Origin of the sequence: Solidesulfovibrio sp. C21 (assembly GCF_047785625.1) — a bacterium.
GTDB lineage: Bacteria > Desulfobacterota > Desulfovibrionia > Desulfovibrionales > Desulfovibrionaceae > Solidesulfovibrio.
Map to the genome: position 1 here is coordinate 1 of NZ_JBLODY010000025.1, position 53,949 is coordinate 53,949.

At 63.6% G+C, this 53,949-nt stretch carries 38 protein-coding genes and 2 tRNA genes; 17 read left to right on the top strand and 23 right to left on the bottom strand.

Annotation, left to right across the window (positions count from 1 at the left end):
- Positions 1-36 precede the first annotated feature (36 nt).
- Positions 37-906 carry a hypothetical protein gene (locus ACMZ6R_RS09530; protein ID WP_416110757.1) on the bottom strand — a complete coding sequence of 290 codons (870 nt, stop codon included), beginning with the start codon at positions 904-906 and terminating at the stop codon, positions 37-39.
- Positions 907-1,031: 125 nt separating this feature from the next.
- On the opposite strand from ACMZ6R_RS09530, the gene ACMZ6R_RS09535 reads away from it, so the two are divergent.
- Complete coding sequence (locus tag ACMZ6R_RS09535; RefSeq protein ID WP_416110759.1) at positions 1,032-6,500, top strand: alpha-2-macroglobulin family protein; 5,469 nt, start codon at positions 1,032-1,034, stop codon at positions 6,498-6,500.
- An 11-nt stretch (positions 6,501-6,511) separates the two neighbouring features.
- Positions 6,512-7,762 (top strand): type IV pilus twitching motility protein PilT, encoded by a 1,251-nt coding sequence (locus ACMZ6R_RS09540; protein ID WP_416110761.1) that lies wholly within the window; start codon positions 6,512-6,514, stop codon positions 7,760-7,762.
- A 71-nt stretch (positions 7,763-7,833) separates the two neighbouring features.
- Here ACMZ6R_RS09540 and ACMZ6R_RS09545 read toward each other — a convergent pair whose 3' ends face one another.
- Together ACMZ6R_RS09545 and ACMZ6R_RS09550 are read right to left on the bottom strand one after the other, a co-directional pair.
- Entirely contained in the window at positions 7,834-9,384 is a 1,551-nt protein-coding gene (locus ACMZ6R_RS09545) for a sensor domain-containing diguanylate cyclase (protein WP_416110763.1), read from the bottom strand.
- Positions 9,385-9,486: 102 nt separating this feature from the next.
- On the bottom strand, positions 9,487-10,338 hold the full coding sequence (locus ACMZ6R_RS09550; RefSeq protein WP_416110765.1) for an esterase/lipase family protein: 852 nt from the start codon (positions 10,336-10,338) through the stop codon (positions 9,487-9,489).
- A 137-nt stretch (positions 10,339-10,475) separates the two neighbouring features.
- On the opposite strand from ACMZ6R_RS09550, the gene ACMZ6R_RS09555 reads away from it, so the two are divergent.
- A tRNA-Val gene (locus ACMZ6R_RS09555) sits at positions 10,476-10,551 on the top strand.
- Positions 10,552-10,561: 10 nt separating this feature from the next.
- Positions 10,562-10,638, top strand: a tRNA-Asp gene (locus ACMZ6R_RS09560).
- Between the two features lie 246 nt (positions 10,639-10,884).
- Here ACMZ6R_RS09560 and ACMZ6R_RS09565 read toward each other — a convergent pair.
- On the bottom strand, positions 10,885-11,094 hold the full coding sequence (locus ACMZ6R_RS09565) for a TOBE domain-containing protein (RefSeq protein WP_416110767.1): 210 nt from the start codon (positions 11,092-11,094) through the stop codon (positions 10,885-10,887).
- Between the two features lie 1,718 nt (positions 11,095-12,812).
- Here ACMZ6R_RS09565 and ACMZ6R_RS09570 point away from each other — a divergent pair.
- From ACMZ6R_RS09570 to ACMZ6R_RS09595, 6 genes are read left to right on the top strand one after another with little or no spacing between them, the layout of a single operon-like run.
- Complete coding sequence (locus ACMZ6R_RS09570; RefSeq protein WP_416110769.1) at positions 12,813-14,792, top strand: proton-conducting transporter membrane subunit; 1,980 nt, start codon at positions 12,813-12,815, stop codon at positions 14,790-14,792.
- A gap of 3 nt (positions 14,793-14,795) precedes the next feature.
- The gene (locus ACMZ6R_RS09575; RefSeq protein WP_416110771.1) at positions 14,796-15,692 is read left to right on the top strand and encodes a respiratory chain complex I subunit 1 family protein; all 897 of its coding nucleotides are present in this window, start codon (positions 14,796-14,798) and stop codon (positions 15,690-15,692) included.
- A 4-nt stretch (positions 15,693-15,696) separates the two neighbouring features.
- The gene (locus ACMZ6R_RS09580; protein ID WP_416110773.1) at positions 15,697-16,338 is read left to right on the top strand and encodes a hydrogenase-4 component E; all 642 of its coding nucleotides are present in this window, start codon (positions 15,697-15,699) and stop codon (positions 16,336-16,338) included.
- A 6-nt stretch (positions 16,339-16,344) separates the two neighbouring features.
- A complete protein-coding gene (locus ACMZ6R_RS09585; RefSeq protein WP_416110775.1) occupies positions 16,345-17,814 on the top strand; it encodes a proton-conducting transporter membrane subunit in 1,470 nt (489 codons plus the stop codon).
- A gap of 4 nt (positions 17,815-17,818) precedes the next feature.
- Positions 17,819-19,303: a hydrogenase gene (locus tag ACMZ6R_RS09590; RefSeq protein ID WP_416110777.1), complete on the top strand. Its 1,485-nt coding sequence runs from the start codon at positions 17,819-17,821 to the stop codon at positions 19,301-19,303.
- Between the two features lie 10 nt (positions 19,304-19,313).
- A complete protein-coding gene (locus tag ACMZ6R_RS09595) occupies positions 19,314-20,075 on the top strand; it encodes a hydrogenase (protein WP_416110779.1) in 762 nt (253 codons plus the stop codon).
- A 5-nt stretch (positions 20,076-20,080) separates the two neighbouring features.
- Here the strand turns inward: ACMZ6R_RS09595 and ACMZ6R_RS09600 are convergent, their stop codons facing one another.
- The gene (locus ACMZ6R_RS09600) at positions 20,081-20,947 is read right to left on the bottom strand and encodes a glycosyltransferase family 2 protein (RefSeq protein WP_416110781.1); all 867 of its coding nucleotides are present in this window, start codon (positions 20,945-20,947) and stop codon (positions 20,081-20,083) included.
- Between the two features lie 406 nt (positions 20,948-21,353).
- Here ACMZ6R_RS09600 and ACMZ6R_RS09605 point away from each other — a divergent pair, with 406 nt between their 5' ends.
- A complete protein-coding gene (locus ACMZ6R_RS09605; protein WP_416110783.1) occupies positions 21,354-21,818 on the top strand; it encodes a hypothetical protein in 465 nt (154 codons plus the stop codon).
- A gap of 164 nt (positions 21,819-21,982) precedes the next feature.
- Here the strand turns inward: ACMZ6R_RS09605 and ACMZ6R_RS09610 are convergent, their stop codons facing one another.
- The 9 genes from ACMZ6R_RS09610 to ACMZ6R_RS09650 form a co-directional block, all read right to left on the bottom strand.
- Positions 21,983-22,966, bottom strand: a complete 984-nt coding sequence (locus ACMZ6R_RS09610) for a lipoate--protein ligase (protein ID WP_416110785.1) — start codon at positions 22,964-22,966, stop codon at positions 21,983-21,985.
- A 53-nt stretch (positions 22,967-23,019) separates the two neighbouring features.
- Entirely contained in the window at positions 23,020-25,053 is a 2,034-nt protein-coding gene (locus ACMZ6R_RS09615; RefSeq protein ID WP_416110787.1) for a methyl-accepting chemotaxis protein, read from the bottom strand.
- A gap of 204 nt (positions 25,054-25,257) precedes the next feature.
- A complete protein-coding gene (locus tag ACMZ6R_RS09620; protein WP_416110789.1) occupies positions 25,258-26,727 on the bottom strand; it encodes an outer membrane homotrimeric porin in 1,470 nt (489 codons plus the stop codon).
- A 256-nt stretch (positions 26,728-26,983) separates the two neighbouring features.
- Complete coding sequence (locus ACMZ6R_RS09625) at positions 26,984-28,375, bottom strand: aryl-sulfate sulfotransferase (protein WP_416110791.1); 1,392 nt, start codon at positions 28,373-28,375, stop codon at positions 26,984-26,986.
- Between the two features lie 157 nt (positions 28,376-28,532).
- Positions 28,533-28,913, bottom strand: coding sequence for a glycine cleavage system protein GcvH (gene gcvH, locus ACMZ6R_RS09630; protein WP_416110793.1), 381 nt, complete (start codon positions 28,911-28,913; stop codon positions 28,533-28,535).
- 40 nt (positions 28,914-28,953) lie between these two features.
- Positions 28,954-30,324, bottom strand: a complete 1,371-nt coding sequence (locus ACMZ6R_RS09635) for a dihydrolipoyl dehydrogenase family protein (RefSeq protein ID WP_416110795.1) — start codon at positions 30,322-30,324, stop codon at positions 28,954-28,956.
- 117 nt (positions 30,325-30,441) lie between these two features.
- Positions 30,442-31,272, bottom strand: a complete 831-nt coding sequence (locus ACMZ6R_RS09640; protein WP_416110797.1) for a glutaredoxin family protein — start codon at positions 31,270-31,272, stop codon at positions 30,442-30,444.
- A 55-nt stretch (positions 31,273-31,327) separates the two neighbouring features.
- Positions 31,328-32,776, bottom strand: a complete 1,449-nt coding sequence (locus ACMZ6R_RS09645) for an aryl-sulfate sulfotransferase (protein ID WP_416110799.1) — start codon at positions 32,774-32,776, stop codon at positions 31,328-31,330.
- A gap of 508 nt (positions 32,777-33,284) precedes the next feature.
- Positions 33,285-33,989, bottom strand: coding sequence for a Crp/Fnr family transcriptional regulator (locus ACMZ6R_RS09650; protein WP_416110801.1), 705 nt, complete (start codon positions 33,987-33,989; stop codon positions 33,285-33,287).
- A 179-nt stretch (positions 33,990-34,168) separates the two neighbouring features.
- Between ACMZ6R_RS09650 and ACMZ6R_RS09655 the strand changes: the two genes are divergently transcribed.
- Positions 34,169-35,569 carry an SLC13 family permease gene (locus ACMZ6R_RS09655; RefSeq protein WP_416110803.1) on the top strand — a complete coding sequence of 467 codons (1,401 nt, stop codon included), beginning with the start codon at positions 34,169-34,171 and terminating at the stop codon, positions 35,567-35,569.
- Between the two features lie 306 nt (positions 35,570-35,875).
- Here the strand turns inward: ACMZ6R_RS09655 and ACMZ6R_RS09660 are convergent, their stop codons facing one another.
- Positions 35,876-36,160, bottom strand: a complete 285-nt coding sequence (locus tag ACMZ6R_RS09660; RefSeq protein WP_416110805.1) for a hypothetical protein — start codon at positions 36,158-36,160, stop codon at positions 35,876-35,878.
- 144 nt (positions 36,161-36,304) lie between these two features.
- Positions 36,305-38,995, bottom strand: a complete 2,691-nt coding sequence (locus tag ACMZ6R_RS09665) for a SpoIIE family protein phosphatase (RefSeq protein ID WP_416110806.1) — start codon at positions 38,993-38,995, stop codon at positions 36,305-36,307.
- A 91-nt stretch (positions 38,996-39,086) separates the two neighbouring features.
- On the opposite strand from ACMZ6R_RS09665, the gene ACMZ6R_RS09670 reads away from it, so the two are divergent.
- Complete coding sequence (locus ACMZ6R_RS09670) at positions 39,087-40,385, top strand: sigma-54 interaction domain-containing protein (protein ID WP_416110809.1); 1,299 nt, start codon at positions 39,087-39,089, stop codon at positions 40,383-40,385.
- On the opposite strand, the gene ACMZ6R_RS09675 is transcribed toward ACMZ6R_RS09670, so the two are convergent.
- The 3 genes from ACMZ6R_RS09675 to ACMZ6R_RS09685 form a co-directional block, all read right to left on the bottom strand.
- Positions 40,373-42,316, bottom strand: a complete 1,944-nt coding sequence (locus tag ACMZ6R_RS09675) for a SpoIIE family protein phosphatase (RefSeq protein WP_416110811.1) — start codon at positions 42,314-42,316, stop codon at positions 40,373-40,375. The genes ACMZ6R_RS09670 and ACMZ6R_RS09675 overlap by 13 nt on opposite strands.
- Positions 42,313-42,657 (bottom strand): STAS domain-containing protein, encoded by a 345-nt coding sequence (locus tag ACMZ6R_RS09680; protein ID WP_416110813.1) that lies wholly within the window; start codon positions 42,655-42,657, stop codon positions 42,313-42,315. The genes ACMZ6R_RS09675 and ACMZ6R_RS09680 overlap by 4 nt, the downstream gene beginning before the upstream one ends.
- Positions 42,658-42,787: 130 nt before the next feature.
- Positions 42,788-43,549 carry a hypothetical protein gene (locus ACMZ6R_RS09685; RefSeq protein ID WP_416110815.1) on the bottom strand — a complete coding sequence of 254 codons (762 nt, stop codon included), beginning with the start codon at positions 43,547-43,549 and terminating at the stop codon, positions 42,788-42,790.
- Positions 43,550-44,182: 633 nt separating this feature from the next.
- Here ACMZ6R_RS09685 and ACMZ6R_RS09690 point away from each other — a divergent pair.
- Positions 44,183-44,530, top strand: a complete 348-nt coding sequence (locus tag ACMZ6R_RS09690) for a peptidase inhibitor family I36 protein (RefSeq protein WP_416110817.1) — start codon at positions 44,183-44,185, stop codon at positions 44,528-44,530.
- Between the two features lie 180 nt (positions 44,531-44,710).
- The gene (locus ACMZ6R_RS09695) at positions 44,711-45,127 is read left to right on the top strand and encodes a hypothetical protein (protein WP_416110819.1); all 417 of its coding nucleotides are present in this window, start codon (positions 44,711-44,713) and stop codon (positions 45,125-45,127) included.
- A gap of 349 nt (positions 45,128-45,476) precedes the next feature.
- Here ACMZ6R_RS09695 and ACMZ6R_RS09700 read toward each other — a convergent pair whose 3' ends face one another.
- Both ACMZ6R_RS09700 and dsbD read right to left on the bottom strand, forming a co-directional pair.
- Positions 45,477-46,112, bottom strand: coding sequence for a DsbA family protein (locus ACMZ6R_RS09700; protein ID WP_416110821.1), 636 nt, complete (start codon positions 46,110-46,112; stop codon positions 45,477-45,479).
- Between the two features lie 39 nt (positions 46,113-46,151).
- Positions 46,152-47,927: a protein-disulfide reductase DsbD gene (gene dsbD / locus ACMZ6R_RS09705; RefSeq protein ID WP_416110823.1), complete on the bottom strand. Its 1,776-nt coding sequence runs from the start codon at positions 47,925-47,927 to the stop codon at positions 46,152-46,154.
- 99 nt (positions 47,928-48,026) lie between these two features.
- Here dsbD and ACMZ6R_RS09710 point away from each other — a divergent pair, with 99 nt between their 5' ends.
- Both ACMZ6R_RS09710 and ACMZ6R_RS09715 read left to right on the top strand, forming a co-directional pair.
- Positions 48,027-48,689, top strand: coding sequence for a response regulator (locus ACMZ6R_RS09710; protein ID WP_416110825.1), 663 nt, complete (start codon positions 48,027-48,029; stop codon positions 48,687-48,689).
- The gene (locus tag ACMZ6R_RS09715; RefSeq protein ID WP_416110827.1) at positions 48,686-50,029 is read left to right on the top strand and encodes an ATP-binding protein; all 1,344 of its coding nucleotides are present in this window, start codon (positions 48,686-48,688) and stop codon (positions 50,027-50,029) included. The genes ACMZ6R_RS09710 and ACMZ6R_RS09715 overlap by 4 nt, the downstream gene beginning before the upstream one ends.
- Positions 50,030-50,353: 324 nt before the next feature.
- Here ACMZ6R_RS09715 and ACMZ6R_RS09720 read toward each other — a convergent pair whose 3' ends face one another.
- Both ACMZ6R_RS09720 and ACMZ6R_RS09725 read right to left on the bottom strand, forming a co-directional pair.
- On the bottom strand, positions 50,354-53,398 hold the full coding sequence (locus ACMZ6R_RS09720) for a PAS domain S-box protein (protein ID WP_416110829.1): 3,045 nt from the start codon (positions 53,396-53,398) through the stop codon (positions 50,354-50,356).
- Between the two features lie 342 nt (positions 53,399-53,740).
- Positions 53,741-53,949, bottom strand: a 209-nt coding sequence (locus tag ACMZ6R_RS09725) for a transposase domain-containing protein (RefSeq protein WP_416110831.1), incomplete at its 5' end; no start/stop codon positions are given.

The window sequence follows — 53,949 nt, forward strand, 5'->3', positions numbered from 1 at the left end:
GGGAGGGAGGGGGTTCGGGGGAGGGAACCCCTTTTTTCAAAAAGGGGTCCCCTCCCCCGACGCCTTGCAAAACCCACTGCCCAAACTTTGTATCCTTCCGTTGGCCAGGTCGAGGGACATCTTGTGCATGGGCGTGGTGCCGGCCGGGCAGGATTTGAGCGCGTTGAAGTTCTCCGTATAGTGGAGGGTTCCCTTGCTCACGGCCGCTCCGGGCAGGACGGTGGCGTCGAGGGTTTGTTTTTGCCGGGCCAGATTGACGGCCATGAGCCCGTGCAGGGCGCTGGGCTTGCCGTTTTCCACGAAGAGCGTGTCGCCCGACAAGCCGGCGAAGGTGAAATCTCCGCCGTTCGGGATCTCGAAAAGCGGCGTACCTTGCAGGTTTTCGCACACGGCCGAGGGATTGTCGGCGGTCGTACGCGAGACCACCCGCAACGTATGGCCGTTGGAATAATCCGCCAAGGTTTCGAGCACCGCATACCGATCGTACAGGTAGCAGGTCTTGTTCTGATAGGTATGCACATCGGCCGTTTCGGTGCCGGGCAGGCCGATGTTCCGGCCGGATTGGGCTGTCGTGGAACCGTATTCCGCCGTCAGAGGATGGATGGAACTGACGGTCAACACGCGATAGGTCTTGCCGTTGCGATTAAACGAGTCGCGGATCTCGCCTTGGACCTGGACCTGTATATCGATATAGCCGCTCATGCTGGACGACGAATCGAATGGCAGATAGACCACGCCGGTCTCTTGCGGATCGAGGAAAACGATGCCGCCTTCCTGGGTCTGCTTGAACATTCCGTACAGTGTTTTCTTTCCGGTTTCCTGGGCGGTCACGGCCAGGGCCGGAGCGCAGCAGAGGCCGCTGACGAAAAGGCTAAGGGTCAAAAGGGTGCAATGCAATCGACGCATGGGACCTCCTTGGCGGGCATGGCTTTCGGTAACAGACAGGATTTATTTTGCAACTGAATAAGTTCCCCGCCGCATGGTTGAAAAAAAACGACACATGGGTATGAGTGGATAGACGGGAGGACGGCATGAACGAAAAGACCCCCGGCGACCGTCGCGCCAACGTGAAAAACATCGTCATCGTGGTGCTCATGTGCATCGCCCTGGGGGAATTTGTCCTCCTGATACGCGGTCCGGCCAAGGCTCCGCAGCCGGGCCAGGTCGCCCAGTCCCCCGCGTCCGGGGCCCCGGCCGCGCACGACGCCGTCCGTGTGGCCGGCCTCGGCATGGACCCGGAACGCGGTCGTTACGTGCTGGTGGCTTTCGACCGTCCCGTGGCCGGAGCCAAGGAAGGAACCGTCCTGTCGACCGCCCCGGCAACCGTCGAGCCGCCCCTGTCCGGCACCTGGACCTGGGTTTCCCCGTACATGCTGCGTTTCGCGCCCACAGACGGCTTCGCCCAGGCCAAAAGCTACACGTTCGCCTTTTCCGGCAAGGATTTTCTGGCCGCGCCCCAGGAGCTTGCCGGCCAGGACGTCTGGAAGGCCTCCTACGGCTCCTTCGAGGTGGCGCGCCTGACAGGCCACCTCGAACCCGCGCCCGAGGGCGGGGCCATGGTCGTGGTCCGGGGGGAGGCGGCCTTCAATCGCGCCGTCGATCCCAAGGCCCTGGCCGACCACATTTCCCTGATCGATCCCCGTAATCCGAAAAAGCCCGTGCCTGTTTCCCTGACTACCACCTCTACCAGCAAGAAAATCGGTTTCGTGTCCGAACCCATCGTCAAAACGGCCGAGCAGCGCGACATCAAGATTGTCGTGACGCCGGGCCTGCGTCCCCAAAAGGGCGACATCGAGCTTGCGACCGAAGCCGTGGCCGTCATCCCGGTGGCCCTGGACCCGCATCTGCGCCTGCGGCGGATCAAGGCCGACGCCGAGGAAGGCGCGTCCACCCTGCGGCTGACCCTGTCCACGCCTGTCGAGGCCAACGACCTGACCGCCGGGCACATCCGGATCGAGCCGTCGCTGGAAACGAACCTGAGTGCCGACGGCGCGGATCTGGTCATAAGCGGCGCGTTCGAGCCGGGACGCGAGTACGTCGTGACCGTGGACAAGGGACTTGTCGCGGCCGATGGCGCGGTGCTCGAGGCTGCGTTTTCCCGCACGGTGCGCATCCCCGACCTGGAACCGTCCGTGGATTTCCGGGACCAGGGCATTTTCCTGTCCAAAAACGGCTACAAGAACCTGGCCATCAAGAGCATCAACACCAACGCGGCCGAGCTTTCCGTGGACCGCGTCTATTACAACAACCTGTTTCCGCTTTTTTCCATGGACTACTCCGTCTTCGACGACGAGTCCGGCGGCGGCGCGGTCAACGGCAGCCTGGGCGACCGCATCTATAACGGCCGCGTTCCCCTGCGCTATAAAAGCAATGCCGCCGTGCTCACGCCGGTCAACCTGGAGAAATACATCCAGGGCCATGAACCGGGCCTCTACCGCGTGGCCGTCAATGTGCCCGGCAAGTTCCAGGGCTTCCAGCGCTACGTGCTTATGACCGACATCGGCATCGTGGCCAAGCAGGGGCTTGGCGACCTGCTCGTCTGGACGGCTTCCTATTCCACGCTGGCTCCCGTGGCCGGGGCCAACGTGCGGGTGCTGTCCTACCAGAACCAGGAACTGGCCGCCGGCACGACCGACGCCAAGGGGCTTTTCCGGGCCAAAATCAGTCCCAAAACGCTTCGCGACAAGCGGCCCTACCTCATCATGGTGCAAAAGGGCGCGGACAGAAGCTACCTGCTCTACGACCGGTTCCAGGTGGACACCACCGGCCTCGACGTTTCCGGCAAGGTCATGCCCGAGGCCGGCTACACCGCCTTCGTGTACGGCGAGCGCGACATCTACCGCCCGGGCGAGACCCTCGAGGGGCTGGCCGTGGTGCGCGACACGCGGCTCGGCCTGCCGCCGTCCATGCCCGTGACCCTGCGCCTAAGCGACCCGCAGGGCCGCAAATTGAGCGAAAAGACCGTGGTGACCGGGGCCAAGGGCACGATCTCCCTGCACCAGCCCCTGCCCGTCCAGACGCTCACCGGGGCCTACACCATCGACCTCGTGGTCGCGGACACGGTCATCGGCCAGTACCGCTTCCAGGTGGAGGATTTCGTTCCCGACCGCATCAGCGTTGCCGTCAATCCCGACGAACAGGCGGGACAGGCCGGCAAACCGCTCACCTTCACGGTGGCCGGACGCTACCTCTTCGGCGCGCCGGGTTCCGACCTGCCGGTCGAGGCCCGGGTGCGGCTGATCAAGGCGGCCTTCGCCCCCAAGGGCTTTGGCGACTACGTGTTCGGCGACCCGCAACGCAGCTTCGAGGACACGGAAATCCTGGAGGAAACCGGCAACCTGGACGCCGGCGGCAAGGCTTCCTACACGGCGGACCTGCCGGTCGACCTGAACCCGCCGGCGGCGCTGACCGCCATCGTCACGGCCCGGGTACGCGAGGGCGGCGGACGGGGCGTGACGGGCATGGCCAAGCTGCCGGTCCACGTTTACGCCACTTTTCCGGGCATAAAGCGCCTCAAAAGCGACGCCACCGTCCCAGGCAAGCCCGTGCGTTTCGAGTACGTGGTGGTGACTCCCGAGGGCAAGCCCACCCCCGCCAAGGGACTCACGGCCACGCTGTACCGCGACCGCTGGCAGACGGTGCTGCGCAAGGGCCCGGACGGCTCGTTCAAGTACGAATCCGTGCGCGATCCCCGGACCGTGGACGTCAGGACCGTGGACGCCCCGGGCGGCAAGGGAGCCGTGGAATTCACGCCGCCGTCCTTCGGCAGCTACCGGCTGACCCTGGCCGATCCCGAGTCCGGGGCCACCTCCCAGCTGGAATTCTACGCCGGCGGCTTCGGCTACTCGCCCTGGGCCGTGGAAAATCCGGCCCGCCTGGAGCTTGTCCCGGACAAAGCCGAATACGCCTCGGGCGAGACCGCCCGGTTCCAAGTGCGCGCCCCCTTTGCCGGCAAGCTTCTGGTCACCGTGGAAGGCTCGGACGTGCACGACGTGCAGATCCTCGACCTCGCCGGCAACACCGGCCAGATCGAGGTGCCGGTCAAGGCCGCGTACATGCCGGGCGTGTACGTGACCGCGACCCTGGTGCGCCAGGCGGCGAATGTCACCGCCGACACGCCGTCGCGGGCCTACGGCGCGGCGCCGATGTTCGTGGACCGGGCCTCGGGCCGGCTGCCGCTGACCCTCGCCGCCCCGGAGGCCATGCGGCCAAACGGCAAGCTCACGGCCGAGGTCTCGGCCCCGCCCGGCAGCCTCGTCACCGTAGCCGCCGTGGACGAGGGCATCTTGCAGCTCATCGCCCAGAAAACGCCCGATCCCTTCGCTGCCTTGTACGCCAAGCGCCAGTTGCAGGTGCAAACCTACGACACCTTCTCGCTGCTTCTGCCCGAGGTGCCGCCGCTTATGGGCAAGGCCTTGGCCGGCGGCGGCGACGGCACGGACGACCTGTCCAATTTCGTGCGCACCCAAAGCCCGGCCCGCCGCACCGTGGCCTACTGGTCCGGCCCGGTGGCGGTCGGCCCCACGGGCAAGGCGCTGGTCAGCTTCGACATCCCCGAATTCCAGGGGCAGGTGCGGCTCATGGCCGTCGGCATCTCGGGACGGCGTTTCGCCGGGACAGAGGCCAAAACGCTGGTCAAAAGCCCGCTGGTGCTGCTGCCGTCGTTCCCGCGCTTTCTCTCCTTTGGCGACGCGGCCAAAATTCCGGTCACGGTGCGAAACGACACCGGCAAGGCCGGCTCTTTCGTCATAAGCCTCACCGCCGCCGGACCGGTCACCGTGACCGATCCCACCCGCAACGTGGACATCGCCTCCGGCGGCACGGCAACCGTGGAATTCCCCGTGACCGTGGGCAACGCCGAGGGCGTGGCCGCTTTCGACGTGGCCGTCTCCGGCGGGGGCGAATCCTCGGCGGACACGGCGCAAGTGGCGGTGCGCTCGCCGCTGCCGCCGCGCACCACCGTGCGCTCCGGGGCCCTGGAAACGGCCGAGCTGACCGTGCCGAACTTGGCCTCCGGGGAATTTCTCCCCGGCACGGCCCGCATCGACGTCACCGTGGGCCGCTTTCCGCTCATCCGCTTCACCGGCAACCTGAAAGCCCTGCTCGGCTATCCGTACGGCTGCCTGGAGCAGACCGTGTCCCGGGCCTTTCCGCTCCTCTACTTCGCCGATCTGGCCCAGGCCATGGCGCCCGGCGCGTTCACGTCGGCCACGCCCCAGGCCATGGTCCAGTCGGCCATCCGCCGCGTCACCGGCATGCAGCTCTATAACGGCGGCTTTTCCATGTGGCCCGGCGGCAACGAGCCCCAGGCCTGGATGAGCCTGTACGCCGCCAACTTCCTGGCCGAGGCGGGACGGGCCGGCTATCCGGTGGACCCGGGGGTCATGTCCCAGGCCCTGGCCTTCGCCGGAGAGACCGGCCGCGAGGCGGACCTGTCCAAGCCGGCCGGCCTCACCCTGGCCGCCTATGCCCTGTACGTGGAGGCCAAGGCCGGACGGGCCGACATCGGGGCCATGGACAACCTGCGCGACAGCCAGGCCAAGAGGCTCCCGGCCGAGGCCCGGGGGCTTCTCGGCGCGGCCTACGCGGCCGTCGGCAACACCCGCACCGCGGACATGCTGCTTTCGGGTCCCGTCCCGGCCGGCGAGCCGCACAAGGAGACCGGCGGCAACCTGGGTTCGACGCTGCGCGACAAGGCGCTGTTCCTCTCCGCCCTGCTCGACGCCGTGCCGGCGGACCCGAGGATCATGAGCCTGGCCGAGGACGTAGGCCGGCTGCTCGAGGGCGAGCCCTACCCTTCCACCCAGGAAAACGCCTTCGCCCTGCTGGCCCTCGGCAAGTTCCACGCCAGGCAGAAGGCCAAGCCGCCCTTCTCCGGCGTGCTCTACGCCGGCACGGGCGTGCTGTCGGATTTCTCCAGCAACAAGGTCGTGAGCCTGCATGGCCTGCCCCAGTCCGGCGACCTGCGCTTCGCGGTCAACCAGGGATTCACCCCCGGGGCCTGCGCCTATTCCGTGCGCACCCGGGCCATCCCCACCCAGGCGGCCTACGCGCCCCAGGCCACGGGGCTAACCATCGACAGGACCTACCTCACCCGGGGCGGCCAGCCCGTAAACCTCGACGCCGTGCCCCAGGGCGCGCTCATCGTGGTCAAGTTCGCCGTTCGGGCCACGGCCGGGCCGGTATCCAACGTGGTGCTCGAAAACCTGCTGCCGGCGGGGTTGGAGGTGGAAAACCCGCGTCTTTCCACCACCGAGCGCCTGCCCTGGATGGAAGCCGACGAAAAAACGGATGCCGGCTACCTCGACATGCGCGACGACCGCACGCTTCTTTTCACCGACCTGCCCGACGACAAGTGGCATGCCTATTACGCCCTGTTGCGGGCCGTCACCCCCGGCAGCTTCATCGTGCCCCCGGCCCAGGCCGAGGCCATGTACGCCCCGGAACTGCGGGCCAGCGGCGAGTTGTCCCGCCTCACCGTCACCACCCCGACCAAATGATCAGGCCCGACATGGAAAAATTCACCCGACTCGTCAGTACCTGCGTCAAAAACGGCATCACCGACCTGCATATCCGGGCCGGTCAGCCCGCCGCGGTGCGCCGCAACGGCCATCTCCACTTCCAACGGGATATCGTTTTCGACACGGCGGAGTTGGAGGCCCTGCTGCGCGAACTGACAACCGACCGCCAGCGCCGGATGCTGGCCGAACGCTGGTCACTTGACTTCTCGTCCTATCTTCATGACGCCCAGATGCGGCTCAACGCCTTCTATTCCGCCGACGGGCTAGGCTTGGCCGTGCGCTTTCTGCCCTCGGTCATCCCGGACTTCGAGGCCCTGAACCTCCACCCGTCCCTGCGCGACCTGTGCGCGCTTCCCCATGGCCTGATCCTCATCTGCGGCCCGACGGGCAACGGCAAATCCACCACCATCGCGGCCCTGATCCGGGAAATAAACGAGACCCGCTCCTGCCACATCATCACCCTCGAAGACCCCATCGAATACCGCTTCGCTTCGGGCAAGGCGCTCGTGGACCAGCGGGAGCTCGGCGCGCATTTCCTCTCCTTCGAGCAGGGCTTGCAGGACGTGCTGCGCGAGGATGGCGACGTCATCATGGTGGGCGAGCTGCGCGACCCCGAGACCATGCGCCTGACCGTCAACGCCGCCGAGGCCGGGCACGTGGTCATCGCCACCCTGCACGCCGGCACGTCCGAGGAGGCGCTCCTGCGGCTGTGCAACGCCTACGGCGAAGGCTCCCAGGAATATGCCCGGGCCCAGATCGCCTCATGCCTGGCGGCGGTGGTGGTGCAACGCATGGAGGTGCTGGCCAGGGTGGGATTTCGCGCGCCGGTGCTGTCCATCGTGCGCACCAGCAGTTCGGTCAAAAACGTGATCCGGGAAAACCGCCTCAACCAGCTCGAAGGCATCCAACAGGCCGGCCGCAACGAAGGCATGTTCACCTTCGAGCGCTACCGGGAGGAATTCCTGGACCAGAAGGCCCGGCTCACGCCACCGACCCTGGCCTTCCGGCCAAGCCCCAACACCCCGGCCCACGTCCGCCCCATGGAAGCGCCCCAGCTCGCCCCGGCGGCGCCTTGCCCCGAACCGGCCCCGGCTAAAAACGGCGCGCCCGAGCCGCCGGCCGGCCAGACGTTCGTCGCGCCCGCCCGGCCGACCGAAGCCCCCTTAAACGGTCCCTACCGCATCGACGACGACCTGCCCCTGGAGGAACTGGTGGCCCAGATGCGCAAGTCCATGCCCTGAAGGATCGCGTCCCCGAAAGGGACGCCGACGCATTGCGGCGAGAGCACACAGAAACGCGACGCGCGGCCGCCTCAGCCTCCGGCCGTGTCCTCGCGCACGACGTAGCGGTTTTTCCCCAGGGCCTTGGCCTCGTACATGGCCTGGTCGGCCAGACTGAGGGAGCGCTCCAGATTGGGCGGGCAATTCCGGCACAGCGACACGCCGATACTGCAACCGATGCCGTAGCCGAGGTTTCGGACCCTGGACACGATGCGTTCGGCGATGGAGGTGGCCGCCTGACGCAACTGCCCCCTGCCGGCGATCAGGCTGACCACGAATTCGTCGCCGCCGAGCCGCCCGGCAACGTCCGTATCGCGAAGGCTCTCGCGCAGGGCCGCGGCCGTGCGCTGCAGGATCCAATCCCCCCGCGCATGGCCATGGTGGTCGTTGACGTGTTTGAACCCGTCGAGATCGATGAACATGACGGCCAACCCCAGGCTCGGGTCGTCCTTGACGCGCCCTTCCAGTTCACGAGCCAGTTCCCAGAAGCGCGTCCTGCCGGCAAGCCCGGTCAGGGGATCGTGCAGGGCCAGCTCCTCCCGCTCGTGGGCGGCCCAGAGGCAGGCCCGCACCTCGCCCATCTCCCGGATGATAACGCCCCCGTCGAGACTGGACGAGCCGCCGGCCAGGGCGGCCGAGGCCGTGGCCAGACGGCTCACGTCGCGGCTGAGGCGACGGGCCAGCCAGAACGAGGCCAAAATCGCGGAGAGAAGGCAAAGCGCGCCGGCCAGGCTGATCTTCACCAGCAAACGGCGAAGCGGCGCGGCAAAGGACTCCTGGGGCACGCTGACGGCAACGGTCCAGCCCCACTGGCCCACGCCGGCCAGGGAGGTCTCCACGAGTGTGCCGTCCAGGGCTTCGCAGACATGCTCGATTGGCCTCTTCGTGGCCGTTGCGTTTCCCTGGTCGTCCGCCGGGGCCTCGCCGACGAGAAGGCGCGGGCCATGGCAGGCAATGATGTCGCCCCCCGCCCCGTAAATGGCGCTTGTCCAGGCCTCGCCCAAATGCTGTTGGGCCAAAATCGCCTCGAGTTCGACCACGGGCAGGACATCTTCCAGGCAATACCGCGCTCCGGAATCCATCGTGAGCGCAACGCCCAGCACCGTGACCTTGCGGTGGGATATCGTCCCTTCAAAGACGCCCGAAACCTGCGCCTGCCCCGTTTGCAGAGTATACCGCAGCAAATCCATGGCATGGGTTTCGGGCAAAGGGGTGCCGAGCGCGTGTAGCGTGCTAAAGGCAGTGCGTCCGGATTCATCGACCAGTATGATGGAGGCAAGCCGGGGGTATTGCCGCACAAGCCTGGCGGCATGCTCGTAAATCAGGCGCAGGTCGCCGTCTTTCGCGGCCGCCGAATTGGCGATGGCGGTCAGCATGCTGGCCCTGGCGGCAAGATGGCGCTCCAGGGTCCCGGCCAATGAGGCCGCCGCCCGACGCAGCCGGTCCCGTTCGACCTCGCCCTGGCTGTTCAGAAGCAGGCCCAGGGAGATGACGGAAAAAAGCAGCATGGGGACGCAGGCGAAGATCGTCAGGACCAAAAGCCAGACACGAAAGCCGATGCGGGCGGATTCGTTTTTTCCCATAAGGGCATCCCCGTCGATCACGGATCATAAAAGTGCTGGGACGAACGAGCGTAGCCCAATATTCGTGCGAAGGACAAGCCCAAGCTGCGGTTCATGAACATGTTACCGGACGGGAGCAGCCACGCCGGAGAGAAAGGCCGCCGCCCGACGCGCCACGGCGGGGACATAGAGCATGGCCACGTGGGATACCGGCGGGCAGGCCTCCTCGGTCCAGCCCGGACGCCCCACGGCCAGCCCGGCAAGGGGCATGACCATGTTGTCCACCGGCGAGGCCAGGGACAAAAGCACCGCGCCCGGAGGATCGGGCAGGGCGTCGAGAGCGGGAAAAAGCGGACTTTCGGGAATCAGCCCGCGCCCCAGCCGGCCCAGGGCCAGCCTGGCCAGGGTGCTTCCCCGGTGCGGCGTGCCCAGGGTGACGGCGGCCCGGGTGCGCCTGGCGATGTCAGCCTCGGCCATGATCCGCCGGGCCATAAGCCCGCCCAGGCTGTGGCCAAGAAAGAGAAGCGGTCCCTCCCCGGGCGCTTCCCGGCGCACCCGGGCGGCAAGCGCCGTCGCCACCGCCTCGAAATCCGGGCCCAGGCTCCGGTAGGACAGGCACAGCACGCGCCTCAGGCCATACCGGGCCAACACGGGTCGAACGAGGAGAAAAGCGGCGGCATTGTGGTAAAGCCCGTGCAGGCAGACCACGGTCGGCGCGCCCGGGTCCGGGGCGCGCGCCGGCGGGCGGCCGACAAAGGGCCCCAGGGGATAGGTCAGCAGCATGACGCACTGGCTGGCCAGACCGGTGACAATGCCGTAGAGCCGACAGGCGGCGCGGCGATGACGGCACGGACGCAGCAGGAATCCGGGCGCGCCATGGTGGGCGGCCGCGGAGAGGGAAAAAACCGTGGTCAGCGCGGTCACGGCGGCGGATACGAGGAAGACAACGGTCAAAAGCCAAACGACAAGCGTCACGGCAGCGCCTCCGGCAGCGGTTGGATGATGTTTCCAGCCTACCGGAATCGCAATAAAAATGCACCTGGGTCAAAATTTTTTGAAAAAACTTGTTGACGTCGGGACGGGCCCTGCGTAGATACCGTGTCTCGCCGGGCGGGCGGGTAGCTCAGCTGGGAGAGCATCGGCCTTACAAGCCGAGGGTCACAGGTTCGAGTCCTGTTCCGCCTACCAAAGATCATGCGGGGTCGTAGTTAAGTTGGTTATAACGCCGGCCTGTCACGCCGGAGGGCGCGAGTTCGAGTCTCGTCGGCCCCGCCAGACACAAAAGTGGTTGCGACCACTTCCAAAGGCCTCAGGGAAAATATCCCTGGGGCCTTTTACGTTGGTACGTTCAAATGTACGTTCTCCGCACGTTTGCGCCGCAAAACCTTCAAAAACGGACGGGCCGAATCAAGCTTTTCCACGTACCGTTCCCGCAACGACCAGACAGGCCAGGACGTAGAGAAAAAGGTCCCGCAGCTCAATGCTGCGGGACCTTTCAAATGGCGGGGGAAGGCGGAGTGTCTAGTCGGTGACGACCATGACGCTGGAGGCCTTGACCATGGCTTTGACCTTGGAGCCCTCTTTCAGGCCCATACGCTCGGCCGATTCCTTCGTGATGATGGAAATAATTTCGACACCGTGCCCGGCCTCGATGATGACTTCGGCATTGACCATACCGATGTTGACCTTTTTGACGGTGCCGGGAATAAGATTGCGGGCGCTGACTTTCATATCGCTCAATCCTTTGGTTCGTGGTTTCTGGAAACTTTCTCTTCATACCACGGTTTGAGGGGATTGCCAGTGTTTTGACCAGATTTATCGACTTTATTTTTACGCCATATGTAACACATAGCTTAAAAGATATTGTATTATTACCATTACAAATAAAATCCCCTCAAATATTACATTAAATTCACTATGCTTCTTGTGGATTCCAGCAAAATACATACTTCGGACTGTTGGCAGCTGCGGGTGGCGCGCTCGTTGGCGTCCACCTTTTGCGGTCACAGCCTGCGCCCACGAGGGCGATACCATCGTCCGTGCCGCGGCTATTCCTACCAGCCGGCGGCCAAGGTCCATGCCGACCGCATGAAGCGCCTCCTGCCCGGTAAATAATCCCGCCCCACCGGATTGGTCTGCGCGCCCATCCTGCCGTGTGAAGTATTTGTCTGATTTCGCTTTACAATGGAGTAGAGAGCCTTATCTCTACACTGGAAGGCAATCTCGAAGGAGAGCGCCGATGCAGGAACTCCAGATGGGGGTTAGAAGCCGATGGGGTACGAACTTGCATAGCAGGCGAAATGAGTCGCCGAGCCAAGAAGGCCCCGAGGTGCTGCACCAAGGCCGATCAGACGATAAGACTTTTCTGATCGTCTAGAATGCGGGTAAGAACCGACGAAAAAATTGTAGAAACGAACTGGAAAATATGCGGCAACGCTGAAAAATGACGAAATAACGACCTCGCTTGGCTCTAAAAAAGCTGGGCGAGGTCTTTGTTTGTGCGCCTCAAAGCAATTCGGATCGATTATCAGCAAGCCCGACCTCGCGGGCGGCCCCTTGAGCCTCGGGGAGAGGGGATCGATCCCTGCCAGAAACACGAAACGGCCCCTGAATCAGGAGCCGTTTCAATAAAAAATTTGCGCTACCACCCATATGGAGGTGGCGGTGGATAATAATACCCAGGCGGCGGCGGGTAATATCCAGGAGGAGGTGGGTAATACCCAGGCGGCGGCGGTGCTACATAAACCGGGGGCGGGGGAGCGTAATACGGTGCTGCCAGCAGTCCGCCAACCACTCCGCCCAGAATGCCGGCACCGAGTGCTACGCCGACACCAGGACCAGGACCGTACCCATGTCTTGGCCCCCATCTCGGTTGCGCAACAGCCGCGCTTGCCGATAGCAGGAGGCTGCATAGACACAAAGCGAAAATTTTCTTCTGCATAGAGCGGCCCTCGGACCGTATCGATCAGGTAAGATTATGACCATCCCTCGGGAACTCGAAAATGAGATATAAGCATTTTTTTTAAAGTAACCATGCTGGCGAGGCCTGCCAAGAAAAAATGCGAAACGCAAAAAACGCCCCGCTGAGCAGACGCCGGCGAGGCCCTGCCAGCTGCTGGTCTCTTCGGCCAGGGTGATGCGTTCATCCGGGGTCTCGTCGGCCCCGCCAGACACAAAAGTGGTTGCGACCACTGCCAAAGGCCTCAGGGAAAACATCCCTGGGGCCTTTTACGTTGGTGCGCTCGCAAGTCCTCCGCGACGTTCGCCTGCCGCGACTGGAGCGACGCGCCTTTTGACCGCAAGGGGCCCTGCAACCGCAGGCCTTTCCCCGTCACGCGCCGCCGCCGCATTGACAGCGTCACGCAACAAGCATAGCGGTTATTTCTTTCCATAATTCCGGGCCGAAGGCGCATCTCCGCGAGAAAAGGCCTTCATGCGAGGTTTTTCCCGTGGAGTGGCTTCTCGTCGCCGTCGCGCTTTTCATCGCAAGCGGCCTGCTCGTCCTGGGCCTGCGCCAAAAGGGCAATGCCGTCGGCGCGGCGGGCGCGGTGCTGGGCTGTCTGGCCACCCTGGCCGCCGTGCTGTCCGGTCCCTTCAATAGTTTTCTCACCATGCTTCTGCCCTGGGGCCTGCCCATGGGCGCGCTCTCGCTGGGGCTCGATCCGGTCAGCCGGCTTTTCCTGCTGCCGGTGTGCGTGCTCGGCGCCATCTGCGCCGCCTCCGGCGCGGCCGCCCTGGCCGCTGAACACGGCGGCACGGACCGCACCGGCACCCACTGGTTTTTCTACAACCTGCTTCTGGCCGGCCTTGTCCTGGTCATGACCGCCCGGGACGCCATCTGCTTTCTTCTGGCCTGGGAAATCATGTCCCTGGCCCCGTTTTTCCTCATCGCCCACCACGACGAAGAAGCGGACGTGCGCGAAGCCTCCTGGGTCTACCTGATAGCCGCCCATCTCGGCGCGGTCTGCGTCATCGCCTTTTTCACACTGCTTTGGGCAAGCACGGGCGCAACGGAATTCGCGGCCATCCGCCTGTCCCTGTCCCACGGCGGGCTTGCCGCGCCGGCCGTCCTTTTCGTGCTGGCCCTGGTCGGATTCGGGGCCAAGGCCGGCTTCGTTCCTTTCCACGTCTGGCTGCCCGAGGCCCATCCGGCCGCGCCGAGCCATGTTTCGGCCGTGCTGTCCGGGGCCATGATCAACGCCGGGCTCTACGGCCTGTGGCGCGCCCTGGAGCTTATCGGCCCGGCCGCGCCCTGGCAGGGCTGGGTGCTCATCGCCCTGGGCCTGGCCACCGCCCTGTCCGGCATCCTCCAGGCCCTGGCCCAGGGCAACCTCAAGCGGCTGCTCGCCTACTCCAGCGTGGAGAACATGGGCATCATCCTGCTCGGGTTCGGCATCGGCTGCGTGGGATTGCACGCCGGCGCGCCGACCGTGGCCGTGCTGGGGCTGGCCGGAGCGCTTTTCCACATGCTCAACCACGCGGCCTTCAAGGGCACGCTCTTTTTGTGCGCCGGCGAGGTGCTCCACGGCGTCGGCAGCGTGCGCTTAAGCCACCTCGGCGGCCTCGGCAAACGCATGCCTGTCGTCGGCGCGGCCTTCGCCCTGGCCGCCGCCGGCATCGCGGGACTCCCCCCCCTGGCCGGCTTCGCCGGCGAACTGACCCTGGCCATGGCCATGTTTCACGGCCTCGATCTGCCGGGACTGCTGCCCCGGGCCGGTTTTGCCGCGGCCATGGCCGCCCTGGCCGCTGTGGGCGGTTTCGCCCTGGCCGCCCTGGCCAAGGCCGACGGCCTGGCCTTTCTCGGCGAGCCCCGCACCAAGGCGGCGGCAACGGCCCATGCCCCGGGCCCGGGCGCCCTGGCCCCGGTCATCGCCCTGGCCGCCTGCTGTGTGGGAGCGGCCGTAAGCGCACCCCGGCTTTTCGACCTTGCCGCCCAGGCCGCGCTCACCTTTCCCGGCCAAAGCGCCGGTCCGGCCCGGCAGGCCGTGGCCGACGCCCTGGGCATGCAGTGGGGCGTTCTGACCGTCCTTGGCGGCCTGCTCGTCCTGATCCTGGCCATCCTCATTTTGCGAAACCGTCTGCTCGCCACCGCCGGCACGCGCCGGGAACCCACCTGGGGCTGCGGCTACCTGGCCCCCACCGCCCGTATCCAGTACGGCGCGGCCTCGTTCGTCGAGCCGGCGGCCAGGATCCTGTCCGGCCCCATGGGCCAAAAAAGCCGCCTGGACATGGCCCCAGGCTGGTTTCCGGTCCGGGCCCGGCTGACGGTCACCGCCCCGGACCGACTCAAAACATCGGTCTTCACACCGGCTTTCGAGCTGGCGGCCCGGGTCTGCGACAGCCTCAAGGTGGTGCAGCACGGCCGGGTCCACCTCTACATCCTCTACATCCTGGCCACGGTGGTCCTGCTTCTGGCCTGGAAACTCTAAGCCATGCAGTCCTTCATCCATCCCCTCCTGGCCCTGCTTCTGGCCCCCCTGCTCCTTGGCGTCATAAACCGCGTCAAGGCCCGCTTCGCCGGCAGGCAGGGACGTCCGCTGCTCCAGACCTACTTCGATCTGGCCAGACTTGCCCGCAAAGGCGCGGTCATAAGCAACACCGCGTCCTGGATGTTCGTCGCCGGCCCGACCGTGTCCCTGGCCGCCGTGGCCTGCGCCCTGGCCCTGGTCCCGGCCGGCGGCGAGCCCGCGCCCGTGCGGTTTGCCGGGGATTTCATGCTCATGGCCTATCTGCTCGGGCTCTCCCGGCTGGCTCTGGTGCTGGCCGCCCTCGACACGGGTTCGAGCTTCGAGGGCATGGGGGCCAGCCGCGAGGCCGTCTTTTCCGCCCTGGCCGAGCCGGTGCTCTTTTTATGCTTTCTGTGTCTGGCCAGCCAGACCGACGGCCTGTCGCTCTCGGCCATGCTCGCCGGGCCGGGCCGGGTTTTCGCGCCCGAGGAATTTTTCGTCCCGGCCGTGCTGTTCGTGCTGCTTCTGACGGAAAACTCCCGCCTGCCGGTGGACGACCCCAACACCCACCTGGAGCTGACCATGATCCACGAGGTCATGGTCCTCGACCACAGCGGCCCGGACATGGCCGCCATCGTGTACGGCGCGGCCCTGAAGCTCTGGCTTTTTTGCGCCCTGGTCGTCGGCTGTTTGGTGCCTTTGGCCGGCCTGCCGCCGCTGGCCGCCTGGGGAGGGTGGCTTGTCGCCATGCTGGTCGCGGCGGTCGTCGTCGGCGTGGTGGAGTCGATCATGGCCCGGCTGCGGCTTGTGCGCGTGCCGCGCCTTCTCGGCGGGGCCGGGGCCTTGGCCGCCCTGTCCCTGGTCCTGACGCTCTGGAGGTAGGCGCGTGGAGCTTTTCGAATCCGTCCTGGTGGCCCTGCTGTGCTGCAACCTGGCCTATCTGGCCATTTCGCGGCTGCGGGTGCTGATCCGCCTGACCGCCATCCAGGGGGCGCTTTTGGCGGCCGTGCCGCTCCTTTTCACCGGCCCGGCCGCCCATGGCCACGCCCTGGCCCTGTCGCTGGCCGTGTTCGCCATCAAGGGCGTGGGCTTTCCGGCGCTTTTGGCCCGCACGCTTTCCCGTCTCGAGGTCAACCCGGTGGTGGAGCCGACCATCGGCTTCCACCTGTCGCTGGTGGCCGGGGTGGCGGGGCTGCTCTTTTCCCTCTGGCTGGAAACGCGCCTGCCCTTCCCGCCGGGGCTTTTCCCGCCGCTTCTTTTCCCCACGGCGCTGACCACCATCTTCGCCGGCCTGACGCTGGTCGTGGCCCGCAAAAAGGCCCTGACCCAGGTCATCGGCTACCTGGGCATGGAAAACGGCATTTTCCTTTTGGGCACGCCCCTTTCCGGCCAGGGATCGGTCTGGCTGGAGCTGTCCGTGCTCCTCGACATCTTCGTGGCCGTGTTCGTCATGGGCATCGCCATCCACCACATCAACAAGACCTTCGAGTCCATCGACGTCGGACGGTTTTGCAGCCTGCGGGACTGATCCTCTATGCTCGACGCCCTGCTTCTCGTCCCGATCCTGGCCGCCGCCCTGTCCCTGGCCCTGCCCGCCGACCGGCCTCGCCGGGCCGTGCTGGTCGTCGCGGCCATGCTGCACACCGCCCTCGTCGCGGCCACCTTCGCCCATCCGCCGGCCCCGGCCTTTGGCGGGCTGTTGGAACTCGACGCGCCCGGACAGCTCTTCTTGACCCTGGCCAGCCTGCTGTTTCTCGCCGCCGCCATCTACGCCACCGGCTACCTGCGCGCCGAAGGCAGTGGGGCCAAACGCGATTTCCAGGACGGGGCCATGTTTCAAAACGCCCCGGAGCGCATCTTCACCGCCTGCCTGTGCCTGTTTCTGGCCTCCATGACGCTGGTCGCGACCACGCGCAACCTGTCCGTCCTGTGGGTCGGCATCGAGGCCACCACCCTTTCGAGCGCGCCGCTGATCTATTTCCACCGCCACCGCCGTTCGCTGGAAGCGACCTGGAAATACCTGCTCATCTGCTCGGTGGGCATCGCCCTGGCCCTCCTCGGCAACATCCTTTTTTCCGTGGCCTTCTACGATCCGGCCAGTCCGCTGGCCTCCATGGACATCGCCGCCATGCTGCCCCGGGCGGCGCTGGCCGGGAAACCCTGGCTCAAGGCGGCCTTTATTTTCCTGCTCGTCGGCTACGGCACCAAGATGGGGCTGGCCCCCATGCACAACTGGCTGCCCGACGCCCACAGCCAGTCGCCGTCCCTCGTTTCGGCGCTTCTCTCCGGAGCCCTTTTAAACTGCGCCTTTCTCGGCATCCTGCGCGCCCATCAGGTTCTCGGCGCGGCCGGCATCGCCGATTTCAGCGGCGGGCTGCTGGTCCTTTTCGGCCTGCTCTCCATGGGCGTGGCCGCCGTCTTCATCGTCGGCCAGGGCGACTACAAACGCCTGCTCGCCTATTCCAGCGTCGAGCACATGGGCATTTTGGCCCTGGGCGTCGGCATCGGCGGCGGGGCCGTTTTCGGGGCCGTGCTCCACGCCGCCTGCCATTCCCTGACCAAGGGCGCGCTCTTTCTCGTTTCGGGAAATATCCTGGCCCTGTACCACACGCGGTCCTGCCACGACGCCCGGGGCCTCGCCCGGGCCCTGCCCGTGACCGGCGCGCTGTGGCTGGCCGGATTCCTGGCCATCTGCGGCTCGCCGCCCTTTGGCCTCTTCGTCAGCGAACTGCTGATCCTGCGGGCCATGTTCGCCGCCGGGGCCGTTGCCGCCGCCGTAGGCTACCTGGTTTTTCTGGCGGTCATTTTCGTCGGCATGTCCGTGACGGTCCTGCGCATGGTCCAGGGACCGGTGCCGCCGGCCGTTCATCCGCCGGTTTCGGAACCGGTGGTATCCTGGGGGCCGCCTTTCGCCCTGCTGGCCCTGGTCCTTGTGCTGGGCCTTTTCCTGCCCGCGCCCTTGCAGGCCTTTCTTTCCCGGGTGGCCGGGGCCATCGGAGGCTGACGCCATGGAATTTTCCCATACCCAAAGCCTGCCCCTGGCCGACATTCCCCTGCTGTCGCTCGGCGATTTCCGCCAGCGGATTCTCGACCGCGTGGCCGACGGCTGGCGGGTGGTGGCCCTTTTCGGCCTGCCCGGCAAAGGCGGCGTGGGGCTTATCGCCCTGACCGGACGCGACCACGACGGCAAGCTCGCCGTCTTTCGCACCGGACCCGTTACCGCCTACCCGTCGCTCACCCCCGAGTGCCCGCAGTGCCATCTTTTCGAGCGCGAGCTTTTCGAGCAGTGGGAAATCCGGCCCGAGGGCCATCCCTGGCTCAAACCCGTGCGCTTCGCCCCGTCCTTTCCCCATCCCGACGGACCGCGTCCAAAGCCGGGCATCACCGACTTTTTCAAGGTCCAGGGCGAAGAGGTCCACGAGGTGGCCGTGGGGCCGGTCCATGCCGGCATCATCGAGCCCGGCCATTTCCGGTTCCAGTGCGCCGGCGAGAACGTTCTGCACCTGGAAATAAGCCTCGGCTACCAGCACCGGGGCGTCGAGCGCCTGCTGGTCGGCGGCCCGGACATCCGCACGCCCCATCTCGTGGAGACGGTAGCCGGCGACACCACCATCGGGCACGCCCTGGCCCATGCCGCCGTGGTGGAAAGCCTGGCCGGCCGGGACGCCGCGCCGCGCGGCCGCTGGATCGCCCGCCTGGCCCTGGAGCTGGAACGCCTGGCTAACCATACCGGCGATCTGGGCGCGCTTTCCGGCGACGTGGGCTTTTTGCCCACCATGTCCTACTGCGGCCGCATCCGGGGCGATTTTCTCAACATGACCGCGCTTTTTTGCGGCAACCGCTTCGGCCGGGGCATCGTGCGCCCGGGCGGGGCAGCCGTCGACCTCGACGAGGAGGCGCGCGTGGAACTGGCCAAGCGCCTGGAGGCCGGCCGCCGGGCCGCCTTCGGGGCCTGCGAACTGCTCTTCGCCTCGTCCACGGTCCTGGCCCGATTCGAGGGCACGGGACGGCTGACGGCGACGACGGCCCAGGAGCTGGGGCTGGTCGGTCCCCCCGCCCGGGCCTGCGGCCTGTCCCGGGACGCAAGGCGCACCTTCCCCCTGCCCGGGACCGATCCCAAGGACATCCCGCTGTCGCTGCACGATTTCGGCGACGTCTACGCCCGGGCCCTGGTGCGCCGGCTGGAGCTGGAAACGTCCCTCGATTTTCTGGACAAGGCCCTGGCCGATCCGCCCACAGGCCCCATAGGCCGGCCCATGCCGGACGGGCTGCCGCCGGACCGTCTGGCCGTCGGCATCGTCGAGGGCTGGCGCGGCGAGGTGCACCATGTGGCCGTGACCGGCCCGGACGGCCGTTTCGCCGCCTACAAGATCATCGACCCGTCCTTTCACAACTGGTTCGGGCTGGCCGTGGCGCTGCGGGGACAGCAGATTTCGGATTTTCCCCTGTGCAACAAGAGCTTCAATCTGTCGTACTGCGGACACGACCTCTAGGAACGCGCCCATGTTTCGCATTCTGCTCGAACGCCTGCAACAGGGCCGGCGCACCGTCGCCTTCCCCGAAAGCGTCCCTCCGCTGCCGCCCCGCTACCGGGGACGGCCCGAGCTGGTCGACGGCCCCTGCGTTTCGGACTGCAAGGCCGTCTGCGCCGGGCTGTGCCCCACCGGAGCGCTCGGCTTCGACCATGACGGCCTGTATCTCGATCTCGGCCGCTGCATCCTGTGCGGGGCCTGCGCGGCCTGCCCCGGCGGCCGGGTGCGCTTCACCGGCGACCACCGCCTGGCCGCAACCACCCGGGAGGGGCTTATCCTGCGCCCGGGGACCAAGCCGGAGGTCACCCCCCTGGAGCCCGCCAGACGCAAGCTCTTCGCCCGCTCGCTCAAGCTGCGGCAGGTAAGCGCCGGCGGCTGCAACGCCTGCGAGGCGGACATCAACGTGCTTGGCACGGTGGTCTACGACCTCGGCCGCTTCGGCATCGATTTCGTGGCCTCGCCCCGCCACGCCGACGGCGTGGCCGTGACCGGCCCGGTGACGCAAAACATGTATCAAGCGACCCGCGACACCTTCGACGCCGTGCCGGACCCGAGGCTCGCCATCGCGGTCGGGGCCTGCGCCATCTCGGGCGGGATCTTCGCGGCAAGCGCCGAGACCCGCGGCGGCGCGCCGGGTGTCGTGCCCGTGGACCTCTACGTCCCGGGCTGTCCGCCCCATCCGCTGACCATCCTGGACGGACTGCTGCGCCTGCTCGGGGTCCCGACGCCGTAACGGCGCTATTTCCCCGCCGCCTCGCGCATCCAGGCCCCGATGCGCGAAACGGGCATGTCGCGCAGCATGGCCGCAAGGCAGGCGGCGTGGCTGTAGTGGTGCACCAGCCCGGCCGAGGGCAGGGCCGCCTTTTTCCCCGTGCGGCGAAGCGCCATGTTGACCGCCACTTCGTCGGTCACCAGCGCGCCCTTTATGGCCTGGGTGGGGAACGGCCCGATCGCCTCCAGAGCCTTGCGGTCGTAGAGCACGCAGTGGATGATGAGGCTCGCGGAGGAGAAGTAGGCGTCGTTGGCGAAGCGGGCGTACTTCCCCATCAGATCCCGCGTCAGCACCGCCTCCCACACCATGCGATGGTAGACCGGGTCGTCGTAGACCCGGCTCGCGGCACAGCGCTCCACAATATCGGGAAAATGCGCCCGGAAAAAAGCCCCGAGGCACCGTTTGCCCGTGGTGCTCACGGGCGTTGGGCAGGCGACGAGCAGCACCCCCGGATTTTCGGCGTGCATCCGGTGCGCCGCCAGCAGATGGTCCAGCCAGTGCTCAGTCACGAAGACGTCCTCGTCGATTTTCACCACGCCGTCATCGGCGTGTCTGGCCAGAATGGCGTTTTGCGCCTCCATGACCGCCGGCACCAGCCCCTCGGGCAGGCAGGGAACCACCCGGACATGGGCATGGCGCGCGGCGAAGGCATTGATGCTCGCCTCGTGCTCGGGCGAAACGGCGTTGGCCAGGACATAGACGGCCGTAAAACGCTCCAGCCGGGTGAAGCGTTCCAGACACCAGACGCACAGGTCGAAACAGTCCCTGCGGTGCGAAGTGAGGATCATGAGCGCCGGGGTGCGCGTGCGGTCCTGAGGTCGGGTCGAATCCAAGGGAGCTCCCGTCGAAAACGATTTGGCAAGCGGATCGCCCCCAGCCGGCCGGCTGGCAAAACCTCCCGAACGCCGCGCTCGCCTCACCGAGTATGAACTCTCCCGCGCCCCGGGGCAACACGGCCGTACCCGCGCCCCGCTGCGCCGGGAAAGGCCTGGTGGTAACCGGAAGTGCGTCCGGAACGACCTCCTAGCAATAAGCTGGAAACTGGAAACTTCTTGGCCAGCAACACACTGCCGCAACAAAGCGATGCGTCCAGCCTATCAAAGAATGAAATCCGCAACTTCACGGCCGATCAAAGCGGCACTCCCCCAAAAGTGCCTTGGTATGCTAAAAATGGAATCCAACCGAGGCGTTGCTCCATCGGATAACGGACACGTATGGAGCGTATCCGCCAGGAGACCCATGCCGGCCGCCAGCGTTTGCATCATCAGTCCGGACATCGTCGACCTCGCCGCCATGGCCGGGGTCCTGTCGGGCAAGTATCCCGTGGTCGCGGCCCGCGACTGCGACGAGGCCTTGCGTTTGATGGGAAGCCGGCGGAGCTGCCGCCTGGCCTACTACGAAGTGGGACAGGATGCGGAGGAAGCCGTGGCGGACATGTATGCCCTGGGCCGGCGCGGCATGGAGGTCATCGCGCTTTTCCATCCGCCCTGCCCGGCCGTGGTGCGCCAGGCCACGGCCAAAGGCCGCATCCAGGGGCTTTGCCAACTGCCGATCCTGCCGGAGTCGCTTCTGGCCCAGACACGCGAGACCCTCTGCCGCCTGCGCCCCGCCCCCAACCCGCCGGGGCAGGAGCCCTGCATCCTGACCCAGGAGGAAATCGATTTCCTGCGCGATCCGCTCACCCTGTCGACGGGGTTTGAGTAGCACAGCGCGCGAGGGGAGCCCTTTGTAAAAATAAGAGCGCCCCTCGCGCGCTCTCCCCTCCTCAAAACGCGGACCTCCCCCCCGCATCCCTGGCTGGAGGATCGAGCCATGAAGCGTGTGCATCACGCTTCATGCGTTCGCAAACAGGACGACTTGCGAAGGCCTCAAAAGAAGCAGTCCACGAATGTCCCCGTATCGACACCAAGCATGTAGTCGTCCAAGTTGACATCCTCAAGGCGCTTCAAGAGAGCTTCGCGGGAATGACAACATCCTCTGACTTTATTCTCCAATGAGACCAATTCATTTTTGGAAAAAAACTCCCCGAATATCTTCAGGGCCAGTATCACGCCCCCCGCGACATCAAAATGGATCTCAACCACGCCACCATCCGTCCGGATGTATTTCGAAAAGGCATACTTGGGCGAACGGCCGAAATTCCATTCATACGATCGGTATTTTCTGTCGGCGAGCAGCTGTATCCCCTGTTGCTCCACAGGCGTCAACCGCCTGTCGTCGCTTTGACCACGCGGGACTATTTCAGTGAAAATGAATTGAATGAAGTCCTCGACAGACAATGGTTCTTGCAGAAAGGAGCGGATATTCGCCACGCGCGCGGCGACACTTTTGACGGCCCTATCCTGGTATTTCACCGGATTCACAACAAGCGCCCGGGCGATATCCGGCATGGAAGCGGCATACAGCAACGTCCCATGATGCAACACGCGGTTTCCCAAAGCGAACTGGGCATTGCCTGATATTTTCCGGCCATGCACGGTCAGGTCGTTGCGGCCGTCCAGGCGGCACGGCAGGCCGATTTTCTGCAAGGCCGCGACAATGGGATCGGTAAACCGCTTGAAATCCAACGCGGTGGTTGTCCGCCCGGTCGTGATGAAGGTGAAATTCACGTTCCCGAGGTCGTGAAAGACCGCGCCGCCGCCGGTCAGCCGCCGGACGACAGGAATGCCCTGGGCGGCGACGAAGGCCGCATTGATCTGGGCGTGCGCGTTCTGGTTGCGGCCGATGATGATGGAAGGCCTGTTGCGCCACAACATGAAAACATCCGCCGTATCCTGCCGCAACAACCATTCCTCGGTGGCGAGATTCACCGCCGGGTCGGTTGTTTCCAGATGCAAATAGCGCACGCGCACACCCTATCCGTTTGTTCAATGGCGTGTTCTTCCCGCCGGGCCTCTGGCCGACGTCACGACCGCTTCATGTCCTCGATAAGCCCTTGCAACGTCTGCGCCTGTGCGGCCATCGCCTCCACAGCCTGGGAGGAATGGTGCATGGCCTCGGAAAGCTCCACCGAGATGCGGGACACATCGGACACGCTGCGGCTGATCTCCTGACTCGTGGCGGATTGCTGTTCCGCCGCCGTGGCGATGGAGCGCACCTGGCCCGAGGTCTGCTCGACCAGGGCCACGATCCCTTGCAGGGACTCCCCGGACTGTCCGGCCAGCCCGGTCGCCTCCTCGATGGAGTTCACGGCCCGCTCCACGCCATCGAGGCTTTCCGTGGTCCGCCTCTGGATATCCCGGATGGCCTGATCGACCTCGGCCGTGGCGGCCATGGTTTTTTCCGCGAGCTTTCGCACCTCGTCGGCCACCACGGCGAATCCCCGCCCGGCCTCGCCGGCGCGGGCGGCCTCAATGGCGGCATTTAAGGCCAGCAGATTGGTCTGGTCGGCGATGTCGGAAATCACGCTGAGAACCGCCCCGATATCCTTGGCCTGCCCGCCGAGCAGGGACATGGTTTCCTTGAGCGCGAACGCCTGCGTACGGGCCTTGCCGATGCCGGTCACGGCCTGGGAGACCACGTTCGCGCCGTCCTTGGCGCTCTGGCCGGTACGGACCGCCGCCGCCGCGGCATCGGCCGCGTTTTTCGCCACCTCGATCACCGTGGCGTTCATCTCCTCCATGGCAGCGGCGATTTCCCCCATCCGCGTACTCTGGATTTCCGTTCCCTGATTGGATTGCCCGATCTGGGCCGAAAGCTCCTCGGAGGCCTGGGAAACCACGCCCACCACATCCTCCAGGGCACCGGCCGCCTGCAGCATGCCTTCCGTCCTGGCGGATTCGGCGGCGCGTCTGGCCTGTTCGGCGTCCTGCTGGGCCTTGTTGGCCCGGTCCACGGCCTGATTGGCCAGTTCGGTCTTGTCCCGGGCCTCATCGATGGTGCTTTTAAGGCTTGCCACCATATGGCGCAACCGTTCGGCCAGCTGGCCCAATTCGTTTTGCCGGGAGAAAGACAACTGCGCCTCGAGATTCCCGCCGTCCACCGCCGCCGCATAGGCTCCAAGCTGTTTGAGGGGACGTACGACAAGGCGCGAGAGCGCCAGCATGCTGATGGCGACCAGGGCCACCACGGAGGCGATGCCGGCCCAGACGAGCTGGTTGCGCTGGCGCACGGCCGGAGCCACGATCTCGGACTGCTCCATGGAGAAGGCCATGACCCAATGCCAGGCGGGAATATGCACCCAGACGATTTCCTTTTCCTTGCCGTTCACGGCGCAGGTCCCGGTGCCGCTTTTTTTCTTGAGCATCGCCGCGACCCCGGGTTCCCCGGCCACGTCGCGCAGTATCAGCCGTTTGTCCGGATGGGCGATCATGACGCCTTTTTCGGACACGATGAAAGGATAGCCGGTCTTCCCCAGCCGGGTGCCCTCGATGTAGCGCTCGATGAGCCTATCGAGCGGATAGGTCATGCCCACCACCCCGAGCACCGCGCCGTCTTCCCCCCGGATCGGGACGTTGAGGCTCACGATGAGCTTTTGGGTGGCATTGCTTTTGCCCGGAATCCGGCTGCGCGATTCCCTGCCGTCCAGGGCGGCCCGGATCGTCGGGCTCTTGCCGAGATCGTTCGGCGGCGCGGCCTTGCCCTGGGTCATGAGGATGACCTGCCGCCCCTGGGCGTTGGTCAGGTAGAACGTGTTGACGTCGTCGGAAGCCCTGGACAGGCCGGCCAGGATCTCCGGGGCCGGGCCGGAACCGGTGCGCAAATATTCCCGCAAGGCCGACAGATTCGAGGCGGCCCGCACCAGCTGCATCTGCTGTGAGCCGAAATCCTCCGCCGACTTCGCGATGGTGTTGACCAGCACTTCCATCTCGTGCCGTCTGGCGGTCACGCTTTCCTTGTACACCGACGATGACACCGTCAAAATAAATATCGCCTGGATAACGAGGATGATAGCGCCGATGATAAGCGACATGGCCGTGGTGATGCTTCGAAAACGCATGGCACGCTCCTGGTACTTCTTCTGCTTGGGAGTTGCGCTGCGAAGCATCTGCCCCGGCCGAAGGGCCATGACAGCGTTTCGCAGGGGAAACGGCACCTGGGAAAGCAAAACATGCCGAAATTCCCAGCGCAAAAACCTCCGCAACGCCCGGGCCTCTGCCTGGGCATTGCGGAGGGGACGGGAAAAACGCCCGTTATCGCTTCGCTAGAACTTGTAGGAAAGGCCCATGGCGACCTTCCAGGTGTTGTTGCCGTTGCGTTCCGCCTGGCTATACAGCCTGTGTCCCCAGACGCTTTCCTTGAAGTTGCCATGCGCCCAGCCCGTATCCAGAACGAGGGCCAGGTTTTCGTAAAGCATGTATTTCGTATCGAGGTTTAGCCCCACGACATATTCACCCTCCGCCATGTCATGCCCCATGGTCATATAGGAATCATCAAGCAACTGCGATGTCCGTATGGCGCGCGCGCTGTTGTTTCCGCGAAGGTAGGCAACCGTGACGCAGTTCGTCAGTTTCTCGACGAAGGATATATTGGCCAGGGACAGGCCGACGCCGTAATTTCCCACAGGAGTCGTATTCGTGCTGGATCCACGCATCACATCATAGCTGCCTTCAAACAGGAAGGTCCTGCCCGGCCCCCAGCGGGAGCGAAGATACGGCATGCGTTCGGAACCGTTCAGCGTGGACTTGTCTTCACCCGTGGACCACCAGGCGAAAACCTGGGGGGTCAGCACGGTCCAGCCGGTGTACTCGGCCGCGAAATCAACCAGCCAGCCGTGCCGCTGGGCGGCTTTGCTATCGTTCATGGCGCCGGCGCCATAAATCACGTCGGCGTAGAAACGCACCGGGTCCAGGGCGGAGACCTGAAAAGAGCCGCCAGCCCAGAAATACGGATTTTGCGCGTTCTTCCAGTGCCCGAGCCCGGACGTGCCGGCAATGTTGGCGGCGCTGGCGGCGGAGAGAATCGCATTCTTGAAAGTGTTCCCGTAATCCGCGGCATCGGCGGTATTCTTATATGTGTAGTTGGTGTTTTTGCCGGCAACGACGGCCATGCCCCATGGCGTGGCCTTGAAGCCGGGGGCCGTGACGGGCAGGGTGAGAAAATAAGCATCCATCTCATCGGCCTGCTGGGTCGTCGTGTCGTCATAGGTCCGGTCGGTGTCGAAGAGCCGTCCGAACCCCGCCACCAGCGAGAGCGTGTCGGGGATGAGCGGCGCCTTCACGGTCAATGCCGCCATGCAGTCGGAATAAATGGCGCTGCCGTTATACAGCGGCGACTGGGGCAGTCCCAGGGGTTGGAGACCGGCCGTGATCTGAATCGGCGTCTCCGGCCATTTGAACTGCAGGTAGGCTTTATTGACCAGGATGACGGCGGACGGATTGGCGGCCGTATAGGTGCCATGCCCCCAGATATCCATTATTTTCAGACCAAGGCGAAACTTCAACGCATTGTTCGCCTTGAAATCGGTCAGCAGAAGAATCCGGTGCCAGATCTGAAAGGTATCTTCTGTTTTTTTCCCTGTTTTCGTCCAGCCCGTATAGTTATGGTTGAGGTAAAACGTCCCCATGATATCGGACGATCCCTGCATACTCACCTGGGTTGCGGCAAGCGCCGAGGTGCAAATTCCAAGCGTCGCGACGATCGCCACGGCGAAATGAAGCCATTTCTTTTGCATTTGCGATACTCCTCAATGTGCTCCGCGACAGCTTTCAAGCGCCTCTCGTGTCTCCCCCCGCGGCATCCCGTTTTTGCTTCCTGGTTATCGTGGAATCAAAGCACCAATATAGGCAATATGAATCCACTTCAGGGCAAAAGCAGAGCCCCGGCAACGGACGCGCCTTTAAAAAAAGCGTTCTCAAAGCCGTTAGTACAAGGCAGGCCGACAGCTTCGGCCAGCGTCATCGTTCTTGTGCAGTGCGCCGTTAAACGGCTTAGGAAGCGGAGCCTGTCGTGGTGGTCGTCTTCGCGCTCCCTTGCTTGAAAAACAGCGGGCAGCCGCCGGGGACCATCGGGGTCTTCTTGCCCAGGTCCCGGCCCGCAAGCCCCGGATAGTCCGGGCCGTAACGGTAGGCGCGGTGCACGGCGTTGGTCATCATCTTGAGGTGGGCATTGGGCAGGACATCCTGGTCCTCGTCGAGCACGCACTTGGGCACGCCGGCGGCGACGGGGGAAACGTAGTCCCAGACGATCCGCTTGTCCGGAGTGACCTCGAAGATGTGGCCGTGGTGGGTCGAGGTGACAAGCACGTCGCCGTTGGGCAGTTTCTGCACGCCGCCCTGGCGGAAGCTAAAGAAGCTGTTGACGTCCATGGAGCCGTATTCCCAGACGACCTTGCCGGTCTTGGGATCCATTTCCACGGCCCGGGACCGGTTGCCCTCGGGGCGCTCGGAGCCGTTGTCGAAGATGAGCATGTGGCCGTTTTCAAGCGGGGTCACGCAGTGTTCGCCAAAGACCTGCTGGTCGCCGTCGTCATACCAGGAAGGCGCCTTGCCCGCGCCGTAGGCGGCGGGATTGCCCCAGCGGTATTCGATGGCCCCGGTCTTGTGGTCGATCAGGTAGAACTCGCTGAAGTTGCGGGAATTGACGAGAATCTGGTCGGTTTTGGGCAGATAATCCACCGTGTTGAAGTGGGTCCAGTCGAAGTTGGGGTACACGCTGCCCATGGGCCTCGGCAGGGTGAAGTTGATATCCAGATTTTTCGGCCCCTTGCCGAGATGGTCCCAGGCGTGCCATTCCCAGACGGTCTTGCCGTCCTTGTCCACCTCGCGCACGAAATCCACCCAGAAGTCGTTGTGTTCGACGCCCTTGCATTCGACCGGCTTGGTCGGGATGGTCTTGGGATCACGCCCCTTGGCCAGGGCTTCCTGCTTGGTCTTGCGCTCCCAGCCGAGAATCAGGGTGTTGCCGTTCGGCATGCGGTGAAAGGTGTGGTGCTGGAGATGATCCTGGTCGGTCATCTTGTATTCCCAGACCACGTTGCCGTCCCAGTCGAGCTCCTGGACGATGCCGCCGACGCCGCCGAAGCCGACGTTCTTTTGCGGGATAACCCCACCGCGAAGCAAATGCCCGTTGGGCAGCAGTTCCGCATACAGGCCGGCCGTGTACTGGCAATGCCACTCATGGACCACGTTGCCTTCCATGTCGATCAGGTACGTGATCTTGCTTTTGACCGTGGGCGAAATGAGCGTGTACCCGTTGTACGCTTTGGCCTTGTCGTACTTGAGCACTCCCGTCGGGCCGACCATGGCCTCGTAGGCCAGGGCCGGAACCGACAGGGCCAAAAGACACGCCGTCACAACACATGCCCTTGCCAACCGTTTCATGCGACTCTCTCCTCTCTCAAGTTGCGCCGCGTCTTCGCGCCGCCCCGGCGGCGTTTCGCGCGCGGCATGCTCAAAATGCTCCCCCAATATCCCCATGCGGTCCCGGTGGGTCCCCACCCGCCGGGCCTTTCTCAAAGCGGCGCCTGCCGCGTTCGCGCTATCCGACCTGCTGCGCGTATTGCGCAGCGCTTAAAAGTCCGGACGTCCCGTTGTCCGGCCGGACGACCACGAGCCAGCCGTCCGCGTACGGGGACTGGTTGAGCAGTTCGGGCGTGTCGGCCAGGGCCTCGTTTACGGCCACGATCTCGCCGGCAACCGGGATGATCGCCTCGGAGACCACCTTGACGGACTCGATGGAGGCGCAGGATGCGCCCTGGTCGAAATGCTCTCCCACGGCGGGGAGATCGACGAAAACGACGTCGCCGAGCTGGCTTTGGGCAAAGTCCGTAATGCCGATCAGGAAGGTTCCGTCCGGCTTCGACTGGGCCCAAAGATGTTCGGCGTGATAGAAACGGTCATCGGGATAGGTCAGACTCATGGAAACGCTCCCTGCCTGGGATCAGGCGGAAAATCGGTTTTCAACCGGCCGTGACCGGCTTGCGCGGGGCCCGGATGGCCAGGGGCACGATCTCGTCCAGGGTCGGATGAGCGAACATGACCTCGTTAAGCCGCTCCTGCGTGTAGCCGCCGACGAGCAGCAGCTGGGCCACGGTGACCAGATGGGAGACGCCGTGCCCCACGGCCGCGATGCCGGCGAGCGTCTCGCCGTCCCAGACCACCTTGACGCAGCCCGTGGCATTGCCTCCGGCCTGGGCGATGGCGTTGAGGCTCAAGGGCACGGAAGAGACCGAGACCTGCCGTCCCGCCGCGAGGAGCCCCTTGGCCGTCTGGCCCACGCGCATGGCCTCGGTGCCGCCGTAAATGCAGGAGGGCACCGGCCCGGGCACGTAAGGTTCCGTTTCCTCGCCCAGAATCCGGCGGGCCACGTAGGCCCCCTGGTGCTCGGCCGCATGGGCGAGCAGGGTCCGGCCGTTGATGTCGCCGATGGCGTAGACCGTGGCCGCGGCCTGAAGCGTGTCGTCGACCACGACGAAGCCCCGCCGGTCCCGGGCGCAGCCCGACTTTTCGCAGTCCAGGTCCTTGGTGTTGGGCGCGCGGCCGATGGCCACCAGGGCCTTTTCCGCCGTCAGGACGCGGCCGTCCTCCAGCTCGAGGCGCGCCTGGCCGTCCCTGGTCACCAGGGAGACGGCCTTGACGCCGGTGAGGCAGGTCCGGCCGGCCTTGGTGATGGCCCGGGTCAGTTCGGCGGCGATGTCCGGGTCTTCCGTGGGCGCGATGTGGGGTGCGGCCTCCACCATGGTGACCCTGGTCCCCATGGCGGCGTAGAAATCCCCGAGCTCCAGGCCGATGGCCCCGGCCCCGACGATGATCAGGCTTTCGGGCACGGTTTCGAGGGCAAGCGCCCCGGTGCTGTCGAGCACGGCCTGGCCGTCCGGGGCCATGCTGGAAAAAACGGCGTTGTGGGAGCCGCCGGCCAGGATGACGACGTCGGCTTCCAGGTCCTCCCGGGCCTCGCCCTTGATGCAGGCCACGTGGCCCTGGCCGGTGCACACGGCCCGGCCGTCGAGCAGCGTGACGCCGGCGTCGGTCAGGGACTTGGCCAGGGCCTGGCTCGAACCCTTGAGAAACCGGGCAACCCGGTTGCGCAACGCGCCGAAATCCACGTCGATGTCCCCGGAGGCCAGCCGCAGCCGCGACAGGGCATGGAGCTGGCTCTTGGGCGCGACGGCTCCAAGGAGCAATTTGGTGGGGATGCAGCCGCAGTTGAGGCAGGTCCCTCCCCAGTGCTTTTCCTCGATTATGGCGACCTTCCTACCGCCGGCCGCCAGGATTCTCGCTGCGGCGGTTCCGCCGGGACCGCCGCCGATGATGATGGCATCATACTGCATAAATTCGCCTTTTTTCTTCGCACGGCGGGTGTCGCGACCCACGGGACACCCCGCCGCGTTCCCGGCCCTTGGCCGGGCGGCTATGGTTTTGCGCGTCGCTGTCCTTTTCGCCGGCCGCTACCTGGGCGCGATATCGGCCTTGAAAAGTGTGCTCCGGGAGGCCGAGCGATATTTGAGCAGCACCGCGTCTTCGAGCGGGGCAAGCCCTTGCAATCCCCCGGGCGTTTCCGCCGTGGCGCAGGCAATGCGATACGGCAGCTGATGGTCGCCGCAGGCCTCGAAAACCAGGTTCGCCGCCTCACCGGCCTCGTCCCGGGTCGGCCAGGAAACAGCCCCGTCGGCACGGGGAACCGGCGTAGCGAAAAAGCGGATTTCGTGGTCCGGAAAGGCGCGCACGATCTCGATGGTCTCGGCCAGGGCCGCCCTGTCCGGCGCCTGACCGTACAGGGCGTGGTAGACGGCGGCCGGACCGGGGATGTCCAGGGACAGCCTGGCCGCGGTCTTGGCCGCGACAAGGCGGCGCAGCAAGGCCGGATTGCGCCCGTCGGTGCGCAAAAGGACCGACAGACCGCCGGCGGCCAGATGTTCCGCCAGGGTGACGAAGTTGTCTTCCTGCTCCGCCGGGCACCGGGACACGTAGAGCCCGGAAATCCAGCCGTGCAGCAGTTCGCTGCGCGTCACCGCCACTTCCAGGGCGCGGCCGGCCAGGAGGTAGGCGATGATCTCGCCGCTGCCCTGCTTGATGACCTCGCCGTCGTGAAACAAGGGGAATTCCACGCCCTCGGGATTGCGGTAGATGTGCTTGCGGTTGGCGCGGTAGAACGTGTTGAATTCCTGGGCGTCGGCCTTGAAGTCGATCACGCCGTAGGCGATGCCGCGCTCCTTGAGGAACGCCTTGACGATCTTGCAGCGCTGGCAATCCGGCGCGGTGTACAAGGTTATGCTCATAAGCGGTCTTCCTGTTTCCGGGTGGGGAAGCGGTCTTCCCCACCCGGCATTGCTGCTAGGCGTCGCCGTCTTCCACCGAAGCCACGCACAGCGCGTTGCTGCCGGCGTAAGGGGCGCAGCCCTCGACGGACACTTCCTTGGCGCGCGCGCCCAACGCGGCGGCGCCGGGCACCCGAAACGAAGCCACGTCCATGGGGGCGACGGGGGTTTCCACGGGCTTTGCGACCTGCGGCACCCACTCGTAGGGCACGCGGTAGGCCCGGTAGGTCATGTTCATGGGCACGAGCTTGCCCATGTAGGGAGAGATGAACTCCCAGACGATCTTGTGGTCAGGGGTCACTTCGAAGACGCGGCCGTCGGAGCCCTCGGTGATAAGCGTGTTGCCGTTGGGCAGACGCTGCATGCCGCTGATAAACGGACTGTAAAAGCGGCTACTGTCCATGGGGGCCAGGAAACCGGCTTCGGTGGGCGTGTACTGCCACACGATCTTCATGGCCACGGGGTCGATTTCAAGCACCCGCGAGTAGTCGCGAAGGGCCGCCTTGACGCCGGTGGGGGCTCCGGGGTTGGGCGCGTCGTAGCCGCCCCAGCCGCCGTTGTCATAGACCAGGATGTTGCCGCCGCCCGGGAGGGTGCCCGGGATCATGTGGACATGGTGCTGGCCGATGATCCAGCCGATGGCCTTGGCCTCGGGGGAATCGTCGAAGTAGGGGCCGAGCTTCCAGGTGATCTTGCCGGTCTGTTTGCTGATGATGAAAAGGATGTTGGCTTCGCGGCCATCCACGATGATGTTGTCGGGATGGAAGCGCTCGTCCCCGGCGTCGTACCATTTGTTGGGGCCAAGGACGGACATGGAGTTGATGTGCATCCAGTCGCCCATGCCCTCGGGTTCGGTGGGACGGTAGTTGGGGTTGCGGCAAAGAGCGTTCTTGGAGACTTCCCGAAAGCCCATCTCCTCGAAATGCTCATGGCAGTTCCATTCCCAGACAATGTCGCCGTCCCAGTCGACTTCCAGAATCACGTCGTCGAGCAGTTGCTTGTCGGAAATCTTGGAATTGCGGGCATTGCGGTGGGCCAGAACCAGTGTGTTACCGGAATCCGTCTTGGGCTCCATACCCGGGGCGTAATAGCCCACGGGATTGCCTTCACGCTGAAAGTCGTGATGGTAGCGCGCCATCCACTGTCCCGGAGCGCCTGGATCTTCAATGTATTCATTGCGGTCGAACTTCCAGACGATCTTGCCGTTCCAGTCGATCTGCACCACATCCAGTCCGTCCTGAACGCTGTACTTTCCGTTGCGACGACCACGGCTGGACATCAGATAGCCGCCAGGGAATATCTTGTTCGGCATGCCGAGGACGCCTTTCCAGACGTTAACCTCATGTCCGTTCATATCCATAAGAACGGCTCCGACTTCCTGTGCCTGATAAATGGTGAAACCACTCCAGCATTTATCGGGGTCGTAAACGGTAACTCCAGTCGGGTAAATTGTCGGGTGCCCCATGTGTGGACTCCTTTTTTTCTACAAAAGTAATTACAGCCTCTTCCTCACGTTAGCCTCAAGCATGAACCCCTTTTAGCAAGTCCCCGCCCGCGCTGCTGTTGCACTCGTTACATTTTTCGCAAAGAAATGATTTTTTCGCGACAAACTTTGTATTTAAGCCAGGAAATCAGCCTGATGCGAAAACGCTTTCCAGAAGCGCGTCGCAAGGACCGGCAAAGAGGGCAGGCCAGGGCAGTCGGGGGAAGGAAAAAGAAGTTCGCTCCGGGGATCCCGGGGAACAGCGGGGGAGAGGCTGACGGAACCTTGGGCGGAGCCATGCCGCGCGTCCCGGCCCTAAAAAGGATCACGAAAATCCATGGCCGAAAGGGAAAGGCTTGGCACCACCGGCAAAGGCGGCGGGCATGGTGAAACGCCAGGGGGGAACTTCTTGGCGGGCGGCCTGCCCACTCCAGACCTACCGCCGTCGGGGGAGAACAAGCCGACCTTGGGAGACCGGCCCGGGAGCGCTTTATTTCAGGACAAGGGCCAGAAAGCGGTTCTCATCGAGGATGTACACCTCGTCCTTGGTATAGGGACCGAGGATGGATTCCCGCTCCAGTTCGCGCAGGGCCTTGTTGAGCGTCACCCGGTGCACGCCGAGCAGATTGGCCAGCTCCTGCTGGTTAAGGCACGGCTTGACCCTGGCCTCCATGGTGCCGTCTTCGGAGATGTTGGCCCGCACGCGCAAAAACGTGCAAATCCGGGAAGGGAGATCTTCCAGGCACAGGCTGACGGACTGGTTGCACAGGACGCGGACCTTGGCGGCCAGGGTCCGCAGCAAGGCCAAGGCCAGTTCCGGATAGCGGGGAATGAGCTCGCCGATGACGCAATCCCTTGAAAAAGCATAGAGAACACAGTCTGTTGCAGCAACGACAGTGCTCCTGGCGGGCACTTCGTCAAAAAAGGGCGTTTCACCGACAATGGCCCCGGGATACAGGGAAAGCAGCAGCTTTTCCCGTCCGTCGCGCGTGATGCGCATCAGGCGCACCTCGCCTTTTTCAATGAAATACAGCTGCTCTCCGGTCACGCCCCCCGGAAGAATGTCCGTTCCCTTGGGGAAACGGCAGCATTTTCCGTAGCGCAGGACTTTTCGCCATATTTTGGCGACAGAGGAAATCCTGACGAATTCCAGTGATTTATCCTCATCAAGGAGACAATATTTCCCTTCATCCATGGGGTTTTCTCCCTATGGCGACAGATGATGTAGGGCAGGCGTTCGGTAACTATTTGCCTTATCCCAAAAGAGATGCAAGAAATAATTTGTGAAAAGTGTAGCAACCGTTACAGCGAAGAATATGTTCCTCCCCTATTGTCCGCCAAGCCTCAAGCACAATACTCGCAGGAGGATTGGCTATGCCATCAGCCGGATTTTGTAAGGCTTCACTGTGCAAGTGGGGTTTAAGTTTTATTTTGGCAATACTTGCCTATATCGCCATGCCCGTTGGCGACGGCATCGTAACGCACCACATGGCTTTATTCATGGCCCTCACGGTTTGGGCCGTTGCCATGTGGTCAATGGATGTTATCGATCAAGTAGCGGTCGGAATTCTGCTTCCTGTTCTTTATATTTTGTTATGCGGCGTCAAACAACGTGTTGTTTTCGGCCCATGGCTGAGTGATGTTCCCATTATTGTGATAGGCGGATTCACCCTCGGCAAAATATTCCACGAAACCGGGCTCGGGAAACGCATCGGTTTGTTATGCGTCAGGGCCATGGGTGGGAGCTTTTCCGGCACACTGATCGGGATATGTCTGGCCGGCGCAATCATAGCACCACTTGTTCCCTCCATCATGGGCAAGGCCGCCATCATCTGCGCCCTGGGCGTCAGCCTGTGCGACGCGCTGGATTTCAAGGCCAAGAGTCGGGAAGCGACTGCCATCATGCTGACCTGTTTTCTGACGGTCGCATCGACGAAGCTGTGCTATCTCACCGGCGGGGCCGATCTCGTTCTCGGCATGGCCTTGGTCGACAAGGTGCTCGGCATCAAGACCACATGGCTCGAATACGCCATGTACAATTTCCTGCCCGGCATGATCTATACCTTCCTGTCGGTGGGACTCGTCATCGCCCTGCTGCCCTCGGCCACGAACAAAGCAAAGATGAAAGCCGATTTGCTGGCAAAATGCAGTGATCTCGGCCCGGCTAGTCCCGAACAAAAGCGGGCGGCCTACCTGATGCTTGCCACGTTGCTGTTGCTGGCCACGGACAAGCTGCACGGCATCAGCGCGGGCATCGTGCTGATCATCATCACGTTCGTCACCTTCCTGCCCGGGGTGCGGCTCATGGACGGCCAGCGGTTCTCCAAGATCAACTTCGCCCCGCTGTTCTTCATCATGGGCTGCATGGCCATCGGCAGCGCCGGCGGCGCGCTCAAGGTGACAGACTGGATCGCGCAGATGGCCCTGCCCTACCTGCACGGCCTCAGCGACAACGCGGCGGGGGGAGCGGCGTATACCCTGGGCATGGCGGTCAACTTCCTGCTGACCCCCCTGGCGGCGACCACCACCATGACTTCGCCCCTGGCCGAGTTGGGCAGGCAGATGCACGTGGATTCGCGCGCCTTGTATTTCGCCTTTCAATACGGCCTGGACAACTATATTTTCCCGTATGAATACGCGGTACTATTGTATTTTTTCAGCTTCGGCTATATTCGCTCCAAGGATATGTTCAAGGTGCTCGGTGTGCGCCTGATTCTGGCCGGGCTTTTTGTCACCTTCATAGCCATGCCGTTTTGGAACATGCTGCTCCATTAACCCGGAAAAGACCTTTTCCGCTTTCGTATCAGGCCCTGATAGTTCCCTATCAGGGCCTTTTCATGTCCTCGCGGCAACTGTTTCAAACCCGTTCAATGGACACAGCCCACAAAATTCCGGTGACGTTTCGGCCCAGTGCGCCATGATCGTCAACAAAATCCACACGCGCCGCAGCACATAGCGGATTATGAAGCTATGGCCACCTAGGCTATGGTCTTGGAGGCGTTGTCCCTTCCCCTTGGCTCTTTGTTCCCGTGGTGCCAGCCTTCGCTTTTGCACGAAGCTCCGGGCAGTTTTTTCACCACGCTACCTGCCGATCAGGAAAAAGTCGCATATATCGAGCAAATCAAGGAGAAACAACACGCTCATGGCCAAAGTCCCCAGCAGGCAAAGACTGACCAGCAAAAGTCCGCTGCGACATTTTCGGAGAAAATAGGCCCAGAAGCACCAGGACCAAAAAATAAAGGCTATGATACTGCAGAAGAGCAGCGATTCAGTCTGACGACTCAACAAGAGTACGCTCATGAACCAGAACTGAATAGCTGCCACCATACACAGCAGTATAATGCTCCAGGCATAGCGTGACAGCATATCGTATCCTCATTTTCCAGATCAATCAGCTACAAACCATGAAATGCTTCGTGCGGCCGCCATGCATGGGGTGTGCCTCTCTTACCAGAGGCAAGACCCGGGGCGACGCCGGCATCCAGGAGGCGGCCGGATTTGCACCGCGCCCTACCCGGAAGAAGGATGGCCCGCTTCCCTGGGTGGCTCGGGCGCGATTCCCATGTCCTGGTCACCGCCCTGCCGGGTGCGGGTGATGACCATAAGCGAAATGTCATCCGTGGCGGGCCGGCCGGCCATGTGCCGCGCGAGATCCTCCCGCAGCCGCGCGACGATGCCTTCCAGCCCGGCATCGGGATCGACCTCGCGGCAGGCCCGGTCGAAGGAGCCGGCCAGACGCGCCTCGCCGAAGAGTTCGCCGCCGGATGCGACGCCGGCATTGCCGGATGCGGGGGGGGCTTGGGCCTCGTCCGCGCCGTCGGTGTAGAGCAGCAGGGATTGTCCCGGTTTTAGGGCCAGGCGAAACGTGGAATAACGCTGGCCGTCACGCACCCCGAGCACCAGCTCGCCGGGCCAGGGCAAAGGCCGGGCCGCGCATGGCGAAAACCCGTCTCCTTCCGGCTCGGGGCCGGGCAACGGCGGCGGATGCCCGGCGCTGGCCCAGGTGAAGGTTCCGTCCCGGTCCAATACCCCCACAAGCATGGTCACGAACATGGAGGAATTCTCGCGGCGCAAAAGCGCGCTGTTGAGGCGGGACAGCGTTTCGGCGGGGGAAAGGCCGGCCAACAGAAAGGCGCGGGCCAGGGACATGGTGCGGCTCATGACGATGGCCGCGGGAATGCCCTTGCCGCACACGTCGCCCATGAGGCAGCAGATCCGGGTCGGGTCCGCGGGATCGGGTACGAAACAGTCGTGCAGGTCGCCGCAGACCTCGCGGCACATATCCAGCCCGGCATGGACGCAGGCCCAGGGCAGGCGGGGAAAAACGGCGGGCAGCATGGAGCGTTGGATGTTTCGGGCCAGCTCAAGCTCGTTGCGCATGCGCTGCTCGGCCGCGGCGCTGTTGACGAGATTGCGAAACGAGGCCCGCAGGGTCACCCGCACGCGTTCGAAGGTGTCGAGCATCCGGCCTATTTCGTCGGCATACCGCGCCTTGGGCACGGGCGCGCCCATGTCGCCCTGGCCAAAGCGTTCCAGACAGGAGGCCAGGTCGTGCAGGGGGCGCAACGTGCGCGAGGTCACGAGCCAGGTGACGCAGCCGATGCACAGCGGTCCCAGAATGGCCATGAGGAAAAAGGCCCGGGGCAGTTCCTGCGGCGCGTCGCCGAGCTCCTCGCTGGAAACGAGCAGGGCCAGGGACCAGCCCGGCGTGCCCATGGGGTAATAGGCCAGGGACGTGGGACCTTCCCAGGGCAACGGCCAGGGGGTGGCGTCCCCGTGGAAGGTCGGCCGCAGTTGGACCACCCCTTTTCCCCCGGCCAGGATTTTCTTTTCCAACTCCAGAATTCCCGACGCATGGTCCTGGCGCGCCTCGTCGGCAAGGCTCTGCGGGCCGTTCCCCATCCGCCGCCCCACGGGATAGATGACGTACTGTCCGGTATGATCGAGGAGAAAGGGGACCGCGTTTTGGAAACCGGCCAGGGCGTGCAGCGTCCTGTCGATCCAGGGCATGACGATGATCGTGCCGATCCAGCCGTCTTCCGGCCTGCCCGAGGGGGTCAGGGGCACGGCATAGAGCATGGCCGCATGGGGATCGTCCTTGCCGAAGGTCATAGGGAGGCGTTGCCAGCGGGAGGGCGCGGCGCCGGAGGCAACCAGGGGAGTCAGGTCCCGCTCCAGGCCATCCCGGTGCGGTTCCCCGTCGCGCATACGGTACAACCAGGTTTTCCCGCCGCATCCCGTCACGACGCCGATGACGGGAATCTCCGCCACCAGGGAATGCAGTGTCGGGCCGTTTTGCAGTTGCCGCAGCAACGCATCCGGGTCCGCCGCCAGGTGCGCGATATCGGGGAGAAGGCGGGCGTTTCGGGCAAGACGCTCCACGGCATCCCCCACACGCGTGATGAATGTCGAGGAAATCACCGACTGGGTGTGCATGGCCTGCATGGCGCGGGCGGTGGCGTTGGCGGCGCGCACGTTTTCCACTTCCAGGGAATAAAGCGCCATGGCCCCCCAGATGAGCGCCACGGAGCACAGGGTGAACACGACGGTCTGGCGCAGGGCCAGATTACCGAACCAGATCGCGCGCAGCCGGTCCAGCATATTGCCGGCCTTGGCGGCCGGGGATGCGGCGTTTTGAGAGCCCGTATCCGCCACGCTCCGGCCGTTGAGCGGCAACTCGAGGCAAAGCTGATTGCCGGAGCCTGTCCATTGGTACTCGGTCCGCGCGGTCAGCAGACGCACCAGGGTGAGGCCGCGTCCGCCGACCGGGGTGTCGCGGATGCCGGCCACGGGTTTGGACTCGTAGGCCAGGGGATTGAAAGGCTTGCCCGTGTCGCGAAGGACGATGCGGACAACGCCCTGGGGAGGGCGCGGTCCCGTTGCCCCATGGCCTTGGGCCGACGCGGGCAGGTCCTTGTCGCCGGGCCTTTCCCGTGGCCTGTCCGCCAGCAAGCGTTCCAGCCGCAGGTCGACCTTCCCCTGCGTGCCGCGGACAGCGCCATGCATGCAGATGTTCGAGAGCAGCTCATCGAGCACAAGGCGCAACGAAAGACCGTCGTCGCGGACGAGGCCTTCCTGGGCGGCCCATTCCTGGACAACGGCGAGGATGCCCTCCACGGTGTCCGGTTGGGCGTCGAAACGCAGGACAAGGGTACGCTTCTCCGTGGCCGCGGGTGGGAAAGCGGGGTCAGCGTGCGGCATCGGTCCTCCCCGCCCAGGGAAACTTGCATCGCCCATTTTTTGGGCATATGCTAAAGATTGCCCAATTATCCCCCATGATTCGAAACCGCCTATGGATGTGCCATTGCTGTACGCCAAGCTGACCCAGATTTGTGAAGCAATAAGTCGCGGAGAATACGAACAGGCCAAGGCCGTTTTCGACCTGCCCCCCGGCGATGGTCAGGGCAATCCGGGCAATGTCCTGGCCGAGGCCCTGGGCATGATGCTGGTGCGCATCGAAGCGCGCGAGTTCGAACTGGGCCGCGCCATCACGGAGCTGACCGCCACCCGCGAGGAGCTTGTCTGGCACAAGGACCGGCTGGCCCATGAGAACAGCCGTCTGCGCGCGGAATTGCGGCGCAAAGCCGGCGGCGCGCGCCCCGTTGCCTCCGCGCCGGCCATGCTCCAGCTCATGCGCCAGGCCGAGCGGGCCGCCCTCGTGGACGCGAACCTGCTCATCACCGGCGAGACCGGGACGGGCAAGGGCGTGTTCGCGCGCCACATCCACGCCATGAGCCAGCGGGCGGGGAAGCCCTTTATCCCCATCAACTGCGCGGCCATTCCCGCCTCGCTGCTGGAAAGCGAGCTGTTCGGCATCGAGGCCGGGGTGGCTTCCGGCGTCCAGGCCCGGATCGGACGTTTCGAGCAGGCCGCCGGGGGCACCATCCTGCTGGATGAAATCGGGGACATGCCCCTGGAAAGCCAGGCCAAGCTGCTGCATGTCATCGAGACGGGCGTGGTGGAGCGCGTGGGCGGACGCAAACCCATCAGCGTCGGCGTGCGCATCATGGCCGCCACCCACCGCGACCTGGAACGCCGCGTGGCCGAGGGGTCGTTTCGGGCCGACCTTTTTTACCGTCTCAATGTCATGCGCTTGCATATCCCCCCCCTGCGGGAACGCCGGGAAGATATTCCCCTGCTGGCGCGGCTGTTCCTGGCCCGGCTGGCCGAGCGCTCGCCCATGGCCGCCTCGAGCGTCGCCCCGGAAGCCCTGAAACTTTTACTGGCCCACTGCTGGCCCGGCAATATTCGCGAACTGGAAAACGAGTTGGAACGTTCCGCCCTCCTGGCCGAAGGGCCGGGCATCGGCCCCGGCGACCTCTCTCCCCTTATCGGAATGGCTGCGCCGCTGGAAAACGATTGCGCCGTCCCGCCGGAACAGTCCCCGCCGGACATGGAGGACAAGGCCGCCGCCGCACAGGAGTCGCGTATCGCCACGCTGGCGGAAGTGGAATCCGCCCATATCCGGACCGTGCTGGACCGGATGGGGGGCAATAAGTCAAAGACCGCGCAGGCCCTTGGCATCAGCCGGGAAGGGTTGCGCGTCAAACTGGAAAGGACGCGCGCGCGCCACGGGCCTCAGACCTCCTGACGGCCGGCGTCCTCGGGCGACACGTTCCAGGGATCGACCGGAGGCCGCGGCGTGCCCTTGGCGACGTCGCCCCGCCAACGCACCGCGAAAAAAGTCAGGTCGTCCTGGGGCGGGCCGCCGGCATGCTGGCGTATCCGGGCGTAAAGCGCCCGCACAAGGTCGGCCGGCGCATCGGTATTCCCCGCCAGGAAACGCCGTAACGCGCGTTCCCCATAGGACCTGCCCAGGGCATCCGTCACGGAAAGCAGGCGTGGTCCGGCAAAAAGCAGCGTTTCCCCCGGGCGCAACCGGATCTCACGCTCCGGATACGTTTCCTTGTCACGGATGCCGAGCGGCATGTTGCCGGTCCAGTCCAACTGGTCCACCTCCCGCCCCAGACTGCGAAACGGCGGCGTGTGCCCCGCGCTGGCCCAACACAGCAGACCGTCGTCCAGGTCCAGGATCCCCACAAAAACGCTGACCATGTGCTGTTCGCGGGAGGCTGTCGGCCCGAGCACCTGGCTGCTGTTTTCCAGAGCCTTGCCCGGGGCCAGGCCGGTCAGCAGCAGTTCGTGCAGCAGCGGGATGATCCGGCTGGTCAGCAGGGCGGCGGGCACGCCGTGGGCGGCGGCATTGCCCATGACGCAGCACAGGCGCCGGGGGCTTTGGAAAAAATAGTCGTACATGTCGCCGCACACGTCCCCGGCCGTATGCACAAAGGCCGCCACCTCCATATCGGCCGTCCGGGGGAGCTTTGGCGGGCGCATGGATTCCTGCATGCCGCGGGCGAAGGTCATTTCGCCGAAAAGTCGCTCCCGTGTCCGCCCGATCAAAGTCAGGTCCTGCATGCGCTCGCGCAGGGCCCGGCGCAGTTTCTCCGTGGCCTGACGCAGGCGTTGGGCTTCATCGGGAAAACGGGTGGCGGGCCCTGGGGCCGGTGCGTGTGAATCGGCCTCCAGTTCCCCGCGCGCCAGCCGCGCGGCCAGCCGGCCCAGGGGCTTCAGTGGACTGAGCACCGTTTGGGAGGTGCGGTGCAGGCTGTAGGCGGCCAGCACCAGGACGGCCAGTCCAATGACGCCCAGCAGGTGCGTCAGCCAGTCGAGGTCGCCCAAAAGGTCCTTGCGCGGGATGAGCAACCCCAAATGCAGTTCGCCGCCGGCCATCGGCATAAAAACAGCCATGTACGGCGTATCCTTCCAGACGAAGCTGCTCTCCCCGGAGGCCTGGGCCAACATGCGGGTCTTGAGCCGGGCCAGGGGGATGTCGTCTTGCGGCGGCAGGGTCCACATCCCATTGCGCGTGAGGAAGAATACACTGCCGTTTTTGAAGGGGCTGAAGGAATGCACGCGATCGGCGAACCAGGAAATAGCCAGGCTGACACTGCAAACGCCGATGGTTTTGGCTTTCCCGCCGCTGTCCGTGTCCACGATCGGCACGGAATAGCGCAGCATGAGATTGCGCGCGGCATCCACTTCGGGCGCGTGCCACCGCGGGGTGGTAAAAGCCCGGACGCGCTGTCGCGTCCATTCCGTCGTTGCGGGAGGGCCGACCGACAGCAGTTTCTGGCTGTCATAACGACGAAGCGTCATCCTGCCGTTTTCGTCAAGCAGGAGCACATCCACAATCTGGCGTCCGCGCGCATCGGAAATGAGGGCGGACAGGTCCGCGTCGGCGGCTTTCCGCTCCTGCCCGTTTAAGTGGGGAAAGGTGGCGACCAACCGGAGCAGGGGCTGCATGCCGCGCCTTAGCCAGTTGCGGTTGTAATCGTCCTGTCGGGCGATGCTGCCCACAAGCTGGGCCACCTGCCCCCGGGCCGAGGCGATAATCCGCTCCCGGGCGTAGAGATAGCCAAGCGTCAGCAACAGCGCCAGCACGCCCGTCAAACCCACCATGATCGGTATGGACTGGCGTGTTTCCAGGCGATACCGCCAGGGGACTTCCGATGCGCTCAAGCCTTGTCCTTGAAGGCCCGCAAGGCCGTGTTCACATCGGGGTATTCGGGAAACAGGCTGCTGAAACCGCTGCCCACGAAGACCTTGCGCACTTGGGGTTGCAGCGAGCTCATATGCACGCGGCCTTGCAGGGGCTCCAGGAGTTTTCCGATATTGAGCAGGCTGCGCAGGCCAAAAGAACTCACATAATCCACTTCGGCGACGTCGATGACGACCAGGCGCATGCCTTCCTGGATCAATGTCGCGCACTTCTGCTCAAAGGCCACGGAGGAAAAGGTATCCCAGCGCCCGGAGAGCGTGATGATGTATGCCTCGTGGCTGCGGCTGACTTGCATTTCCATATCGTTCTCCGAGCCATGCCCGGTTTGGGCATGCTACAAAAATAAATGATAAATATCAAAACATGTTGGGCTGTGGTTTTTCAAGGGAGGGCCTCCCCTTCCGCCGTCATCGGCAGCGGCATGCCGGGCCCTAGGGCCCGGCAACCGCCTCTTTGACCGTAATCCGCTGCGCAGGCACGTTTTGCGGGAACGCCTTCCACGCTTTGGCCGAGGGCAGACAGCGCTTGTCCGCCGCGACCATGCCGCCTTTGGGCGTAAAGCCGGTCAAGGTGTAATCGCACAGATCCGTGCCCGCCAGCAGGGTCGTGGCTTTGCGGGTCTTGAAGGAATAGGCGCGCACCGAGACAGGGCCGCAGGGGTCGTAGTCGCAGATTCGCTTGTGGCCCTGCGTCTCCATGCTGGAGAAAAGTGCGCCGTCATCGCCCTCCCACAGCAGGGCGGGCTTGTCCTCGGCCTGGTAGTAGGCAACCTCGCCAAGGGGCTTCATGCCGGGATAGCTCAAAAAAAACCAGGACCGGACAAGCCAGGTCCCCGAGTCCATGGCCAGGACCGTTGCCCCCGGTGACAGGCGCACCTCGGCGCAGAATTCCGCCGCCTCGGTCGGTGCGAAGGCTGTCATCCTCCCTGTGGCGTCAAAGAGATAGAGCCCGGGCGCAAGGCCGTGGGCCTTGCCGCCGGCGGCGCCGATGCCGCAATAACGCAGGCCGGCCAGGGGCTTTCCTTGGGCGTCTTTGACGGCCTCGACCGGAAAATCTTTCGTGGACAGCGTCGTGGCCTTCCCTTTGTTTTCCAGCACAAGTCGGTTGCCCGCAAGGCGCAGCGCAGGGGCTGCCTGGGCGGACACGGCGCAGACAAGCAGGCATCCGGCCAGAATCGCGGCAAGTTTTTTCATGGTATCCTCCTTGGAAATGCGTGTTCCGGGCTTCGCGTGAAAGGGTGACGGAGAGGATTTCATGTTCCTGCCGCGCATCAAGGAGCAACAGGGGCCTGGCCTGCGCTTCATCGTAGCGCGCGCAGTTTCAACGCGAATCGCCCGGCCAGGGCAAGCAGGGAAAAAAAGCGGTCCCATCCTATTGCAAGCAGTTCCCTGGCAAAAGGGACGCGACGATATACCCGTTATGCGGAGCATTCCTCACAAGCATAAGTCACGCCAAAGATGAAAAGCGATCCTGTGCGGGGCTTGGCTGGGCGCAGCCTGGAAACGCGTTGGCGTGTGGCAGCCTGTGCCCACGCCTCTGGGCGTCAACCAGAGCCTGTATGGCGACGAGCGGATCGACTCCCCCGGTGAATTGCCAGATCATAGGGCACGGCATCCGACAGGAAAACAGGCTGATGGCAGAATTGTGGGCAGGCGCAGCGCAGTCCTGTCCCCGCGGCGGCGGTTTTTGGCTCCCGTTACACCGACTTTCGACTCCGGCACGGTCTGTGCTAGGGGCCAGGCCATCATAACCCAGCGGTGTGCCATGAAGTGGGATGCAGGGGCGCCGTGACGTTAGAGGAAAACAATCGCATAAAGGAGTAGGAAATGAAACAGGTGTATCGTAATGTATTCGTAGTCATGATGTTGTGTGCCATGACGGTTGGGATGTCCATGCTCGTGCCGAAAAATGCCGAAGCCAGGCACTGCGCTGCCATAATCTATGAACATGCCAACTACAAAGGCCAGCATCAATGCCTACAAGAGGGCAGCTATAATGTCGATGACCTTGACATAGGAAATGACACTTTAAGTTCAATCAAGGTAAGCAGCGGAAATACTGTCATTCTATTTGAACACAAAAACTATTCAGGGAGAAAATCGACTATCACACATGATTATAAATTCGTTGGCGAAAGATGGAACGACATCGTTTCGTCCATTGTTGTTGAATAACAACATAACACATTGCACCATTTTATGATGCGTCCGGAGTGATATCTCGTATTACCCTTGAGAATTGTGTTTATTCTCCATCTTTCCTTTGTCGCAGTCCCAGGGTTCATGCCCCAATAAGCGACTGTTTCGGCACCCAGCGCCAGCACAACACGCGCACCATAAAAGGAGAAGTCACAGATGTTCAAAAGTCTCAACCTTTCCCATGCCATGGCGGCTCTCACCCTGCCAGCCATCATGGTCTTGTGTCTTGCGACCGCAGCCATTGCCGAAGACAAACCCCAGATCAAATTTGCGCCCGGGGCCAACTCCACCAGCCTCAAAGGCGAAATCCAAGGGATGGACCGCGACGTGTATCCCATAATGGCCAAAGCCGGACAGACCATGCAGGTGAAGGTGTCCAACAAGCAGAACCTTGTGCTGTTTCGCATCCAGAAACCTGGCAAGGAGGACGCCTACCTGCCCAAGGCCGGCGAGGACGATGACGCCACGCAGTGGAAAGGCGTCTTGCCCGCAAGCGGTGCCTACAAAATCATTGTCGGCGCCATGAAAGGGGACGACACGCACTATATCCTGGATGTCCGGATCACCAAATAACTACGGTGTGTTTTCTGCGGGAGTGGGCTTCGTCCACTCCTTTCGGTTCCTGATATCGGCTTATCGCGGCCCCATCGCTTGACGCGTGGATGAGGGATGGGCCATGTCTTTCCAACAAAAATGAGAAAGCGAAGACGACGCAGTCTTCCCAGTTTGTCTGAAATGCTTTCTCATTTTTGTTGTACGCTTGCACAATGGCTTTCTCCCTTCTCCATTTGTACCACAACACCGTATTAATCCCCCACACAAACGAAAAAGGGGTTACGTTCTTCGTAACCCCTTGGAATATGGTGCGCCCGGCAGGATTCGAACCTGCGGCCGTCTGCGAGGAGCAACTGGGAAAGGCGCTCTATCTGTCCCCTCTTATTTTCGTCCGCGCATCGGCGACAACCTGCTTGAAATCGTTGTAGCCAAGAGCGGAAGGAACAATATAGGGCCCGACGAGAAATGCCGGCGTCCCTTGCAGCCCCAGCGTTTCGGCCTGTTCGGAATTGCGCTCCAGCAAGGCGGCGATCTCCTTGGCATGGACTTTGAGATCGCTTTCCAGACGGTCCATATCCAGGCCCGAGGCCTTGACGGCTTCCAGCATCCGGTCCTTTGAAATCCGCATGCCCGGGATTTGCATCAACGCCGCATGGGCCTCGGCGTATTTCCCCTGATAGCCGGCGGCCAGAGCCAGCCGCGCCCCATAGGCCGAGGCATCCGTCAGCACGGGCCAATCCTTGTGAACGACACGGATTTTGCCATCCGACTTGACCAACTTTTCGAGCGCCGCGGCGGATTGCTTGCAAAAGGGGCAATTGTAATCGGAAAACTCGACGATGGTGACATCCCCTTTTGGATTACCGGTGACAGGGGCGGAGGGATCGTCAAATACCGCGGCGGAATCCACGGGTTGCTCGGTCGCAACGGCGCGCCGCAACGGCGCGATGGCGGCAACCAGGACCAGACAGACGACAAGCGCAAACAACACCTTCGATTTCATGGAGCCATCCTTTCTTTTTGTGATTGGAAGGGAGATCGCTCAGGCGCCGACCTTCCCCAGGGTCCGGAGGAACTGCGCGACCGAAACCGCGCCGACAGAGCGGCTGTTGTCGATTTCCCGGCCGGTATGGGCATTGACGAACAACATGGTTGGCGGTCCCACGACGTCGAAGCGCCGCATGAGCGCGCGGCTTTCGGGAGTGTCCGCCGTTACGTCCACGCGCAGGATGGAAACGTTGCCCAGGCGCGGGGCAACGGCCGCATCGGCCATGACCTCGCGGTCGATCTCCCGACAAACCACGCACCAGTCGGCAGAGAAATCGACCAGGATGGGCTGGCCCTTGGCCCTCGCCTCGGCCATGGCCGCGTCGAACCCGTCGACGGTGCGCACCTTGCGGAAATACCCGCTTGCCGTATCCGTGGACGCCGCCGGCGCGCCAGCGCAGATCGCAAGGGGACAGGAAAAGGGAAAAACGCCCAGGCTGACCGTCAACAGGAGCACTCCGCCAAGGGCGATCCCGCCGCCGGCCAGACGCATCCCGTATCCATGGCTTCGCAGCAGGCCGAACCACACACCGGCCGCGATGGCCAATATACCCCACAGCCCGCGGGTCACCGGCCCGGGCAGCACCCGCCCGAACATCCAGATCGCAAGTCCCAGGAAGAGGAAACCGAAAACCTGCTTGACCGTGACAAGCCAAGCCCCGGATTTAGGCAGCAACTTGCCGCCGAAAAGGCCGAACGCAAGAAGCGGTATTCCCATGCCAAGCCCCAGCGCGAACAAGGCAGCCGCCCCCCGGGCGACGTCGCCCGTCTGCGCCACGTACAAAAGCGCTGCGGCCATCGGTGGCGTCACGCAGGGGCCGACAATGAGGGCCGACCCGAAGCCGAGCAACGCCGCGCCGCCGACAGAGCCCCCTGCGCGCCCCGTGATCCGCGACAACCGCGCGGCAAGGGATGCCGGCAGCGCCAGATCGTAAAGACCGAACATGGACAGCGCGAGGGCCACGAAGACGAGGCCCATCAGGACGATCGTCCCAGGCCGCTGCAACATTACCTGAAGATTTTGCCCCGACCAGGCGGCCACAACTCCGAGGGCCGCATAGGCCAGGGCCATGGCCAGCACGTAGGCTGCGGAAAGGACAAGCCCTTTGCGAATCGAAAGCTCCTGACCGGACCGGGCCAGCATGCCGGAAAGAATCGGCACCATGGGGAAGACACAGGGTGTAAAGGCCAAAAGCAGGCCGAAGCCCAGAAAACTGAGCGACATCGCCGGCAGGCCGCCGGAAAGCGAGGAGGCCAGGGCCCCGTCCGTCTTGCCCGGCGTGGTTTGCGCCGGCTCGGCGGGAAGCGCGGTTTCCGATGCAAGGCTCTTTTTTCCCGGCGACACCATGAGGGTGGCCAGATCGATGCTCTTATGCACGGGCGGGTAGCACACGCCATGCTCGGCGCAGCCCTGGTAGGTCACCTGGATCGCGCCCGAGGCAGGCAGGGCCGCCCTGGCGATGGGCACCGACACGTGGTCGTGGTAGACCCGCGTGGTCCCGAAGGTCGGATCGACCTTTTCCACCCCAGGGGGCAGCGCAAGGGGTACGGCCTTGCCGTCGCTTGTCCTGACCTCGATCCGGTCCCGGTAAAGGTAATGCCCCGGGTCGATGTCCCAGGTGCAGAGGATATCCCCGCCGCCGCCCCGCAGGACGCTCAGCCGGAATACCGCATCGGCTGGAGCTGGCGTCTTGGCGGGCGCTGCGGCGGGCAACAGGATCAGCCCGACGATAAAGGCCAGGATGTACGTCCATGGAAATGCTCTTGACATGCCGCTCCTTCCTTGAATGAAGTTTCCCCCGGTTTCATTTCCGCACCTTAAGCCAGCCTTAAGGCGGGGACATGATACCGGGGCCGGAGGAAAGCGGACATGCGGATTCTCATCATCGAGGACGATCAGATCCTTGCCGAAGGGCTCAAGGTGGGGCTTGGCCTGGCCGGCATGACCGTGGATCTGGTCGGCTCCTGCGCGCAAGCGGGCGAAGCGCTCGCCACGACGACCTTCGACGCGGTGGTGCTCGACCTGATGTTGCCGGACGGTTCCGGGCTTGATGTGCTTAGAGGCATGCGCCAACGGGGAGACCGGACCCCGGTCCTGCTGCTCACCGCCCTCGACGAGATTGCGGACAGGATCAAAGGACTCGACCTTGGAGCGGACGACTACTGCGGCAAGCCTTTTGATCTGGACGAACTGGCCGCACGCGTCCGGGCCGTCGGACGGCGTGGCGCCGGCCGCGCCGCCCCTTCCCTGTGGGCCGCCGGCATTGCGCTTGAACCGTCAACCCTTTCCGCCACCCTGGACGGACATCCCCTCACGCTGTCCAGGCGGGAGTTCGCGGTCCTGGCGCTCCTGATGGAGCATCCCGGGGCGATCCGCTCCAAGGGCGAAATCGAGGACCGGCTGTACGGCTGGGGCGAGGAAGTGGAAAGCAACACGGTGGAGGTGCACGTGCATCATTTGCGGGCCAAGGTAGGCCGGGAAAAGATAGAAACGGTGCGCGGTCTCGGCTACCGTATGCGGGTTGCGCCATGACGTCCCTGCGCCGGCGTCTTTTCGCCATATTGGTCAGCGCCACAGGCGTCATATGGCTCTGCGGCATCCTCTGGATTTTCGTTGGGGCCAAGGCGGAACTCGAGCATGTGCTGGATACCCGCCTCCAGGAGGCAGCGCGGATGGTCAATTCCCTCGTCGCCAGAAGCGGCCCCGCCTTTGCCGCCGCGGCGAGCGCCGCCGCAATGCCGGAACACTACCAACGCCAGCTTTCCTGCCAAATATGGACCTTGGACGGACATCTCCTCGCCCGGTCGGGCAGCGCGCCGGACATCTCCCTGACCGATAAGGCGTCCGGCTTCTCCGATCGCCGCATCCAGGGCGAATACTGGCGGGTGTACACCATCGACAATCCCGCCCAGGGCGTACGCGTGATGATCGGCGACCGTCTCGGCCAGCGCGATCAGCTCGCCCGCGACCTGGTCAAGGGGCTTTCCATCCCCGCCATCCTGATGCTTCCCCTGCTCGGCGGGCTCATCTGGCTCAGCCTCGGACGCGGGCTGCGGCCCCTGCTCGACATGGCCGTGGAGCTCAAATCCCGGGACGTCGACGACATGCGACCGTTGCGGACACAACACGCCCCTGCCGAGCTCCTGCCCCTGGCCGCGGCCTTAAACAGCCTGTTCGCCAAGGTGGAGACGGCCCGACGCCACGAACGGGATGTCACGGCCTTCGCCGCCCACGAACTCCGCACGCCCCTGGCCGGATTGAAGACGCACGCGCAAATCGCCATGGCCACAGACGATCCCGGCATCCGACAAGGGGCCTTGCGGCACGTCCTGCTCTCCGTCGACCGCGCCACGCGCCTGGTGCGCCAGCTGCTGACCCTGGCCAAGCTCGAAAGCGGCCTGGCTGCCAGCCAAACGGAACGCATTTGCCTCGGCGACGTGCTCGAGGAGATCGGCACATCGGCGCAGCCGTCGGTGGTGCAGGGCATCACGGTGCGCATCGATCCGGCTCTGCGCGACTTCGCGATCACGGCAAACCGGGAAACCCTCGCCATCGCCCTGCGCAATCTCCATGAAAACGCGCTGCAGCACTCGCCCGAAGGCGGTACGGTCGTCTGGAACGTCACGTCGGACGGGCGTGGCATACAAGTGGAAGACGAAGGGCCCGGCATGCCTCCTGACGAGATTCTCCAGGCGACGCAACGCTTCTTTCGCGGCAAACAGCAGACGCCCACGGGGTGCGGGCTGGGACTCGCCATCGTCGAAGCCGTGCTGCAACAAATGGGAGGATGGCTTGTTCTGGAAAACCGGGAAGGCGGCCTGGGGCTTAGGGCCATGGCTGTGTTGCCGCGCGCAACCGCTTCGCGCCCTTGAGGTCGTCTCGATCCAGCCGAAAAAAGGGGGCAGGCCATACGCCCCCCCCTTGAAATCTTGTCTTGGTGCGCCCGACAGGATTCGAACCTGTGGCCGTCTGCTTAGAAGGCCGACTGTAAAACTGTAACAACTTATAATAACTTGATTTTATTTAAGAGAAGATAACGTATCCCGGCTAAAACGACCCAAACAAGCCCACAGACGGTTATCCAGAGGTTATCCACTGGGGAGGTTCTCCAATCCCGGTTCTCCAGCTTTTTCAGCGTGAAACCGTAAGGATGAGACGTCATAAGGTTGAACAGTGAACCATAGGCCCCACGTTTTTCAGGCGCTCCCTACTTTGGCGGGACCGCCTGTAACAACCCTCGCAATGACTTCCCTAAGCGTCTCCATCTCAACGGGCTTGGCGAGGTAGTCGCTCATCCCCGCGGCCAGGAACTTTTCCCTGTCACCGGACATGGCGTGGGCGGTAAGGGCGACGATGGGGATGTCGGCCTTGTCCATTCCCACTTCCCCGGCCCGGATGCGGCGTGTGGCCTCCAGGCCGTCCATAACCGGCATCTGGATGTCCATGAGGATGAGGTCGAAGGTTTCCAATTGGAGGATATCCAGTGCTTGTCGCCCATTTTCAGCGTTTCGGATGCGATGGCCAGCCTTTTTTAAGAGATGGGATAGAGCTATCGCGTTCACCTTGTCGTCTTCTACCACGAGCGCCGTGAATTCATGGACTGCATCCGTCCGGGGGGCCGTTTTGACCTCGGCTTGTTCAGAACTCGCCGCGACCTTTCCGAATACGACGCAGAAATGCACTGTGGTGCCGACGCCCTTCGCGCTGTCGACGGAGACACCTCCCCCCATGAACTCCACCAGATTTTTGCAGATGGACAACCCGAGACCCGCGCCCTGGTATTTCCGGGTGAAGCTTTCGTCGGCCTGCGTGAAGGGCTCAAACAAGGCTGGAAGTATCGCATCATCGATGCCGACTCCAGTATCGGCCACGGAGAACAGCACCCGAACCTTGTCCGGGGCGGGAGACGGCAAGAGGTAGGTCTCAACGTTTATCTCCCCGGCCTGAGTGAATTTGATGGCATTGCCGACCAAGTTGTTCAGCACCTGTTGCAGCCGGGAACTGTCTCCCACCACATGGTCCGGGATTCTCTCATCCGCATAAAAGGTCAAGCGGATGCCTTTCTGGCGTGCCGGCATGGCGAAAAGCTGTTCAACGGCCCGAAACAGTTCCATGAACGGGAATGGCATGGCCTTGATCTGAAGCCGCCCGGCCTCGATCCGGGAGAGATCAAGGATGTCGGCAACCAATCCGGTAAGGCGTCGGCAGGATTGGAGCGCCATCTCGACATACGCAATCTGTTCCCGGTCAAGCTCGGTCGTTTTCAGCAACTGGACCATGCCCACGATCCCGTTGATGGGGGTACGAATCTCATGACTCATGTTGGCCAGGAACCGGCTTTTGGTCTGGGTGGCCTCTTCGGCCATCTCCTTGGCTTCCCGCAATTCCATCTCGATTCTTTTGCGGTCGGTGATCTCCCAGGAAATCGTCCCCACGCCCATAAGTCCACCATCCTCGCCGTAGACGGGAAACTTTTTGGTCAGATAGGTGCGCACCTCCCCGTTTGGCCCCAGCGTCTCCTCCTCGGCAGTGACTGACTGGCCCGGCTTCAGGGGCAAGGCCTGCCGGTCGTTGGCCATATACGCTTCGATCTGCTCCGGGGTGGACTTGCCTGCGAAGAGTTCCAGGTCGCTCAAACCGATGACGTCCTGCGGCAAATGCCCGGTCAGTTGCGTGTAGGCCCTGTTGACGATGACGTAACGCAGGGCCGTATCCTTAAAGACCATCACGTGCTCTGCGTTCTCCAGCAGTGCGTAGAAGTTACGCAGAGTTTGCTCCCCGCGCTTTCGCTCCTCAATGTCCCGCACGACGGCCAGGGCAAATGACCGCCCTTGAAACTTGGTCCCGCTGGCACTGACCTCCACGGGAAAGGTTGTGCCATCCTTGCGTCGGTGCTCGGACTCAAAGACATTCTTAACCTTGTCCATATCCCCAAATTTATTGTGGATATCTTCCTCACTCACCCTGGCTTCGTAGTCCCAGGTAGCCATCCCGACCAACTCTTCCGGTGTATAACCGAGCATATCCGCGAACCTGCGGTTAGCCTCCACCACCCGGTGCTCCTGATCGATGACGACGATGCCATCGCCGCTATTCTCCATCAGGGTCTTGCGGCGAAGGATTTCCATTTCCAAATTGCGCTGCACCTCGGTGCGCTCGATCATATCCTGTTGCAGGGCTGCGGCCATTGTATTGAGGGTGGCCCCCAGTTCGCCGAAGGTGCCCTGGGGATTGTCGAGTCCTGTCCTGGCGGACAAGTCGCCACCCTCCAGACGGCGGACCATGGCAGACAACGCGTCCACCCGCTCGTAGATACCGTACTGGCACACCAGCCAAGCCGCGCTTCCGGCCAACACCACAGAGAGAAAGAGCCACCCGACCTGGCGTTGAATAGCCGCGTTGGCGTTGTCCACAACCACGGTTTTGGGGATGGCTACGAATATGTTCAGATAGGGGGCGTCCCCCGGAGCCAGCGCCATGCGGTGTATCGCGTAAATTCGTTCCGGGCCGTCGGAGCCATGCCCCGTGAAGACGCCTTCTTGTCCCACGGACTGAATCGACCGCCAAACAGCGGGGTCGGTGTATTGCCCGATAGGGTCAGAATCCTTGGCTGGGAATCTGAAGAGCCGGCGGCCATTGGCATCGACCAGCCCCACGAAGGAGTCCTGGGGCAATCGTGCCCGTTCGAAAAACGGCTTGAAGTCTTGCAACCGCAACGTTGCGAGCAGGACACCCCGCACCTCGCCCCCGCCATCCCGCACCGGCAGGGCAAAGGGGAGAATATCCATCCCGCTCACCTTGCCCACGGCAAACTCCCCGACGGAAAACTTCCCGGTGGACAAGGCCTCCTTGACTTCCTTCCGGTCCATGAGGTTCTGCTTTGTGAAGGGGAGGGCCGAGGCCACAGCGTTCCCCTGGGGGTCCGTAAGGGCAAAGTTCGCATAGCCTGGATTGGCGGCAAGGAAGTTTCGGAATAAAGCATCGCAGGCCACAGGGTCCATGGTCCGCACAGGCAAGGTTCCCGCCAGGTTGTCAAGTATCGTTATAATGCGTCGAGTTTCTTCCTCCTGCTGTTCAGCGTAATATGCAACCATACGGAGGCTGGTAAGCTCTATGTCATTGATCTCATGCTTCCACCGTTCCAAAACAGAACTGGCCATTGCCGCCACAACAGGCAGCAGCCCGGCCAAAACCACCAAGACAAGGTTGAATTTCACGGAGTCCGGCATTGAGATTTTCATGGACCATACCGTTTGGTTTTATGCTGCGTCCTTTAAAAAAATACCGATAACTGCTCCTACATAATAACAATACCCATTTGAAGGCACGCCCGTCAACATGACGCCATTGCTTTCCATTATGGTCGGCAACCAGGGACAGTCGAGGGCATGGGGGACGCGTCGTTGCGCCTGATTGCCCATGAGCTTTCAACCAGTCTCAAGAGCAGCGTCACCATCGAGCGGGCACACGGGGAAAGCGCCCAAGCTCGGATGCGAAGTTGTTCCCTGCTGCAAACTGCCTATTCTCAAAGTAAGCGCTCAATGAGGCGCATCTTGTCAGGGCAATCGGAAGGCGGCAGAAGTTCAGGTAGGGATAATCAGGCTTTTGGGAGCGATGTACGGTGGCAGGAGGGCCTTGCGCTGGGCGTCGGAAGTTGCCGCCGGTAAGTGCTCGAAGAGGTGACGCAGATAACGGTACGGCTCCAGGTCGTTGGCCTTGGCGGTCTCGATGAGGGAGTACAGGGTGGCCGAGGCGTCGGCCCCGCGTGGGTGGCCTGAGAAAAGCCAGTTCT

What these genes read in the sequence shown, in the direction of transcription:
- ACMZ6R_RS09530 (WP_416110757.1), bottom strand. Translation starts at nt 906, where the DNA reads ATGCGTCGATTGCATTGCACCCTTTTGACCCTTAGCCTTTTCGTCAGC.
- ACMZ6R_RS09535 (WP_416110759.1), top strand. Translation starts at nt 1,032, where the DNA reads ATGAACGAAAAGACCCCCGGCGACCGTCGCGCCAACGTGAAAAACATC.
- ACMZ6R_RS09540 (WP_416110761.1), top strand. Translation starts at nt 6,512, where the DNA reads ATGGAAAAATTCACCCGACTCGTCAGTACCTGCGTCAAAAACGGCATC.
- ACMZ6R_RS09545 (WP_416110763.1), bottom strand. Translation starts at nt 9,384, where the DNA reads ATGGGAAAAAACGAATCCGCCCGCATCGGCTTTCGTGTCTGGCTTTTG.
- ACMZ6R_RS09565 (WP_416110767.1), bottom strand. Translation starts at nt 11,094, where the DNA reads ATGAAAGTCAGCGCCCGCAATCTTATTCCCGGCACCGTCAAAAAGGTC.
- ACMZ6R_RS09575 (WP_416110771.1), top strand. Translation starts at nt 14,796, where the DNA reads ATGCAGTCCTTCATCCATCCCCTCCTGGCCCTGCTTCTGGCCCCCCTG.
- ACMZ6R_RS09585 (WP_416110775.1), top strand. Translation starts at nt 16,345, where the DNA reads ATGCTCGACGCCCTGCTTCTCGTCCCGATCCTGGCCGCCGCCCTGTCC.
- ACMZ6R_RS09590 (WP_416110777.1), top strand. Translation starts at nt 17,819, where the DNA reads ATGGAATTTTCCCATACCCAAAGCCTGCCCCTGGCCGACATTCCCCTG.
- ACMZ6R_RS09595 (WP_416110779.1), top strand. Translation starts at nt 19,314, where the DNA reads ATGTTTCGCATTCTGCTCGAACGCCTGCAACAGGGCCGGCGCACCGTC.
- ACMZ6R_RS09605 (WP_416110783.1), top strand. Translation starts at nt 21,354, where the DNA reads ATGCCGGCCGCCAGCGTTTGCATCATCAGTCCGGACATCGTCGACCTC.
- ACMZ6R_RS09615 (WP_416110787.1), bottom strand. Translation starts at nt 25,053, where the DNA reads ATGCGTTTTCGAAGCATCACCACGGCCATGTCGCTTATCATCGGCGCT.
- ACMZ6R_RS09620 (WP_416110789.1), bottom strand. Translation starts at nt 26,727, where the DNA reads ATGCAAAAGAAATGGCTTCATTTCGCCGTGGCGATCGTCGCGACGCTT.
- ACMZ6R_RS09625 (WP_416110791.1), bottom strand. Translation starts at nt 28,375, where the DNA reads ATGAAACGGTTGGCAAGGGCATGTGTTGTGACGGCGTGTCTTTTGGCC.
- gcvH (WP_416110793.1), bottom strand. Translation starts at nt 28,913, where the DNA reads ATGAGTCTGACCTATCCCGATGACCGTTTCTATCACGCCGAACATCTT.
- ACMZ6R_RS09635 (WP_416110795.1), bottom strand. Translation starts at nt 30,324, where the DNA reads ATGCAGTATGATGCCATCATCATCGGCGGCGGTCCCGGCGGAACCGCC.
- ACMZ6R_RS09640 (WP_416110797.1), bottom strand. Translation starts at nt 31,272, where the DNA reads ATGAGCATAACCTTGTACACCGCGCCGGATTGCCAGCGCTGCAAGATC.
- ACMZ6R_RS09645 (WP_416110799.1), bottom strand. Translation starts at nt 32,776, where the DNA reads ATGGGGCACCCGACAATTTACCCGACTGGAGTTACCGTTTACGACCCC.
- ACMZ6R_RS09650 (WP_416110801.1), bottom strand. Translation starts at nt 33,989, where the DNA reads ATGGATGAAGGGAAATATTGTCTCCTTGATGAGGATAAATCACTGGAA.
- ACMZ6R_RS09655 (WP_416110803.1), top strand. Translation starts at nt 34,169, where the DNA reads ATGCCATCAGCCGGATTTTGTAAGGCTTCACTGTGCAAGTGGGGTTTA.
- ACMZ6R_RS09660 (WP_416110805.1), bottom strand. Translation starts at nt 36,160, where the DNA reads ATGCTGTCACGCTATGCCTGGAGCATTATACTGCTGTGTATGGTGGCA.
- ACMZ6R_RS09665 (WP_416110806.1), bottom strand. Translation starts at nt 38,995, where the DNA reads ATGCCGCACGCTGACCCCGCTTTCCCACCCGCGGCCACGGAGAAGCGT.
- ACMZ6R_RS09670 (WP_416110809.1), top strand. Translation starts at nt 39,087, where the DNA reads ATGGATGTGCCATTGCTGTACGCCAAGCTGACCCAGATTTGTGAAGCA.
- ACMZ6R_RS09680 (WP_416110813.1), bottom strand. Translation starts at nt 42,657, where the DNA reads ATGGAAATGCAAGTCAGCCGCAGCCACGAGGCATACATCATCACGCTC.
- ACMZ6R_RS09685 (WP_416110815.1), bottom strand. Translation starts at nt 43,549, where the DNA reads ATGAAAAAACTTGCCGCGATTCTGGCCGGATGCCTGCTTGTCTGCGCC.
- ACMZ6R_RS09690 (WP_416110817.1), top strand. Translation starts at nt 44,183, where the DNA reads ATGAAACAGGTGTATCGTAATGTATTCGTAGTCATGATGTTGTGTGCC.
- ACMZ6R_RS09695 (WP_416110819.1), top strand. Translation starts at nt 44,711, where the DNA reads ATGTTCAAAAGTCTCAACCTTTCCCATGCCATGGCGGCTCTCACCCTG.
- ACMZ6R_RS09700 (WP_416110821.1), bottom strand. Translation starts at nt 46,112, where the DNA reads ATGAAATCGAAGGTGTTGTTTGCGCTTGTCGTCTGTCTGGTCCTGGTT.
- dsbD (WP_416110823.1), bottom strand. Translation starts at nt 47,927, where the DNA reads ATGTCAAGAGCATTTCCATGGACGTACATCCTGGCCTTTATCGTCGGG.
- ACMZ6R_RS09710 (WP_416110825.1), top strand. Translation starts at nt 48,027, where the DNA reads ATGCGGATTCTCATCATCGAGGACGATCAGATCCTTGCCGAAGGGCTC.
- ACMZ6R_RS09715 (WP_416110827.1), top strand. Translation starts at nt 48,686, where the DNA reads ATGACGTCCCTGCGCCGGCGTCTTTTCGCCATATTGGTCAGCGCCACA.
- ACMZ6R_RS09720 (WP_416110829.1), bottom strand. Translation starts at nt 53,398, where the DNA reads ATGAAAATCTCAATGCCGGACTCCGTGAAATTCAACCTTGTCTTGGTG.